Genomic DNA, 54,515 nt, shown 5'->3' on the forward strand with positions numbered 1-54,515 from the left:
AAAGACTTGGCGTAAAGCAATCAGTTCTTGATAAGTTTGATCGAGTTCGTTATCAGCATCGACCAATTCGAACAGTGCCTTTGCATAGCGCTCAGCGACTGTCTTCTTATCAAGACTCATGTTCTACCAACCCTTCAATGTAGGAATCGATCAATTCTTTTTGATCGTCTGCCTTTAATTCTTTTTGGATGAGTTTGGAAGCAATCTCAATAGATAAGTTTGCAACGTCATCCTTAGCACTATTTAATGCATCGCGCCGTGCCTGTTCAGCATCTTGTTGTGCTTGTTGCTTGAGAGCTTGTGCATCTTGTTGTGCTGTTTCGACAATTTGTGCTCGTTGAGTCTCACCTGACTTTTTAGCATTACTTACAATCTCAGCAGCTTCTTGTCGGGAATTTTGTAACTCAGCTTGACGTTTAGCAGCCATTTTTTCGGCACTTTCACGTGAACGAGCAGCATTATCAATGTCATTAGCAATCTTGTCCGCACGTTTTTTCATCATATCCGTTACGGGCTTCCAAGCGAAGTGCTTAACCAACAACATCAAGATAATGAAAGTAACGATGTAGAATACTAAGTCACCAATGTATAAACTGTTTGATTCAGCTAACACACTGTTTACAAACATCTATTGACACCTCCTTATCTTAAAAAATTAAAAACTCAATTAAAATAATTACTTGTTCATAACAAGGAAGCCAATAACGATGGCAATAATAGGCATGGCTTCAATCAAACCAACACCAATAAACATCGTTGCTTGTAATCTACTTTGTAATTCTGGTTGACGTGCGATACTGTCAACAGTGTGTCCGATTAAGATACCGTCACCGATACCACCACCGATAGCGGCACCCATAGCCGCGAGTCCTGCAGCAATTGCTCCTAATGCCATTTTAAAATTCCTCCTTAGGGATTATTATTCGGAAATCTTCCGAGAAATATAAACCGTCGTTAATGTTACAAAGACATATGCCTGAATTGAACCAATAAATACGGAGAATCCTTGCCATGCAAGTTCCAAAATCAATCCTGGAATAATGGTTAAGGCTCCATGAGAGAATGCCATGTTGGCGATTAAACTCATCAAAAGTTCACCGGCAAAAATGTTACCAAAGATACGGAGACCTAGAGTCAAGAAGTTAGCAAAATCTTCGATGATATTGACAGGGAGCATCAAAGTAAATGGTTTAGTGTACCCTTTAAGATATCCACCAAGGCCATTATGAGCAACCCCTGCAGCATGTGCTAATACCATTACCATCAAGGAAAGCGTTAACGTAACAACTGGATCTGCCGTTGGACTTCTAAGTACTTCAGCCCCATTCCAATGGAATTGGAAAATTAAACCGAATTGGTTTGCAAAGAAGATGAAGACAAATAAGACAAAGGCAAAAAAGCTATAATGTCCTTGTTCAGATGCCGGCATCTGACTTCGTACAATTCCGTTAGTAAAGTCCACTAACCACTCAAATACGTTTTGTGCGCCAGTAGGCTTCATTTGGATCTTTCGTGACATCCCGTAAAGAGTGAAGAACACGATTGCGTAGATAATCAGTCCAGAAACAATATTCGTTGTATTGAAAGTGAGTCCGAAAAGCTTAAAAGTTAAAGCATCACCGCCCATTCATATTCCACCTCTTTCCTTATAACAATAATTTGGCTTGTAAATTGGACGAACGTTGCAAATAAAACGAACTACCCCAAGTTACGAATGTTAATATATCATTAATTTAGTTAAAATTCAAAAAAATCTTGGTAATAACGACCCTTCCTAATCGACTGATAACATCACTAAGAAAGCGCTTTTTAGTTTTTTATAAACTTTTTATTTCAATCTGTGTTTTTGTGAACCTTTAATACCGTTTTGCCTTTTATAGCAACAAATACACGACCTAAGCTCGCTACTATCTACAATTTACATCTCACTCTTTGCTTTTGCTGGCAGTATTAGATTCATTATAATTCCTAAGATTGCCGCCACTGCTAATCCCGAAAACTGATACTTTCCCAATTGTAGATAAGCATTACCAATTCCGATAACCAAAATAACTGATGAAATCATTAAATTTCTTTTTTCATTAAAGTCAATTTTATTTTCAATCATCACACGTAATCCGCTCGATGCAATCACCCCAAATAATAGAAATGAAATTCCGCCAATTACCGGTGAAGGAATTGATTCAATTAGCGCGCTTAACTTACCAATAAAACTAAAGCAGATTGCAAAAACAGCTGCACCTGCAATAACATAAACTGAATGAACTCGTGTAATTGCCATCACACCAATATTTTCACCATAACTCGTAACCGGCGGACCACCGACAAAACCAGCAATGATTGATGCTGTTCCATCCCCAGCCAGGGTGTGGTTTAAGCCAGGATCTTTAAAGTAATTACGCTCTGTAAGTTCGTTTAAGACCATAATATGACCAAGATGTTCGGTCATTGTAACAAAGGCAATCGGCGCCATACTTAAAATCGCACCCCAGTATAATTGCGGATGATAATTAATAAATGGTAATTGGAATGCAGGCAAACTAAACCAGTGAGCCTTCATAACCGGTGTAAAATTAACGACTCCAAATAAGACGGCAATAATATATCCTGCTACAATCCCCATTAAAATCGGAATCAAGCCTAAGAAACCCTTAAAGTACATATTAAACGCTACCGTTACGACCATTGTTAACATTGCAACAGCAAAAAAACGTAAATCATAATTGCCAGTTGCCGAATTAATTGTAGCGTCCTTTGCCGCAGTTCCTGCTAATGAAAGACCAATTACCACGACAATTGGTCCGACAACAATCGGTGGTAAAACTCGATCAATCCACCGGGAACCAATTCTTGATACAACCATTGCCACAATTAAATATACACACCCAACCGCAATCGTTCCCTGGGCAATCCCCGGGTATCCGGTTGTCTTCATTAACGCCATCATGGGAACAACAAACGAAAAACTTGATCCCATATAAGCTGGAATTTTATGCTTTGTAATAAGCAAGTACATCAACGTACCAACTCCGGAACTAAATAGCGCTATCCCGGGATTTAGACCTACTAAAATGGGAACTAAAACCGTTGAACCAAACATAGAAAACATATGTTGTAATGATAGGCCCAACCAGTGTCCTGGGGTAGGGCGCTCATCAACATCTAATACAACATTATCACGGTGTGCCATAAGACCCTCCTTAAGAAAAAACGACCTTGAAGTCCCCCACTTCAAAGTCGTCTCATCCTATAGTCCTATTTTAAAAAACTATTTTGAATTTATCCGTACCTTTGAAGCCTCACGGGACTTCGTTTAAAGGTCTATTTATAAGTTATTCGTATACTACTTTGTTTTTGCCGAATTGTCAACAATAGATTTTCGCCGTTTTGCCATTACCCATGATGTCATTGGGACAGTAATTAGAACCCCGATAAACGAAATTAAAATTTCAATTATTTCTGCTACAAAAATTTTATTATTCATAATTGTTCCAAATGAATAGTGAAGGCCCAAAAACCAGATGAATAATGCCAAGAATCCGCCAAAAAAGCCAAAGAATAATGTATTAAAGGTCGTTCCGATTATTTGCCGACCAATTGCCATTCCACTATGAATTAATTGACGATCAGTTCTTTCTGGGTGATTCGTCAGAATTTCAGTTAACCCGGATGCAATTGCCATTGCCGCTTCCGCAATTGCTCCCAGTGTACTTAAAATCGTCGTTGTTACTGAAACTTTTAAATAGCTGATTCCAATGAGGATTGACATCCCTTCTAATTCATCACTATCTTCTGTGCCGAATCCTTGAACCATTGCCCAGTGTTCGACAATAAAAATTAAAATAAGTATCAAGCCAAGCACTATTAGTGATGAATAAAACGCAGTAACGGTTGTCCGTAAATCATCCTCCCCCATAAAAATTGTTATGGCTAAAATCGTCGTCCCAATGGTCACTGTTACAAAGAGAGGGGGAACATGAAACGCTACTAACACAACCGCAAAGTAAAGGAAGCCGAAATTAAGTAATAAACTCATAAAAGCGGTCCACCCCTGTTTGCCACCAACTAAAACCATTAATATAAGGAGTACTATCCCTAAACCGGTAATCGTTGTCATTTTTGCGTCCCCTTTCCTAGTAATAATGCCCCAAAGAGACTAACAAGCGGTACTGATAAAACAATCCCAATTCCACTAATCAGACTCTGAATTGTTCCTAGGCTCATGTTCATTGCATAAGTATAGCCCCATGAATTTCCATTTTTTATGTAGAGTAGGCTGCCGGTAAATGTATCAACCATAAAAATTAAGAAAAGGACATTTACAAGCGGCCCCATGATTGATTTTCCAACATTACGTCCTGAAATAAATAACTGTTTCCGTGTTACCTGTGGATTTAATTGTTTCAACTCAAAAAGAGTAGCAATAATATCGCTTGATTCATCCATTACTGCTCCTAGTGAACCCAGTAACGTTTCTGCTAAAAAGAGTGGTCGCGGAACTTGGGTAACATATTCCATTGATTCATAGAAAACCCCTCGTTCATGAGTCCAATTAAATACCAAGATACTTACTCCTAAAGCCACAAACGTTCCGATAATTGTCGCCGCAAATGTCGCAAGCATTCGTTTACTAAACCCAAGAACCAACAATAAGCTAATAAAAGTAAATATAACTGCTAGAATACTAAAAAGTAACATTATATGCTGGCCACTTTGCTTTAGGTCAATTTCAATAGCAACTAAAAATAAAACTACATTAATCACTACACTAATAAGCGCGAGCAATCCTGCATGTCCCATTAACAGCAGTAACATTAAGATAACAAGCCACAGCAAAAAAACAATAACGGTATCACGTTTATAACCATCAACATTAGCTGAAAGGTGACCGTGTTGTTTACGGAGTTGAGTTAAAAATATATCATCGCCAATACGGTAACGCTGGTCCATTGGCTGCGAGTCACTATAAGTATTTTGAACAGTCAATACTTGTCCCCGCTGCTTTCCATTCATCATCCTAACCCTTAATTGCTGATTATACTGATGATCAACATTATCAAACTGGTCTTTTACTTTGCGCTGTCCAACTGTTTTTTCACTAATTACCCTTGCAATTGGCTGCCGATAAAATCGTTCATTATGACTGGTAAAAATAAGTGCTCCTACCCCAATAACGATTAAGACAAGCAAGAGCCACGTCTTTTCTTTCGTCCAAAACTGCTTAGTCACGTTTTTCACTCCTTAATAACGGCAAACTATTGCAATTTTACTATTAACTCCTGATAAAAAAAGGACTTAGGAACAATCTTTACCTTTCCTAAATCCTTTCTTAATTCTTTAATAGCCATTTTTGGACTAATTCTTTTACTGCTGTCATTGAATCACAAGTTGCAATCGCCTTTTGATAGAGCTGCTCACACTTGCGGCGGTCTAGCTTTCTCATCATTGAACGCGTACGTAAAATCGAGCCAGCACTCATAGAATAAACGTCTAATCCCATTCCAATTAATAAAGGCAACGCATAACGGTCACCAGCCATTTCCCCACACATAGCAACAATTGTATTATGGGCGTGCCCCGCATCAATAATATGTTTAATTAATTTAAGAAAAGTCGGATTTAACGGCTGGTATAGATACGAAACAGCATCATTACCACGGTCAGCAGCAAAACAATACTGAATTAAGTCATTTGTACCAATGCTAAAAAACTCTACCTCGGAAGCTAACCGATCAGCGTTTAGTGCAGCAAGTGGCACTTCAATCATCATCCCTAAACGAATATCCTGCCCAATTTGTGGGTGGTTAACTGCCAACTTGGCTTGTTCCTCATAATAAATCTGCTTTGCTTTCTGTAATTCTTCTAAAGTAGTTATCATTGGAAACATGATACTAATTTTGCCATACTCTGATGCCCGTAATAACGCTCGTAATTGGGTCCTAAACATTTCTGGACGGTCAAGAGCAATTCGAATTGCACGATAACCCAAAAAGGGATTCATTTCTTTAGGTAATGGCATAAAGCTAAGTGGCTTATCACCACCAATATCAAGTGTGCGAACAACTAAACGCTTACCATTTAGTTGTTCAACTGCACGCCGATAAGCGATAAATTGCTCTTCTTCGGTTGGCAAATGATCACTCTTCATGTAAAGAAATTCTGTTCTAAAAAGGCCAACACCATCCGCACCATTCTCAATTACAGCTGGAATATCAACTGATGAGCCAATATTAGCAGCAATTTTATAGCTATGACCATCTGCCGTTACCGATGGCTGATCAATCATCCGTTGCCATTGTTCTCGAATATTCATAAACTTATTGGCAATGTTTTGATATTGCTCAATAGTTGTAAATGAAGGATCAATTATCCCCGTTCCTTCAAAGCCATCAACAACTATTTCTTGCCCGTTTTCTATGCGACTAGTAATGTCATTGCATCCAACAATTGCTGGTATTTGTAATGACCGTGCCATAATCGCGGCATGACTTGTTCTTCCGCCCAGATCTGTAATAATTCCCTTAACAAAACGAGCATCCATTTGTGAGGTATCCGAAGGGCCAATTGAATGTGCAACTACAATTACCGGATGGTCTAACGAACGAAGGTTAGGTAATTCTTTTCCCTCTAACTTAGCCAAGACCTGGTCATGGATATTTTGAAAATCGGTCGCTCGTTCTTGCATATACTCATTACCAGTCATTGCTTGCAACGTCTTAATAGCCTTGGAAATCACTTCCGTAAAAGCTGATTCAGCATTCAAGCGCTGATTGGTAATCCGCGTTTCAACCTGTTTAATCATTTCTGGATCATTTAATATTGCAATATGAGTATCAAAAATTGCCAAGTCATCATCACTAAGCTTGCCAGTTAAGTTCTTTTTAGTTGATTTCAGGTTAGCTATAATATTGTCAAACGCATTATGTAAGCGTCGTTTCTCAACATTTACATCACTGATATGATACTTTTCAAAACTTAAATTTGGTTTCGTTAATAAATAAGCGGGAGCAATTCCAACACCATCACTTGCTGCAATTCCCTTAATCCGGGTTTCCATCCATCAATCCCTCTTTTCCGTTATAGTACTTATTATAAGCGAAAGCATTTTCAACACCAAACGATATTTAAAAATACTATAAGGGACCAATGAGAAATAGTAACTCTCACTGATCCCCTATTTGCTTATTATAGGTCTATTAATTACTTCGTGCCGAAAAGGCGATCTCCAGCATCACCTAAGCCCGGAACGATGTAACCATCTTCATTTAGACGATCATCTAATCCAGCAGTATAAATATCGACATCAGGGTATGCTTCACGAACAGCTTTGACACCTTCTGGGGCAGCAACTAAACAAGCAAACTTCATATTTTGCTCTTGGCAACCACGGTTCTTTAGTGCTTCAATTGCCATCATTGCTGAACCACCAGTAGCCAGCATCGGATCGACAATAAACAATTGCCGTTCAGTAATATCATTTGGTAATTTTACAAAATATTCATGAGGCTTTAATGTCTCTTCATCACGATACATACCGATAAAGCCTATTTTGGCCGCAGGAATGAGGTCAGTCATCCCATCAACCATTCCTAAACCTGCCCGAAGAATTGGAATGATTGCAACTTTTTTCCCAGCAAGTTCTTTTTGAGTCGTCTTAGCAATCGGGGTTTCAATTTCAACATCTTTTAAAGGCATATCACGCGCAACTTCATACGCCATCAAAGTTGAAATTTCCTTAACAGTTTCCCGGAAAAACTTTGTCCCAACATTTTTATCCCGAATCATTGTTAACTTGTGTTGAATCAATGGATGATCAATAACTTCAAATTTACCCATGCTAAAATACACTCCTTTGAATTTCTTCACTATTTTACCAGAAAAATCAAGGCGTGACAAAGGACTTAACCAGTTTTTCGACAATTAATATTTTTACTTTAAGATTGCTTGAGCAAAGTGCATTCCACCCGCCGATTTATTTAACCGATTCATATAAGCACCGCCCAAATCATGAGCTGGAAATGCCTGGGTCACAATTGCTTTAACGTTTGGTTGGTCATCAAATTGCCGCAATCCATCAAAAAGTCGTGCACTTGCATCTTGGACATTTTTTCCTAATGAAAATTGAATTGCATTCATCGGTAATACTTCTCGCTGCAGAATCTTTTCTTCAGCCATCATTCCGACATCAAATGGTTGCTTTTTTATCCAAGCAACAACCTGATCCCAATCAGTTTCCGGATCAACAATGTACACCTGCGCTTTAGGAGCATAATGCTTATACTTCATCCCTGGCGCTTTAGGAATTTCATTTTTACCAACCTTATGATGGTTAAGATCAATTGAGCCAATTACACCTTCAATATCTTTCTTCGTAACTGCCCCTGGTCGCAAAATTACTGGCTGATCTGTTGACATATCTAAGACGGTTGATTCTACCCCCACTCGTGTCGGACCGTTATCAAGGATCCCGGCAATTTTGCCATGTAAGTCATGATAAACGTGTTGAGCGGTTGTTGGGCTAGGCTTACCAGACGTATTAGCAGAAGGTCCAACAATTGGAACTCCCGCCTTTTCTATTAGGTCCAGCGTTGGTTGACAGTCTGGAAAACGAAAGGCCACGGTCTTTAAACCGCCAGTTACGGTTTTGGAAAGGGCATTTTTCTTTATTTTTAAAATAATCGTTAATGATCCAGGCCAAAATTTTGCCATTAGTTTACGGGCATTAGCTGGAATCTCTGCAGCATATTGTTCAACCATTGCTACTGAATTAACATGAACAATTAATGGATTATCACTCGGGCGTCCCTTTGCAAGGTAAACATTTTTTACTGCTTCTTCATTTGTTGCATCAGCACCGAGGCCATAAACAGTTTCAGTTGGAAAGGCAACTAATTCGCCACGTCTTATTGCTGCAGCTGCCTGATCAGTTTCGCCACTTCGAAAAATTCGCGTATCCATTCTTACTATCTTCCTCCTGCGTCTGAAAAATCCCATGCGTGTATCATCCTCATTTTTCCTGCCACATCATGCCGTGGACATATTCGTGCGTGTCTATCAGTTTGATGCAATAAAGTTTGAATTGATTCTTCCTGGTCATAACCAGTTTCACCAAATAATTGACCATTAGTCGTAAGGTGTTGCCCCGCTAGCTTAAATAATCGGTGGTAAAAACCAAGACCATGCTCATCCGCAAATAAAGCTAGCGCAGGCTCGTTTGCTAACACCGCTTTGTCCATCACCCCCGTATCCGCCTTATCAATATATGGTGGATTCGTCACAATTAAGTCAAAGCGTTGGGAAATATTAGCAAACAAATCACTTTCAATCAATGGTAGATCTAAACCAAATGTTGTCATATTTTGCTGGGCAACTTTTAGGGCTGCTGGGGAAATATCACTTAACGTCACATCCCATTTTGGACGTTCTAACGCTAACGTAATCCCAATAACACCACTACCCGTCCCCAAATCGAGTACCTTTAATGGATCAGCTGGCATTGTTGCTAATACCCATTCAATTAATTCAGCCGTCTCAGCTTCAGGGATTAAAACATGCTTGTTCAGTCTAAATGTACGCCCATAAAATGGGGCCTGCCCAACAATATATTGAGCAGGCTCATGATTAAGCAATCGTATAATCGCATCGTGCCACCATTTTACTTCATTATCTGGCATTTGGTCACGGTTATGTAATAACAAGTGAGTAGCATCCCAGCCATGTCGCTGTTGAAGTAAGAACTGCGGCGCAAACAGGTCTATATCAGTACCACTCAGCTGTTCTTTTGCCCACCGTTGAGCCATAAAATAATTTTGTGGCGTAAAATTATTCATTCCGTAACTGCTCCAACTTTTGTGTTTGATCAGCCACAATTAGCGCCTCAATAATCTCATCAAGATCACCAGCCATAATCTTATCCAACTTATTTAAAGTTAAGCCGATTCGGTGATCAGTAACTCGGTTTTGCGGGTAGTTGTAGGTTCGAATTCGTTCTGAACGATCCCCCGTCCCAATTGCATCCTTTCGTTTTTGATCATACGCACTCTGCTCTTGTTGTTGGTAATAATCATATACCCGTGATTTTAAGATTCTCATCGCCTTAGCACGGTTTTGTTGTTGTGATCGCTCATCCTGCATTGCTACCACGATTCCCGTTGGAAGGTGAGTCATTCGTACCGCGGATGATGTCTTGTTAACGTGCTGTCCACCTGCACCACTTGAACGGTATACATCAACACGGATATCTTTAGGATCAATATCAACATCGACATCTTCTGCTTCAGGCATCACCCCTACAGTTGCCGTAGAGGTATGTACCCGGCCAGCCGATTCGGTAACTGGAACCCGTTGAACCCGGTGAGCACCATTTTCAAATTTAAGTTTGGAATAAACTTTGTCACCGGTAATCATAAGAGCAATTTCTTTAAATCCGCCAACTTCAGTCTCATTGCGGTCCACTACTTCAACTTTCCAGCCCTGCTTTTCTGCATAGTGAAGGTACATGTTATAAAGGTCAGCTGCAAAAAGACTTGCTTCATCTCCACCAGCAGCTCCACGGATTTCCATAATAATGTTTTTATCATCATTTGGATCTTTAGGGATTAAGAGAATCTCAAGCTGCTTTTCTAATTGCCCTTGTTTCTCCTTTGCTTCTGCTAATTCTTCTTTTGTTAAGGCGATCAGGTCGTCATCATTAGTCTCTCTTAACAACTCTTCATCATCATTAACTGTCTGAGTAACCTTTTTATATTGATTATATTTTTCTACTGTTTCACGCAAACTTCCTTCTTCTTTTGAAAGCTTCATAAAGCGCTGTGAATCAGCAATAACTTCAGGGTCACTAATCAATTCGTTTAGCTCATCATACCGGTCTGCAACCGCTTGGAGCTTATCGAAAATTTCTTCCATTTCCATTGCGATCATTCCTCCTATTGTTGTTTTAGTTGGGGATGAAAATAGTGCTTCCGACATACAGGATAATACGATTCATTACCACCAATTTGAACCTGCTCACCCTCGTAGACCGGTTTTCCGTCATGAATTCGCAAATTCATTGTTGCCTTACGTGGGCAAAACCAACAAATTGTTTTCATTTCCTCAATCTTATCAGCATAAATCAGCAAGTACTTTGACCCCTCAAATAATTCATTACGGAAATCATTTTTGAGACCAAATGCCATTACCGGAATATTTAATTCATCAACAATCTTGATTAATTGCAGGACATGTTCCTTTTTTAAAAATTGGGCTTCATCAATTAAGACACAGTATACTTTATGGTCTATCCCTTTAACATAAGCGTAGATATCCGTATCATCCATTATTGGCTTTACTTTTCGCTCTAATCCAATGCGGCTTGCAATAACCCCTTGACCAGAACGATTATCCACTCCACTAGTCATCAAAACAACTGGCTTCCCCTGCTCTTCATAATTATGAGCAACTTTTAAAATATCGATTGATTTACCGGAATTCATCGCGCCATATTTAAAAAATAGTTGTGCCACTACAATTGCTCCTTTTTTGTTTGCATAGTACTTTTTATTATATCCAAAAATTTGTGTCATTTAAATAGTTCTACATTGGAAGAAAACTATTTTTACAACAAAAGACTTAAAGCTTATAATAATTTCTACTTAATAACTTTCTTTTTAGCACCGTTAAGTTTAAAATTAAACGGTAAAATTTAAACATCATATATTATTACAATTTATACGAAAGGACTACAATCATTCATGACAGTTCGAAGTTCATTTGCTGAATTTGCTGGACGGTCAAGCTACTGGTTCCTCCATACATTTATGAATGGTGGAAGCTCTCTTCCAGGAAAGCTTACACTAAAGCTTGATCCCAATATTCTGCAGGCCTTTAGCAAAAAATACGACCTTGTAATTATAACAGGGACAAACGGTAAGACCCTCACCACCGCCTTGAGCGTTCGGGTTCTCCGGGAAAAATATGATCAGGTACTCACTAATCCCACTGGTTCTAATATGGAACAAGGAATCGTAACTACTTTTATTACCGCTCCTCGTCCGAAGAAAAAAGGATTAGCAGTTCTTGAAGTCGATGAAGCAAATGTAGTAAAAGTATGCCAATACATTACCCCAATTGCTTTTGTTTTTACTAATATTTTTCGTGATCAAATGGATCGTTATGGTGAAATCTATACAACCTATAATAAAATTCTAAAGGGCGTTAAATTAGCACCAAAGGCCACCATTATCGCAAATGGAGACGAGCAGCTTTTTAATAGTAAAGAGCTGCCCAATCCCGTTATCTACTATGGCTTTAATCACGAAGAAAGGGCGCCATTCAATGCTCCTGCTAATACCGATGGCCTTCTTTGTCCAAAGTGTCAGCATATTTTAAAATACAAAATGCGAACCTATGCCGGCCTCGGTAATTACTTTTGTCCCAATTGCGGGTTCCATCGTCCCACTTTAACCTATGCCGTAACCAAGATTGATAAGCTCACGCCTACCCACTCAACCTTCGAGATTGATGGGCAAGAATACACTATTGGAATTGGGGGGCTATACAACATTTATAATGCATTAGCCGCATACTCACTCGGGCGCTTTCTTGGCGTTAGTCAGACCCAGATCAAAGATGCCTTTGAATCCGACGAACGCGTCTTTGGTCGACAAGAAGTTATTAATATTGACGGTAAGCAGGTAACGCTCATTCTGGTCAAAAATCCGGTGGGGCTTAACCAAGTCCTTGATATGATTGAAACTGACGAAAAGCCGTTCAGTTTTGCATTCTTATTAAATGCTAATTACGCTGATGGCATTGATACTAGTTGGATTTGGGATGGCGACTTTGAAAAACTTGCCCGCCATCAAATTCCACAGTATATGACTGGTGGAGAACGCTACAAAGATATAACTACCCGCTTAACAATGGCTGGAATAAAGGAAATGTGGCATGAACCTGATCTTACTCAAGTAATCGACAAGATTAAAGAGATGCCAACAGAACACGTATATATCCTTGCTACTTACACAGCCGTTCTTCAGCTACGGAAACAATTAGCAGATAAGGGGTACATCAAAGGAGGAATGGATTAATGGCAAAATATCATTTACACCTTGCCCATCTTTATGGTGATCTCTTAAATACTTACAGTGATGTCGGAAATATCATTGCCTTACAATACTACGCTAAGCAAATGGACACTGATATTGATGTCAAGGTTGTTAGTATCGATAATAACTTTAATCCTGATGAGTTTGACTTAGCACTCTTTGGTGGCGGCCAAGATTATGAGCAATTGGTCGTTTCAAAGGATCTCCCTAACAAACACGATGCGATTGATAAGTTTATTAACGAAGGCAAACCATTTTTAGCTATATGCGGCGGTTACCAATTACTTGGTCATTATTATATTGGCGCTGATGGTAAAAAAATTCCCGGATTAGGAATTCTTGACCATTACACTTTAAGCCAAGATAATCATCGCTTTATTGGTAACATTACAATAAAAAATGAGGAAAGCGGTCAAGAATATCACGGCTTTGAAAATCACAATGGGCGAACCTTTCTTGGAAAAGGAGAGCGGCCTCTAGGAAAAGTTATCTCTGGAAACGGTAATAACGGTGAGGACCAAACTGAAGGTGCAATTTATAAAAACACCTACTGCTCATATTTTCATGGACCAATTTTAACCCGTAATGGCGAAATTGCTAAAAAAATCCTTCTCGCCGCCCTTGAATATAAGTACCCTAATGCCGATCTTAGTAGCCAAAAGGCGCTCAAGATTGTGCCGACATTTTAGTTAAGGTGACAAATATTGGATCAAACAATAACATTTGTATTTACTATTATCTTTTTAGTAGAAAGTTTTTGGGAAGTTCGCCTCTTTTCCCAATTGCAACTGCTAGCCATTCAAAATCCTACCAACGTTCCACCAAGATTTGCCAAAGTTATGCGGCTTGAACGACGGTGGAATTGGATATCGTGGATTTTAATCATATTACTTTTTCTCACTTCATCTCACTTTACTATTTTATTAGTTAGCTTGATTACCCTAATCGAAACTTACGTTGTTTGGCGAATGGACAATATAAAAAGCAACATGATTAGTGAATGAATTGCCTAAAATAATGCAATATTATAAATGGGTTTCAGTGTTCGGCAAGACCGAATACTGAAACCCATTTTTGATTATGAAATCGTAAGAGCAAAACGAAGATCAACTTTTACTACACACATTCTTAAAAGCTTATTTTCCCATCAATAATCAAAAGTAATGCCACGAATCCCGCAAGCGCAATTATTACTGCCAGCCACTTCTCTTTCTTCGTCATTTTACTTGGTGCTCTTACAAAAAGCGGAATTCCAAGGGCAAAGATAATTGCACTAGCAAAAACATATTCAAGCCCCGAAGCAATTAACATGTATACAGCATAAACAGATGCAAGAGATGCCACAATCTTAAATCCCAATCCAAGTCTTTCATTAAAGGCCAGTTTCAAACCATATAAGGCAGATAATAGATATGCAACTAGTGTCATCGTTGCAGCTAATGTATAAGCAACAGTATACGCAGTTTGTAATTGAGGCAATAGTAATACTAATAGGCAAATCTGCATAATTAAAGTGTAAACAATTAATGCAAATCCCGGAACATTATGTTTATTAACAAGTTTAAAAGCACGTGGCATATCCTTATCATAACTTGTCACATACGCAATTTCCGGTCCAATCATAAACCAGCTTAGCAATGCTCCCAATAAAGAAATTAACAAACCGCCCTTAATAATTAAACTTCCTACGGCTCCTAATGCTGTGTGATTAAGTGTGGCAGCAAGTGGTACCGATGCTTGACTCAGTTCCTTTGCGGGGAGAATTCCCATGGGTAAGATAGAAATTGAAATGTAGAGGATTAATACAATTACAAAGCTAATAACCGTCGCCTTTCCAACGTCTTTTGCTTGCTTAGCTCTTCGCGACATCGAAACTGCCGCTTCAATACCAACAAAGCACCAGACAATGGTACTCATCGCACTACTTATCTGCTCACTTAATGATGCCTGATGATGATTAACAGCCAATACGGTTGACCAATCTGGAACACTAAAAACATGGGGTTGAAAGGCAAAAATTCCTACTATAACCACCAAGAGCAATGGCAAAATCTTAAGAATTGTAATAGCCGCATTTAAAATACTAGCTTCGTGAACACCAAACCATACGATTACAGTATATCCCCATAATATTATCGAACCACCAATAAAACACCATAATGGAGAAAGTTGATGCGTTCCGAGCATGCTATTCAGGGTCTTAAAGAAAAGCGAGATAAAAGCAATATTTCCAAAAACTGCTCCCATCCAGTAACCCCAAAAAGAATTAAAGCCAACGTAATTACCAAAGCCTTCTTTAGCGTAAGTATAAATTCCACCATTCATCTCCGGCTTTATAATCGACAGCTTGTAAAAGACTAGTACTAACATCAAAATACCAAGGCCACCAATCAGCCATGCGATTAATGACGCTAATGGGTTTGCCTTCAAAATCAAGTCGGTTGGACTATTAAATATTCCGCCACCAATAATCGTTCCTACAATTAAGGTGATTAAGAGGAAGAGATTTAACTTCTTTTCCTTCACCTTAATCACCTCACTTATAAATATTCTTAAAATGTGGAATAATTATACATTATTTACCTAGCTAATAGCAATGGTTCCATTAGCAACTAACCAAATTGCGACAATACTTAAGATCAAAATTAATGCCATTGTCCACTTTTCAGCAGTTGTAACTTTCCGTGCATTTTCTTTACATGCCAAGTAATAAATGTAAAATCCTGGGATAAAACTAATCGATACCAACAACACTTCTTGCCAACCAGCTAAGAACATGCAGGCAAACATGAACGCAGCGGAAAGCAATCCAATCGTAAACTGTCCCCATTCTTGATGTGCAGAACTGTACTTCATTTGGTAAAGTCCAACAAATAAGTATGAGAATAAAATTGCTGCACTACACAAGGAATAAGCAAATTCATAAGCCTTATCAGTGAACAACAAGGAGAATAAGAAGATTGTCTGTAATACGGCAGTAATCATTAACGAAGCAGTTGGTGCCTTCTTAGCGTTAACTTTTCCCCAAACGCTTGGCATCGCCTTATCATCAGCAACTAACATGGTTGTTTCAGCTGGTAGCATTGTCCATGAGAGCCAGGAAACAATCGTTGAAATGATCAACCCAACGTTAATCAGAATTGAACCCCAATTACCGACAGTTGCTTGTAAGACATGACCAATAGCCGGTTGCCCCATTCCGGCCAATTCTGCTCGAGTTAAGGCGCCATAAGGTAAGATGGAAATTAAAACATAGATAACAACCAAAATCCCAAAACTAACAAGTGATGCTTCTCGTGCCGCAGTCAATGACTTAGCACGGCTAGCCATTACTGACGCACCTTCAACACCGATAAATACCCAAATTAATGTCATTAAGGTACCTTTCATTTGTTCCCACACAGAACCAGTTGTTGTCCCTTTAGAAGCATTATCAGCAACCCGGCCCCAGAAGTCAGCGGTAAACATTCCGGCCTTAAAGCAAACAACCATCATAATGATGAAAATAACTAACGGTAAAACCTTGCAGATTGTTCCGATCATGTTAACAAATGATGCGCTTTCCACTCCATTATTAACAAGAATGGTTAGTAACCAACAAAAGATAATCGCTACAATAATCGACGGGAGGTTCTGTCCACCTTTAAATGTCGGGAAAAATGTCCCAATCGAACTCATTAACATAGTAGCAAAGGCGATGTTCCCTAACCATGCAGACAGCCAATACGACCAACCAGAAATAAATTCACCAAGCGGACCAAAACCTGCTCCCGCATATGAAAAGATTCCTGACGTAAGATCTGGTCGTTTTTCTGATAGGTTATTTAGGGAAAGAACCAACATTAAAAATCCAATTCCAACAAAGATCCATGCCAACAATGCAGGACCCGGTGCCGCAGCAGCAGCAACATCACTAGTAATTCCGAATATTCCAGTACCGATACATGAACTAACGATTAAAGCAATTAATTCGCCCTTACCGATACCTTTCTTTTGTTCCTCCATAAAGATATTCCTCCTATGCTTTTTACGAATGCATGTGTTGAATAATTAAGTCATAGATCATTTTAGCGTCATCATTATTTTTACTAATGATAATTAAGGTATCATTACCGGCAAGCGTTCCTACAACTTCAGGAATATCAAGTTCATCAAACATTCCCGCGAGAATTGTTGCATAACTAGAATTAAGGGCGGTTTTTATTACATTCATGAATTGGACAGTCTCTATTGTCCGTACATTATCATGAATCCCTTGGTACAATCGGTCAAAGCCATGCTCTGGCGTTACATGTAACTGTACATAGTGGGTATGACCATCGCCATCGTTAGCCTTTACAATATTTAATGCGTGAATGTCGCGAGAAATCGTCGCTTGGGTTGTCTCAAACCCGGCATCTAATAACAGTTTTAGCAGTTCATCCTGTGTTTCAATTTTACGGTCATTAACAACCTGCTCAATAAATTTTCGTCTTGCCTTTCGATCCATTCGTGTTCCCTTCTTATCAAATTAATTACACTAAAATGATACAAGAAAAAGCAGCAAAATTATACCCTTTCTAAAATTCGTTCAGATAAGTTTGCTGCTTTTATTAATCTATTTATTTCTTGAGATCTTCACGAACAATTGGACATGACATGCACCGTGGACCACCACGACCCCGTGATAATTCGCTTGAACGAACCTCGTGAACAAGAATGCCATGTTTACGCAGCAAATCATTTGAGACATAGTTCCGGTCATAAGTAACAACTTCACCTGGAGCAATTGCTAACGTGTTAGAACCATCATTCCACTGTTCACGTGGGGCAATAATTGGGTCTCCGCCACCAGTAGGAATCAAATCAATTTCAGACTTATCAAGTGCCTTCTCAAGAATTTCCTTGAGGTTTGTTTCATGAGTAATTGAAATTTCACCATTAGCGGCAGGGTGCATAATATATGCATCAACATGGCCACCATCACGGAGGATTGCCGGATGAACTGTAAATTGATCATAATTAATCATTGTAAATACAGTATCAAGGTGCATCATTGCATGATTATGTGGAATATGAATAGCGATAACAGTATCGTAATTAGACTTTTCAAAAAGGCTTTCAGCTAATTCAGTAATAGCCTTAGCTGATGTCCGTTGAGAAATACCAATTGCTAATACTTGGTCACTAAGAACTAGTTCGTCTCCACCTTCAATCCGACCTTCTGGGTAACGACTGCGCCATACGTTAACACCCTTATCAGCAAAGCGTGGGTTGTGTTTAATAATGTATTCGGTAAACAATGATTCACGTTGACGTGCTTTGAATGTCATGTGATTGATTGTGATTCCGTCCCCAATACATGCTTGTGGGTCACGCGTAAAGTAAGCATTTGGCATTGGGTCCATGTAGAATGGATAATCCTTATCTTCAGCTAACTCAGCAAGCGACACATACTTAGTCTTAATTTCATCTTTCCGCACACCAGCGATAATCTTATCAACCATGTCTTTTGTGCTAAAACTAAGTAAGTATTCCTTCAATGCATCGTGAATTGCGCCCCCGGCAAACCCTGATTCAGCAATAATCTTTTCTAGGAATTCATCCTTAATATTATTATCTGCTAATGCATCGGTTAAAAGATTTTCAAGATACAATACCTCTGTACCGTTATCACGCAACGTTTGCGCAAATAGGTCATGTTCTTCTTGAGCAATTGGTAAGTATGGAATATCATCTACTAGCATTCGGTGAAGAATATCAGGATAAACATTCTCAATTTCCCTACCAGGCCGATGCAACATAACTGTCTTAAGCTTCCCAATTTCTGACGTAACATGAATTGGACTTTGCATACAATATCACTCCTTTTTGAAGTATCACTTGAGTACACTTATATAATATTTGTTTATGTAACCGTTGTCAAACACTGATATAACAGCATTTAGTGAATTATAACAATAGAAGTTATTAATATAAATAATTAGCATTTTTTATACATTGCATTGACCTAAATTGCATATTTTAAGAACAAGCTTATTCATTACCATGAATATAAATTTCACAAAGTTTTTTCTTTTTCTATGAGGTACGTAGCAAAAAGGTGGTCACGTGCTGATAAATATTCCTGATTATTAGCAGTCGGATGAACACGGTTAGTTAACACAATAAATCCCTGATCATTTTGACGATCCAGTACCATCCATGTCCCCGTAAATCCGGTATGGCTGATTAGAAGATGATGATCAGCACTAACCGCATGAAATAATTTCCAACCAAGTGACCGAGTATGAGGACCGGGAATGCGGGTTTGGTCTTCAAACATTGCGTTCACTATTTGCGAAGATAATAATCCATTTAAATTACTTTCAATTAATGCATGACTAAAAATAGTTAAATCATCTAAAGAAGCAAATAAGCCAGCACACCCGCAATGTTCTTTCAGGATGAAGCCCTTCGGATCATGGGTCGTACCTTTAATCAACCCTCGTTTAGTTTGCACTTCTGTTGGCACACAATCCTGTGGCGCCGGGTTAAAAGTTGCAGTTGGCAAATTTAAAGGTTTTATTACCCGTTCTGTAATTACTTGTTGAACCGGTTTATTACAAATTGTTTCAATAATCCACCCTAAATAAAGATAATTTACATCAGCATACTTTATTTGCCGGTTTAGGCTATCTTCCACATGCATATCAGCTAAAAACGCTCTCTTTAGTTCAGGCGCGTTCAATTCGTCACGATGAGGAATATATCCAGCAATTCCTGAAGTATGCGTTAATAAATTACGAACTGTTGGCCGCGAATCCTTAAACGCTGGTAAAAATTTATTAACCGGATCATCAAGTTTGAGCTGACCCGCTTGAATCAGGATTGCAATTACTGGGACAGTCCCAATTACTTTAGTTAGTGAAGCGACATCGTATAACATTCCATCATGTAATTTTTCAGGGGTCGGATATACTTGAGATAATCCAGTTACTTCTTTTATTGTGTCATGATGGTCAAAAATCACGTAACTAACTCCTGGAACAATCCCCTCTTTTACCATTTGATGCAGTTTCGTAATTGTCATATCATACTTACTCATCCTTATTCGCTCCTCGTATTATATTAAGTGTTATCAATTTTAACTTAATTATATTAATAGGGGAAAGAAGATTTAATTTATTGAACACAACCAGCCAAATATGACAAAAAAGTTAAAAATATTACAAAAACGTTTCAAAAGGCGGTATAATAAATGTGTAAGATTGATAAAACAATTCTAAGAGAGATATGAGGGGGTCATTAAAATGACGAAGATGACAAGTAAGGTTTTAACAAGTTCGTTAGTAATTTTGACTGCACTAGGATTAGCTGGATGTACTAATAGTGCAGCGGCCCCATCATCAAAGACGTCAACCGCTACTACTAAGGTTACCAAGCAAGCAAATAAAAAAACTGCTACTTCTTCAACCAGTCAAAAAGCAGTTAAAGTTCATGATACCTCAGCTAATTCCAGTACTTCGTCAACAAAATCGAATTCAAATAGTCAGGCTAAAGCAACAGCTACCAGTCAGGCTAATAAGCAGGTAAGTAGTTCAATGAGCAGTAGCAGTAGTAAAGCTGCTCAATCAGTAGATACAAGTTCAAGTGCAACTGTCGCTAATAACGACAAACAAGTGTTAACAAGCTTTGTTAAGACAAGCGGTGTCCAACAAGATGGTAATCATTATTACGTTACTAAAAATAATCAAAACAATAATTACCAAATTGAAGTGCGGAATAATCAAGGCGGCGATCCAAATATCGCCCACCTTACCGGTACCTACCAATATGATCCGACAACAAATCAAATTCACGAAATGAATCCAATTATCGGAAGCTACGATAATTAAGCAATTATTTTAATTAAAGAAAATACCCCAAATCGGCTGACAAGCTGATTTGGGGTATTTGTCTTTGAATTGCCACAAGGATGGCTACTACTCTGTTACATCCTTATCTTTAGGGATCGGATTATTTTCTGATCTCTTATTAGTACTTAGAACAGTCCTTTAAATGCGGCAAAGATTCCTTTTTTATTTGATACTGCTTCACCATTCTTAACTGACTGTGGTTGTTTAGTATCGTTTGTTACTACTTTGGAGTCCTCGGCACTATGCGGTGTTACCGCTACTAACTTATTTAATTGAATTACATATGTTTGTTTTCCCGGTCCAAAATGATGGTCTGCCGGAAAGTTATTATTTTCAAGCACATATCCCTGGCCTTCTAATGCTTTAATTTCGTTTGCGGGATCATAGTCAAATTCTGTGCCAGTCTTTCCCTTTAATTTTTCTACTTTAATTTCTTTACCAAATTGGTCATTAAATTTCACAATAATTTCTGCGGGTTCTGGAGTGTATGTAATGCTTTCTTCATAATCATCAGCATCTTTATCTACTTCTAACGACGGCACAGTATCAGCCTCATATCCTGCTACTGAAACAGGAGTATACTCAGGTAAAATCCCGGTAGTCCAATCCTGCCAAATATCTTGACCTGTAACATCATCATGCACCCCTTGACGTACTGCAATCGCTTCTTGAACAACCTTCTGATGAGTCAAGTCTGGCATCACAACTTCAATTGTCCGAGTTACTTTGTGTTCATTTTTTAGCGGTGTTGTCTTATGTGTTAAGTAAACATAGTATTGTTGTTCTGGACTTCCAGCAAAATACTCCCCAGTTGTCGCCCCGTTATCGGCCTTAAACAGCTCATAGCCATCTGCCGCAAAGTCTCGTAACTTGTTAGTATAGTTTTCTCCCTCAGCAACATCTAAATGTTGAGTATAACTCTTTAGTATTGTCCCCGAGGTTGGCTTTACAAGCGGTAAGCGATCAAATGGCACATCAACATAAAAGACCGTAATTGGCTGAGCCTGTGACTCATGCTTACTTACTACAATCTGATATTCTTGCGGCTGACCATCATTTATCGCATTAAAGCGCGCATTCTTCGGCAGTCCATTATCAACAATCAAGTAGCCCTGTTCAGCTAACTGATTAATTTCGTCCGTTGGTGAATAATCAATTAATTCACCGGCAAGTCCCGTTAACTGTTGTTTACTAATTACTTTGCCATCTTCATCAACAAATTTAACCGTAACGTCAACCTTCTTTGGGTCATACGTAACATTAAGGCTACTATCTTTGGTAGTTAACGAAATTGACTGCTCAGGAACATCCCAACTGGTGTAACCTGGAATCGTTGGTGCTTTTACAGCTGGTAATGTTGCTGAACTCCAATCACTCCACGTCTTTTCACCAGTCGTCATATCAGTAATTCCAAAACGCTGAATACGTCCTTTTTGCTTAATAGTTTGCTTAGCCCCATTAGGCATATTAAATATGATGGTACGAGTAACTTGATGGTCTTCATCAATTTTCTCAACCTTGTGTGTTAAATAAACATAATAATCACGAGCAGGTTGTCCGCCATCATAAGTTCCTTCTTTTGCGCCATCTTCATATTTAAAAATTTCATAACCGTCAGCTGGTCCCCATAGTTGGTTATTATAAGTTGTATCTCCCTTACCGGTAAAGGTTTGTGTATGATCATTAAGAACCTTACCGTCACTTGGCTGTAACTCAGCTTTAGGCTTATCAATCGCATTTACAAGGTCGACATAGTAAACGTTAATTGTTTGTTTATTTTCAACTACGGTAATAGTTGTAGGGGAAGTAATCAGCATATTTTCATCTTCACTACCATTAAGAAAATATCCGATCATCACATTATACGTGCCCGGTTTAGCACTATCCAATTCTGAATTATCAATAATAAATGTTTGTTCAGGATTTACCGTTACTTCCTCATTACTTGCAGATAGTCCTTTTAATTTAACTATTCCATCATCTGGTGTCCACTTATCTTTTGCTTCAGCTTTTAACGTAAAATCTTTAGTAACTAAAAGCTGATGTACAACAATATAAGGAATAAAATCAATGGCTTCAAAATCTAACTGTTCAGTTGGTACAGTAAAAGCATAAGCATTCATCAATTTTCTTCCTGTTTCATCAACATCAACGGAGTATCCATTTTCCTGAATTGCACTCTGGATAGCAGTTAAGGTAAAGAAATAATGCCCACCTTGCCATAACACATTCTCAATATTTTCCGTATCATCAATCACAGTCGTATCACCAAAATTGCTAATACTATACGGAACATCTCCTAAAGTTGGCATAATCTCTTGTACTTCAGGTGACAAAACCTGATAACCACTATCTGTCCGATCAAGAGCTACAAAGTGAATGTCTTGATAATCATCATGAGCAAAAATAGGTGTACTTAACCGAAAATTTAATCGTGACGTCGTATGCTGGTTGATCGTTAAATCATAGAACGCATACTCATTCAAATGATAAGTTGTTTGACTACTTACCTTTTCACCGTTAACAATCTTAAATGGAAATTCAACCCGATATGAGCTATTAGGCAACAATGATCCAAATACCATTATTGCAGTAACTTTTTCCCAACTAAAATCATCCCGCTGCTTTAAAGTATCAACTGTAGAATATTCTCCCTCATGGCCTTGATAACTATAGGTAATGTCAAATCCTGGAATAACATTTCCCTCTTCATCCTTGTATTCAAAGCCATCAAATTCATTGACTCGTGATCCATCAATAACTAATTGGGCTTTATCGTTACTGTCACTTTCAAAAGTCGGAAGTGTATAAACTACTTCAACTGATTTAGCCGTTTCTGTCGTGTTTTTTAGGTGTCCGTAACCACATAAATCTACCACGTCTTTATAGTTGACTAGGGAGGCTGTTTGGTCCATTCCGCTTCGGCTGACAAGGGAACGATCCTTACCATGGTTTACACGATTAGTTGCTTGCAAGTATGTCCCATGCTGAAGCCCATCTAAATCATCATTTAATTTATAAACACCTAATGCAGGATTATTTTTTATTACAGGCTCTTGAATGCTTAGCTTCTGCTGCTGGGCTGCAAAATTAGGCACTGATTCTAGCAACTTCTTCATTGAAGATGATTCGTTCAATGAAACAATACTTGAAGCAGATAAATCGTTCTTTACCTTTACTTGTCCCCCAATAGTTTCAGTTGAAACAAGATTTACACCAATCACTTTATCTTTTTTTGTTTCATCTGTCTCAAGCATTTCTAATCCCCCTTAAATACTTTTATAGTTCGATAACTATTATTTCACCATTGAGTATAATATACTCATTTGTTATTTCAACACTGATAAATCTTTTATTTTACTTTGTATCCTTTTATTTATAACAGATTAGTTGATATATCAATGTTTTTAAGATATTTAATATAACAAAAAAGGGCAAAATAATAATTTTTCATATGAAAAAATTATCTTTTGTCCTTTAAAATCAATTATTCTTTTATCACTAGATATTTAAATACTATTTTTAGTATTGCGGACCATCTGTAACATACCCATCATTTTCCTGAGTATTTTCACTACTATGCGTATTGCCAGAAGGGGCAGGATTAGATGATGTCGTATTATGCCTATTACCAGTACCACCACCATAGTAATGCGGTGCACGGTAAGTACTACCATAACTTCTTGATGAATTATTATTAGAAGCAGCCGTAGTATTAGTAGCATTATTTGAAGAATTACTATTATTACTTTGTGCAGTTGTTGAAGTAGAACTAGAGTGTGATGAGGAAGTAGCTGAACTACTTGTAGAAGAAGTCGTTACAGAACTTGAACTGGCTGAAGTTGAACTACTACTTGAAGACGAACTATCAACATCATCATTAGCTTCTACTTTTAACTTTTTGGTTACTTTTTGATTCCCACGTTCGGCAATAATGTCATACGTTCCTGCAACATCAAAAGTATAACTATGTTTTACAAGAGATTGACCTTTACTTGCCTTAAAGGTCTTAACGATTTCTTTGCTTTTGTGACCACGAATAGTTAACGTTGTCTGTGGTGAAACCTTAAAATTTACTTTAGCTTCGCCATTAGCATTCATCTCAACTTTCTTATTAAACTGAACTGAAACCTTACCTAGGTTATCATCATTAGAAGCTGCATATTCAACATTTTCTGTCTTACTGGTCTGGTCAGACTTTGCTTCTTGGTGACGTGAATGAACACTCTCAAAGGCAATGCCCCCAATACAGATTACTAAGACAGCTACTAATGTCCAGTTAAAGAATACTCGTCCTCCGCTAACAAAGTTATTACCGCTACGATTTTTTCGTAATTGTGAAATATATTGAGCAGCTAAAATAATAATCGCAATAATTGCTAGTACTATCATTAAATTCATTACTCGCATAATTAATCCACCAAATCCATCCTATTCTTTTTCTTGCGTTCCCAAACCATCATAGCATTAAATCACTATTTTCTTAACGTTTTTTTTAATTTTGTAATATAAATTAAAAAAAGTCTGTCACTCAATATTAATGAGCAACAGACCCAATCTGTAATCACCCGCACGGGGATCGAACCCGTAACTCCGCCTTGAGAGGGCGACGTCTTAACCAATTTGACCAGCGGGCAATAACGTACAAGTAAGATTATACGTTATTGTTTTGTATTCGTCAATTGTTATTTTAATAAAACTTATTACGGTCAACTAAAATTGATTCTGATAATAATACATCATTGTAAAGGTCATAAACGTACCCTCGCATATTTTCTTTTTGTGAAACCGTATCAAGGTATTGCCGTTCTGCACGAAAAGCCCATAACAGTGCACGTTGCTCTAACTCTCGCTCCTGCTCATTAAACTCTGTTCGCCGACTTGCTTGCACCCATTGATGCCAAAATTCTTTAAAGGTCGTTGCATTCTTTTGATCGCGCAAATCATATAGGACGCTTTGTTTAACATTATCAGGAAGATAAATTCCTTGAACAGTTTTTATTCCTTCTTGTACCATTTCATCACGAAGTCGCTTTGCTTGATCAGCAATTCTCTTTGCGGATAAATCATGTGGAAGAATAAATTGAAAAATAATTGATGGTACTACCATGCTCAAAATAATCATTAGCATCTCGGAAAGAACAACGGTACTAAATTGGACAGACGTAACGCTACTAATAACCATATAGACTAATGCCAATGTCACTGCCCCGTGAACGCCACCAAGTGAAAAGATAACACTGCCCTTACGTCCTAGCCCAATAACTAAGCCGTAGATATAGCGAATAATTAAATTTGCCACATATAACGTGAGTCCAATACTAATCCATTGAATGTCAGGGCTACCATGAATTAAATCCGACTTAATAATTCGAACAGCCAATAGTCCCAAAATTACAAAAACAATATTATTTAAAATTTCCTGAAGTAAATCCATTAAGGTAATTCCATTATGATATTGCCGCGGTAATATGAAACGGCTTCTCATCCCCTCACTATTTTGCATCAGTCCCGCACAAACCACAGCAATAATGCCAGATACCCTCATTTCTTCTGCAATAAAGTAAACAAAAAATGGAGTAATAACAAATAACATATTTTGTGCATTATACGCCAATCGATTGGTTCTACTTAAAAGCTGACGAAAACTAATCATCAAAATTGCTGCTAATATTCCAATTACAATCCCACCGCCAGCTGACTTTATAAAATCCAAAATAGTCTGCTGATAGTTAAGATGTCCATTTTTCACCCATAATGCCATAGCACTGACAAGAATAATTCCTGTAGCATCGTTAAAGAGCGATTCCATTTTTAAAATATTTTCTTGTTTTTCTGGAACAATTAATCCTTTAGAAACGGACTCAGTAGCAGTTGCATCTGTCGGTGTGCTTAACGCTCCCATTAAAAAGGCAAATGCAATCGGAACTCCCAGTAAGGATACCGCAACCCCAGTAAAAATAGTCGCAGTAACAACAAGTAATACTGCAGTGCCAATAATTTGCCGTAAATTCTTACCAATTAGGTTGATTCTGGTAGTTTGTCCTTCAAAATAAATTAACGGAGCAACAATGTACATAAATATTTCCGAATGAAAAGACATGACTTGTTGATTCAGCGGAACGATCAATGCCAAAATAATTCCAATGATAATACTGATGTAGTTGGTTGAAATATGTGGCAAAAAACCGGCAATAATGCTACTAAAGGTTGCAGCCACCAATAAAATTGTTATTGAAATTATCATAGCTACTTAATCCTCCTTAATTAATTTAAAATAGGCACCTAGAGTTCGGCTTTTCCGGACTTTAGATGCCATATATACTCGTGCTACTCACCTTTTATATTAAAATTAAAGCTTCTGTCACAGCCCTAACATAATCATTCAAATGAAAGTTCTAAGAAATATACTTTTTCTTTTGGGATATGACATGTCGTTACCCACACGTCATAATAATTTCTTTTTGAGCCCTTCGTCATGGCAAAATATTCATCAAGTAATTCACCATTTTTTGCTACAAAATCATTCGATAATCGATTAACCATTAACCGCCCTACAGGAAAATAAAATGATGAATCGGCTATTTTTAATGAGTCAGCAAACAAAATCAGAACCGCATTAGTATATCGTGGACGAACTTCTTTTATCAGTTCTGGATGGTTTTTAAGTTTCGTTAAAACATAATAAATTGAATCAGAATTACTAGCCATTTTCTTCCCCTCACTTGCCTGTAATTATAACAAAATAATGTTATAGATAAAATAACTACTATTCTCATCCATAAACAAGACACCTATAATATATTAGGTTAATCGACTCAATTAAATTATACTGTAAAAAGGGCCTGCTAGAAAAACTAACAGACCCTTACTTGTAAATTGGGCATACTGGTCTCGAACCAGTAAATTATGGATTCAGAGTCCACTGCCTTACCAGTTTGGCGAATGCCCAAGAAACAATAACTTATAACAATAAATACTATACATGGAAGTTTTATAATAGTCAACTATTTTTTCATTATTTCTTTGTTTCTTGATGCAATCGATAACGCTGACGGGCTCGTCGCAATTTTGTCACTAAAGTAATAAAGGGATGAGTATGCCCATTACACCAATAATCAACGTCAGCTTTAATTTGCCGCTGCGTCCATTTACTATAATCATGATGAAGAAAATTGTAGTTTGCTTGCGAAGACTGTTTTTTCCAGACCGCTGCCATTATAAACTGACTTCGGGTTCGCAATATATTTTGGTTAGCTTGTTGTATATCAACAGCTTCAACCCCGATTACCTTTGCTGTAGAAATTGGTGGAATAACCGAATTACTTGGTAAATATGGGGCAACCGGGACATTAATCAGTGCATCAATGATTACTTCTTGCCAGTCTTCTCTTGTCTGGTAACGATGCATTAAACCCGGTTCAACATCGTTAGCTAAAAAATAATCCTGCTTCTCTCCCCAGCTTAACTGACTATGAATCAAAAACATTATCGGCATCCCAATCACTCCTCAAGATTTTTTCATTGCTAATTTTACCGCAAAATCATTTCGTATTGTGCAATTATAAACAAAAAAGGTGGAACTAAATCCACCTTTCCAATATTTTAAAAGTTTCTCCGGCAATTTTGGCTTTATTTAATAACAATGAAGAACTAACCACAGAAACTGAACTAAATGCCATTGCCAATCCTGCTAGTTCTGGACTAAGGGTAAAGCCAATAACTGCAAATAAGCCAGCGGCAATTGGAATTCCAACAACATTATAAATAAGCGCCCAAAAGAGATTGAGCTTAATTCGGTCAAACGTCTTTTTTGAAATACTAAGTGCCCGCACAACTCCTAGTAAATCATTCTGAACTAACACAATACCACCAGAGTCAATTGCAATATCGGTTCCAGACCCCATGGCAATCCCAACATCGGCTGTAGACAAGGCTGGAGCATCGTTTATTCCATCACCAACAAACGCAACTTTTTTGCCTTTATCCTGCAATTTTTTAATTTCTTTAGCTTTTTCGTTCGGCATAACTCCCGCAATTACCTTGTTAATTCCCACTTCATCAGCAATTGCCTGAGCAACCTTTTTATTATCTCCTGTAAGCATAACTGTCTGTAAGCCGCGCTTTTTCAATTCTGTAATCGCCTTCTTAGAACTTGACTTTGGGACATCCTGAAGTGCTATTAGGCCAATTACTTCTTTATCGATTCCAACATAAACAACTGTCTTAGCTTCATTTTGTAATTCATTAGCACGCACTTTCATTTCCCGGGAAATATTAATATCGGCTAATAACCTATCGCTACCTACAAAAGCTATTTCCCCGCGATATTTAGCACGAACACCTTTTCCTTCAAGTGCTTCAAACTCCTGTGACTTTACCAAAGAAACCTGTTCATCTTTTGCTTTTTGCATAATAGCTGATGCTAGCGGGTGTTCTGAAGCATCCTCAAGACTTGCCGAAATTGCTAAAACCTGCTGCGGATTACCAACAATATCAGTTACCCTCGGCTTACCGACCGTAATTGTCCCTGTCTTATCAAAAACTACCGTATTAATATTATTGACTTCTTGAAGGACTTCACCATTCTTTATTAAAACACCCATTTTAGCGCTGCGAGCCGTTCCGACCATTAAAGCAGTTGGGGTTGCTAATCCAAGTGCACAAGGACAAGCAATAACTATTACCGATACTGCAAACAATAACGCATGAACAAAAGTCGTACCAATTATCGAATACCAAACTACAAAAGTAATAATTGCGATAATCATTACTGCCGGAACAAAAATATTAGAAATCTTATCAGTTAAATTTTGTATTGGTGCATGACTAGTCTGGGCCTTTTTTACAAGGTCAACGATTTGCGCAAGCATTGTATCTGTACCAACCTTGGTGGCTCTAAACGTAATTGTTCCATTACTATTTGTCGTTGAACCAACAACAGTATCTCCGACTTGTTTCATTACGGGCATACTTTCACCCGTTACCATCGACTCATCGACTGCTGATGTTCCTTCAGTAATCACACCGTCAACCGGAACCTTTTCTCCTGGCTTCACCCGAATCAAATCGCCTACTTGGACTTGATCTAATGGTACTTTAACAAATTCACCGTTTTTCAATACTTCAGCATCTTTTGCCTGCAATCCCATTAGTTTACCAAGAGCATCAGCAGCATTATTATGCATCTTTTCTTCCATAGCATCACCCAATAGAACAAAGACAGTTACAAAAGCTGCACTTTCAAAATAAACTTCTCTTCCTGTCATCATTGCGTAAATACTATAAAAGTAAGCTACCGCTGTCCCTGTTGCCACTAATGTATTCATATTTGCACTGTGCTTTTTGAATGCAGCAATGGCGCTTTTCCAATAGGGGAAAGCAGAAATAGCCATAATAATTGTCGTTGTAATTAATGCGATCCAATTATAAGCTGGCATCATCCAATGAAAAAGCATTCCTATCATCTGAATTAACATTGGAATCGCTAAAATAAATGAAATCCAAAAGCGCTGAATATTTGAGAGTTTTGTCACTTCACAACAACCTTTCCGTGAAACATATCCATCCCACAGGCATAGTTAAATGTTGCTGGTTTATCTGTTGGAATGTTTATTGTTACTTCCTTTTTTCCGTCAAGTTTTTCATCAATTTCAAGCTCCTTAAAGACAACTTCATTCATGCATCCCATATTATCAGATGGGATAAACTTTAACTGTGCCGGCTTTCCCTGCTTAAAAGTAACGACTTCAGGTTTATATCCATGATTCTCCGCATTTACAACAACTTTTTTAGTTTGATTTTTTGAAAAAATACTCATTATTTCACAACGACCTTTCCATGAAACATATCCATTCCACACGCAAAATTAAAAGTTTGCGCTTTATCTGTTGGAATACTTATAGTTGTAATCTTTTGTTTTGTCAAATCTTTATTAATCCCTAATTGTTCAAAGACAACATGCGATAAACACGCTGTTGAGTCGCGCATATCAAAATTCACCTGAGCAGGGACGCCCTTTTTTAATACTACTGTTGATGGGGAATAACCACCGTTTACTACAATTGTTGCGGTTTGTTCGTTATTAACTACCGTTGACTGACCAGCTGTCTCTGAATGTTTTCCAAAAAACCACCATAAAATAAACGCAATTAAAATTATTGCAATGATAACAACGATAATTCTCATGTAACCCTTCCCTCTCTTTCGTTTACATCTGTAAATCATATTACATTTACAGTCTACTATCATAGTTTACATATGTCAACGATAAAAGGAATTATATTAAATAATGGACGTTTACAATCTTTTTAATTAAAATTTGTTTATTAGGAGGCGACACTAATTAAAAAGTCAAGTATTATCTTAATCGTATTTTATTGCATACTATTCGGTGGCACGATCTGGTTTTACCAAAATAATACGCAATTTAAGGAACAAACAAATATTAACATCCATAATGCTCAAGTTTTTACTCAGTCCTGGCTCCATAAACTAACTGGCAAAGAAACTAATGTCCCAGTAAACCAAAAAGCGGATCAACAAAACGACCAAGGTGTCCCTACCGATGCGCGGTGGCAACAAAATTCAGCAACAGTATATGTAGATATAAATAATACTGTGTTGAAAAGTGCCACCGAAACTGCAATTTCACAATGGAATAATACAGGAGCCTTTATTTTTAAACCGGTAGCGAATAAAAAGAACGCTGATATTATTGTTTTAGCAGTAAACGATCCCGATAATGGGGCAGCTGGACTTACTAATACAAGTATGAATTCCATCACCGGATACTACCTTCACGCAACCGTTAAGCTTAATTCCTATTATTTGCTTAATCCTGTTTTCGGATATTCCCAGCAACGAATCGTTAATACTGCTGAACATGAACTTGGACACGCAATTGGTCTACAACATACAAATAAAACCTCGGTAATGCAACCGGCTGGATCATACTATCCTATTCAAAGATTAGACATCGACGACGTAAAAGCGTTATATTCACGCACACCGCAACCACCATCGCTACAAGATAATAACGATCAATCAATCTCAAAATAAAAACTTTACTCTATTTGTTAATAATTGGTATAGTAGAAGAAGAAAGAAAATATAAATTGGAAAGAGTATTTTTATGACAAATAAAAAGGTTTTGGGTACAGCAATGATTATCACTGCCTGTACTTTTTGGGGTGTTTCAGGGCTTTTTGCAAAGGCCCTTTTTAACGTTAGCAACTCAATTACATCTATGTGGGTAACTCAGGTACGAATGATTTCAGCAGGGATTATTCTTATCCTATTTAGTCAAATCTGTGGAGAGCATCCATTGCGGATTTTTAACGACTTACACTCTGCATGGGTTATCTTCGCTTACGGGGTCTTTGGACTAGTCCCTGTTCAATATGCATATTTTATGGCTGTTCAATACGGAAATGCCTCTATTGCCACAATTTTACAATTTGTTGGACCGTTCTTTATTATCGCCTATCAAGCACTATTTCGTCATTTGCCGCCTCGCCGAATTGAACTAATTAGTGCTGTAATTGCATTTATTGGTGTCTTTACTATTGCTACTCATGGGCAATTTAACCACTTAGCAATGACGCTTAGTGTTCTTATTTGGGGCTTAATATCTGCAATTGGCGTCGCAACCAATACCCTGATTCCACAGAATATGCTTCGTGAAGGACGTGTTCCATCATTAATTATTACGGGTTGGGGGCTATTATTTGCCGGAATTACTTTACTAATCATCCATCCAGCGCAGCCACATGTTCCAAATATTCCTTCTGTATGGTTCTATTCTCTAGGAATTTTAGTTATTGGAACGCTAATTCCTTTCCAACTTGCTAACAACTCATTAAAGTATATTGATGCTACCACTTTTAGTTTAATGGATGCATTCGAGCCTTTATCAGCTACTATTGGTTCCGTGCTAATATTTCATCTGCAAATGACTAGTGCTGATATTATTGGCTCAGTCCTAGTTATCGTTGCAGTCTTAGCAATAAATATTCGCATTCCGCAAAAAGTTAAAGATTAAACAAAACACCCTCTTAAATCAGCAATCATGTTGATTTGAGAGGGTGTTTTTAAATCACAGTAGGATATTTTCTTACCCTTTTATTTAATTATCACGAATAATTGTACCAACCTTACCCGCAAGAGCATCATCTAAGCCATCAAGCGAAGTAATTAATGCTTCACGTTCTGGATGACCCTTCACAAATGAAAGACAAGCTTCAATCTTTGGCAACATACTTCCAGCCGCAAATTGATCTTCATCCATATACTTATGAGCTTCTGTAACATTTAATGTCTTTAAGGCTTCTTCGTCCGGCTTGCCATAATTAATATAAACATGGTCAACAGCCGTTAAAATAATCAGCTTATCCGCATTAATATTAGCAGCTAATAAAGCACTTGAACGATCCTTATCAATAACCGCTGGTACTCCTTTAAGGCCTTCTTTGGTAATAACAACTGGTACACCGCCGCCACCACCGGCAATAACTAATTTATCAGCATCAATCAATGTCTTAATGCTATCAAGCTCCATGATCTTCATCGGCAGTGGTGAAGGAACTACTTGTCGATATCCACGACCAGCGTCTTCCTTAAAGGTATAGCCCTTTTCTTTGGCAATTTCATCAGCCTGTTCTTTGGAATAAAAGTCACCAACTGGCTTTGAAGGATTATCGAATGCCGGATCATTAGGATCAACAGCAATCTGGGTCACAATTGTTGCAACGCTCTTATTCATCCAACGACGATGTAACTCATTCTCTAAGCTTTGTTGTAAGTGGTAACCAATGTATCCTTGGCTCATCGCCCCACATTCAGGGAATGGGAAAGCGGCAGTTTTTCCATTTTCGGCAGCAAAGTTCATACCCAAGTTGATGGCGCCAACTTGAGGACCATTTCCGTGACTAATAACCACTTGATTACCGGCAGCGATTAAACCAATTAAGGATGAGGCAGTGTTCTTTACTAACTTCAATTGTTCTTCAGGTGATTTACCTAAAGCATTTCCACCCAAAGCAACTACTACTTTAGCCATCGTAAATGCCTCCTAATTAGTTTTTCTCACCTAATGTAGCAACCATTACCGCTTTAATAGTGTGCATCCGGTTTTCAGCTTCACGGAATACTACTGAGTGCTTGCTTTCAAACACTTCATCAGTAACTTCCATTTCTTTTAGGCCAAACTTCTTGTAAATTTCTTTACCAACTTCAGTATCAAGGTTGTGGAAGGCTGGAAGACAGTGTTCGAATAATACATTTGGATTTTCAGTAGCCTTCATCACATCCATTGTTACTTGGTATGGCTTAAGAAGGTTAATCCGCTTTTCCCACATATCGTCAGATTCACCCATTGATACCCAAACATCAGCATAGATTACGTCCATTCCTTTGACACCTTCCTTGATGTCATTAGTAACAACGATCTTAGCACCAGTCTCGGCAGCAATTGCGTTAGCCTTATCCAATGTTTCCTTAGTTGGTTCCAATTCCTTAGGAGTAACAACATGGTATTCCATTCCCATTACGGCAGCACCAAGCATTAAGGCATTAGATACGTTATCTTGACCATCGCCAACAAAAGCAAATTTAATATCCTTGTATGGCTTCTTCAAAACTTCATGAGCCGTTAAGAAGTCAGCAAGTACTTGGGTTGGGTGATCTTCATCGGTCAAGCCATTCCATACAGGAACCCCAGAGTACTTAGCTAAAATTTCAACATTACGTTGGGAGAATCCACGGTATTCAATACCATCAAACATTCCACCAAGAACACGAGCAGTATCTTTAACAGATTCCTTATGACCAATGTGTGAACCTGAAGGACCAAGGTAAGTTACATGAGCACCTTCGTCTTTTGCACCAACTTCAAAAGAACAACGAGTCCGGGTAGAACTCTTCTCAAAGATCAAAGCAATGTTTTTGCCTTCAAGATTCTTTCCTTCTGTACCAGCATACTTAGCCTTCTTTAAGTCTTCTGCAAGGTCAAGCATGTATTCCATTTCCCGAGTGTTAAAATCTGCAAGAGTTAAGAAACTACGATTACGTAAATTAAAAGCCATTTTTATTTCCTCCTAAGGTCTTAATACAATTACTATAATAGGAAAAAGTTTCAAAATACTTCGTACAATATCAAAAAACATCAGCAAAAAATTTAGATATTTTTTAATACCAAGCCCTTCGTTCACAGTAATGTAAGCGGAAACAGCTTCACATCTGTAAAATAAGATTACTATTGTCCCTTATATTCACAAAGTGTAAAATAAAGTTAAGTTTCAAAATACTTCAAATAACCTCAAGAAATCGGTGAAAATACATGAATTTTTATATTATAGATAATGATAGCAAAATTATTCATTTATTATCCAATATTATTGAAAATGACTTTAATAATACTGTTGTCGGGACAACCTCTGATCCCCAGCAGGCCTATGATGATGCCATGCGACTGGGAATTGATATTATGTTTGTTGATTATGCAATGCCGGAAATGGATGGAGTTCAACTTATTCAAAAAATCCAGGATAGTCATCATTACCCGCATTTCATTATGACTGCTCAGGCAATCCTGCCTTCCGTAAAAACAAGTGCGTACCAACATGGTATTGATTTTTTTATTGAAAAGCCCTTAAACATCGCAGAAGTTAAATCGGTTATTAAGTTAGCAGCACAAAACATCAATATGTCCAATCGTCTTCTACAAGTTTTAGATCTTGTTAGTGGAGCAGCGACAAATAATAATACAGTAACAATTAGTGGTAAAAACAAGAAAAAAGAAAATGCTCAATCTATTTTGCGTTTTCTTGGGATTACGTCTGGAAATGGTGCAACAGCAATTAATAGGCTTATTAATACAATGATTGAACGTGATATTCACTTTGATGAAGTTGACTTTGAAGAATTATTTCAATGTGATGATCATAAAAAGAAAATTATTTTTCAGCGAATTCGGCGCGATATAAAAACCGGCCTCAGTAACCTTGCTCATATGTGCATGGACTATCCAGAAAATGATATTATCCTCGAATATGCCAATAACCTGTATGAATATAAGAATATCCATAATGAAATGCAATTTCTCAAAGACGAACGCAAGACAGGTGGACAGGTATCTATCAAACACTTTTTCAATGGTTTAATTCAAGAGATAAAATAAAGAGATTTGAAGAACATCAATTATTGATGCTCCCAAATCTCTTATTTAATCCCAACTATTTCGCAATTTCATAATCTGATGACTTAAATCCTTTGTCTGGTCATAAATTTGATGATAAATTTTGTACAATTCATCATATTTCTTCACTGCTGCCGATTGTGGTTCGTATACCTTGCCAAAATGGACAAATTTCTTTGCACAATCCTGCAATGAATCAAACCAACCAAGACCAACAGCAGCCAGCATCGCAGCACCTAGGCCAGGGCCCTGTTCATTAGTCAGAGACACTACTTTTTTATTAAAGATATCTGCTTGTAGTTGTAGCCAGAAAGCACTTTTAGCTCCTCCCCCGATAGCAACAACCGTATCAAAGTCTTGTCCATGCTGATCATAGATATTCAAAATATCACGGAAACTAAAGGTTATTCCTTCAATTACAGCACGAACAAAATCATACTTATTCTGCATACTGTCAACACCAATAAAACTTCCCCGGATATCCGCATCAGCATAGGGAGTACGTTCGCCAACTACATACGGGGTAAAAATCAATCCATTTGCCCCTAGCGGTCGCTCAGCAGCTCTATTTACCATTTCTGTAAAGTCCTCATCCTTAGCAAATGTATGCTTAAACCAATTTAGTGAATGGCCTGCTGCAAGGGTAACCCCCATTGAATAATAAGTATCAGGAATCGCATGACACTCATATTGAAGGGCACCATGATAGTCAACATTAGCGTCTGGTTCGTATTTCAAAATCACCCCAGATGTACCAATACTGCTCATTACCATATTTGGTTTTAGAATACCGGCACCAACAGCACCGCATGCATTATCGCCACCACCACCAAAGACTTTAGTGGTCGTTTTTAATCCTGAGAACATCGAATACGAATTAGTTACTGTCCCCGCTTCATCGATTGACCGAATTAAAGGCGGACACATTGATTCTGGAATATCAAATGTCTCACAGATTTCTTTACTCCACGTATTCTTTTTAATATCAAATAAAACCGTTCCTGTTGCATCTGAATAATCAATGGCTTGTTTACCGGTCATTACATAGCGAACGTAGTCTTTAGGCAAAAGAAAGCTCTTTGCCTTTGCCCAGATTTCAGGTTCATTCTCCTTTACCCATAATAGTTTAGGCAATGTAAATCCTTCTAAAGCGCGATTACCAGTAATCTCAATGAATTTATCCCCCATCTCTGCCTTTATTTCTTCACATTGTTTAGTTGTCCGCGTATCGTTCCATAGCATTGCCGGACGTAATACTTGTCCATCTGCATCTAGTAATACCAACCCATGCATTTGTCCAGAGAAAGATATTCCTTTGATTTCTTCAGCTTTAATCCCATCTCGCAAAATTAGACGGTCGATCGCAATCGTTGTCCCGTATAACCAGTCACGGGGATCTTGTTCATTATAACCGGGGTGGGGTTGATGAAGATCATACCCATAGCTTTGCTGGGCAATAATTTTTCCATCATGATTCATTGCAGAAACTTTTACGGCACTTGTTCCCAGATCAACGCCAATTACATACTCATTCATTTCTTTCATTCCCTTCATTAGTAAAAGGGTCGGGGCAAAGTTGATTGCCTCGGCCCTTTTATTATAACTTTTTACTGTATTGAGTGAGCGCTTGTCATGTGCGGATTGATAGGTAATATTAATTATTTAGCAAGCGTTTCAATGATGTAATGGTTAATTGTATCTTTAATTTCTTCAAGGTGGTCAGAATGAGTAGCAGCAATTAATTCACTTTGTGGTGTGTCAATGACCTTTTCTTCGAGACTGGCAAAGTTTTCATCGCCATCTTCAATACGCTTACCTAAGCCTTCATCCCACGTAGCGTAACGTTTCTTAATAATATCATCTAAGAAGCCGTCTTCCTTCATCGCACCCGCAACACGGAGACCAGCCGCAAAACTATCCATCCCAACAATGTGACCATAGAAGAGATCCTTTGATGTAAATGATGTCCGCCGTGGTTTGGCATCAAAGTTCAAACCACCACGAGGACCGATACTACCATTTTCAATAACTTCCCACATTGCTGCAGTCGTTTCGTATAAGTTTGATGGGTATTCATCAATATCCCAACCAATTAACTTATCACCCTGGTTAGCATCAAGTGAACCTAATAATCCAGCTTCACGAGCAACTCGAATTTCATGTTGATAAGTATGACCAGCTAAGTTAGCGTGGTTCCCTTCAAGGTTAAGTTTGAAGTCCTTATCAAGACCATATTCACGCATAAAGTTGATTGTTGTTGCAGCATCAAAATCGTATTGGTGAGTGGTTGGTTCCTTTGGCTTTGGTTCAAGGAGCATTTGAGCATCAAAACCAATTTCATTAGCGTAGTCCTTAGCCATGTGGAAGAACTTAGCCATGTGGGATTGCTCACGCTTCATATCAGTGTTCCAAAGTGATTCGTAACCTTCACGACCACCCCAGAATACATAGTTTTCAGAACCAACTCGCTTACCAATTTCAAGACTGTGCTTTAATTGAGCAGCAGCATAGGCATAAATTTCAGCTGATGGCGCAGTACCAGCACCTTCCAAGAAACGTGGGTTGGTAAAGAGATTTGAAGTATTCCATAGAACTTTCATCCCGGTAGCTTTTTGATATTCAACAATCTTGTCAACTACCTTATCGAGATTCTTATTAGTTTCACGAAGCGTATCACCTTCTGGAGCTAAATCACGATCGTGGAAACAAAGGAAGTTAACACCTAATTTGTTATAAAATTCAAAAGCATAATCAACTTTGGCTAAAGCACAATCCATTGGGTCACTGTACTTATCATATGGACGTTGCGCAGTTCCATCACCAAATGGGTCAACTAATCGTTGGTCAAATGTGTGCCAGTAAGCAACTGCAAACCGTAACCAATCTTTCATCTTCTTACCAAGGATTACTTCCTCAGGATTGTAATATTGATAGAACAAACCTGACTTTAATCCTTTGTGTGGTCCCTCATATTCAATCTTATTAATGCCTTTCCATAAATCAGCCATATTCTCGGCCTCCCGTTTCTTTAGTTTGTATAAACAACTAACTTACAATTCTTAATATATACCATCTACCCTCTTTTGTAAACCCTTTCTTAAGTTTTTGTATAAAAAGTCTAGTTTAATTTAATGAGGACATTTAAATCAACCATTAATTTTTAGAAGAGTTAGTATATTAATCAAACAATTATCTTAAAAAGTGCAAAAGTGAATTTTTTACGTATATATAAGATTAGGAGGATTACTCCGAATAATCGCATAAAGGAGCAACAGTCTTATGTCAGATATTATATTGCGTAAAAAGTGGGAGGAAAATAACAACCACTATGATATCGAGATGCAGAGATTAAAAAATATTTAAATTAAATTGATAAAATTAAGCGTAATATAAAATGCCATGTAGTACCTAAATTTAAGGGCTACATGGCATTTTTGTCATTCGACTATTTTTTTACTGCTATAGATAACTTTACTAAATTAAATTAATTTGGAATAGCTATAACCAGTATCCTGACTTCCATGTATTTTTTTCATTTTAAAATATACAACCGAATCGGGGCACACTTTTATTTTTGAATTCTTTAGATCAGATACTACTTTCGTTGTTATCTCAGGAACTGCCGAATCTTTTAATAGTTTGACTTCTTCCTTTGTTAATGATGCAGGTTCTCCTAATCCATGCCAAACTAATAGTGGATTGCCGCATTTTTCACTAATTTTCTTAAGTATCACACTATATTTCCCCTTAACTTGAGGAAGAAGTATACTGATATCTTTTCCAATTTCCTTTTCATTTTTATAGTTCCAAATAACTCCAGAATACTCATTATCTTCATTTTTGGTAATAACCCAATTATCAGTTTTTTCAACTAAATATTTATATAATTGTTTATAAAAATAAAATGTCCAATACGTCGGTTTACAAATACAATGTCTAGCAAGCAACCCAAAGCCACCATAAAAGTTAGTAAAGGGTATCCCATTTTCCTCAAATACATCACCAAAAGTCCAATATGAGTACATTTCGGAAGTCTTTCCTAACTTAGATAACATATCAGCGACATATGCTGCATTATGTACCGTATCATGTATTGGTGCATCTGGACTATACGATGTACTAAATTCGGTAATATACATTGGCAGATTTTTGTACCTAGACTTGTCAATTATTTTACGCGAAGTTTCTAATTCTTCTAGTGATTCTTTTAAATCTCTTAATTTAGGATAACGATAATGTCCTTCAGTTGGCACAACATTTACCGTATAAAAATGTCGAGTAATAAAATCAATATCTAATTTTTCTTTTTCACAAAAGTTTATGAAAGTTTGTAACCATTCCTTATCATTAACTCCGCATATTGCAGGACCTCCTACTTTAAATTTCTTATTTACTTCTTTTACTGCATTAAAAGTTATTTCAAAAAACTTGAAATATTCTTGTTTATCTGCATTTTTCCAAAAATTAACCAAATTGGGTTCATTCCATACTTCTACTGGCCATTCTAATACCGCTTTACCATATCTTTTTAATAAGTGCTCTAACGTTACTTGTACTAGCTTAACCCATTCTTTTTCATATTTTGGAGGTGTAATATTCCCTCTCCAGTAAAACACTGTTTCTTTTCCTGACGCTAACTTTTCGGGCATGAAGTCTAGTTCAAGGAAAGGCTTTATATTCAACTCTTTAAAAGAATCCATTATTTGATCTAAGTAATTAAAATTGTATTCAACAATGCGTTTACCATCTTCTTCCCTTTCTTGATAAATACCAACATCATCTGAAAATAGCCCGTGTCCTCTTATATAACTAAATCCAATAGTTCGTTGAATATATTTTAATTCATCAATATACTCTTTTCTTAAAGCAAGTTCTAACCTGCCAGTACCAATACATTTAAATGCATTATTGTTAAATATATTCATACAATTCATCTCCTTGGGCAAAACGCACCTTACCCAATTTGGATAAGGTGCATAATCTCTACTTTCTTTACAATAATTTTTCATCTAATTCCTTATAGTCAAAATAATCAAATTCCGCAGGAAGCTCAAAACCTGTACAATCAACAGACGCTAACCCTACCATTGCCCCAGTAAAAAAGCCACCTGATGTCTGCATAACATAATCATCTGACAAAATGGCAGCATCCAAATCAATCGGAACCTTTTGCCAATTTTTTCCATCGAATGAATACATATAGTAATAATGATATTTCCTAACACAGGTCTTAAACCATACATCTTCACAATTTTCAGGAATTTCAATAGCTTTTTCTTTTAGAAATGATGTATATACATTATTATCATTCTGTGCTACTTCAATAACTTTATGATTCGTTTGTTCATCATAAGTAATAAATATCCATGAATAATGTTTATCGTTATAAAAATTAACTAAGCCTGCCATTTGCTGATAACTATACGGATCATATTTAATTTTTGTTGTCGCATCAAAATTAAATGCTTGCCATCTAGATGCTAGTAATGAGACATCAAATATTGATGAGAGAGATTGATTACCTTTTAATATCAATTTGTTACCTTTTATATATCCTAATTTATCTGTAAATGGTTGCCGTAATGTCTGCCACTCATTATCTAATCTTGATGATGAAAATCCATCATACCTTGAATTATTTCGCTTTTTTGTTGAATATGCAGTACCGACTTTAGGACTTGGAACATTAATAAGCCCACCATGTCCACCAACAATTCGAGGCCAATTCTCTGAGTCCCATTCGACCTTTTGGATAGACGTTTCTCTCCCTAACGTACACCATCCCCTAGGATCCCAAGATGATTCATTCTTATGATGCCATGGCCGACCACAAAGCGAAGCGTAGTACCACTCATCATCAGGAGTATTTACTAACGAACCATGTCCTTGCTTTTGAAGTCCAAAGTCTGGAGTATCAAAATTTGTAATAAAGGGAGCTCCTGGTTCAATTACAAATGAACCAGGCACTAGACTTTTAGATCGAGCTACAATTTCTTGATGAGACCAACTAGTTCCTCCCTGTGCTGCAAACAAATAATAGTAACCATTTATTTTATATAAATGTGGTCCTTCAACTACTTTTACATCGGTTCCCTTATATATAACCTTTCGTGTTTGCGGCAACAACCGTAAAGAATTAGAATCAAGTTCCGTTAACGTTATCCCATTAAATGTATTTTTATATTCACGTTGATCCCACGTTTGCTGAACCAGATACTTTTTGCCATCGGTATCGTGAAATAAAGATGCATCAAAGCCTGTCGCATCCAATTTTATTGGTTTTGACCATGGTCCCATAATATTATCCGCGGTCGTTAAATAGTTAATGCAATCTTTAAATGGTCCTTCAACCACTTTTACATCCGAAAACACTAACCAAAATTTTCCATCGGCATATGATAAATCAGGAGCCCATACTCCTCCCGAGGAAGGATCACCAGTCATATCAATTAATTCTTTACTATCTAGAATTGAAGGTAATAACTTCCAATGAACCAAATCTTTAGATGAATGTAATCGAACGCCTGGAAACCACTCAAATGTAGAATTAGCAATATAATAAGTATTGCCAACACGAATTATACTAGGATCTGGATTAAAACCTGGCAAAATAGGATTTTTAATTTTCATAACTTGTTTCCTTCTTTATTACTTTTATTTCTTTTTCTTTTGAAACAGGCCATAAATCAGAATATTCTTCACCGGTTAGATCTTCACATACTTTTTTAGCCTTAGGAGTAACATCTGCCTTTTTTCCACCAGCTTTTAACCGATCAACTTCATTAATTAATGTCTTATGTGTCTTTGCATCCAAATTAAACGTGACTGCTATAACCATTGCAAGAAGCGTTAATATTCCTGTTCCAAAAATCAAAGTATAGACAACTGCATGAGTTGCTTGAGCTGTTTGTACTGCTGCACCACTCTTAAAGCCATTTACAGAAAGAATCCAACCTAGAAATACAGCAGCTAATCCTGATGTTAATTTTCTAATAAATGACATCATTGCAGCGAATTCACCTTCACGACGCTTACCAGTCATAAGCTCATCAATATCTGGAATAAATGGAAATACATTCCATGGAATTGAGTAAGCACCTCCTTTGAAGAACAGATAAATTGTAGAAACAATGATTAAAGCAATAATTAACGTACTGTGTGCCAAATTCATAAGATACATAATATAATATGCAGCTAATCCTAAAATTACTAAACCAAAATATAAAACATAGCATTTTTTAGCACCTAAACGCGTAAATAACCAATAATTTACTGGTGTTAAAGGCAGACCAATGATTCCTAAAGAAAGTAAATAAGAAGCTGTTGATGTTGATAGTCCGTATCCAAAGACGATAAAGTAAATAAATGCTCCAGAGAATAAATCTTGTGCTGTAACACCTAGTAAATATAAATACATATGTTGCCGAAAGGCCTTCACTTTAAGAGTCGATAAATAAGACTTTAGAGCCGTCCAAAAGAATTGAATTAAATTTTGATGGGCTTCATTAGGATCTGCAGTAGCTTTTATTTCACTCACTGGACGTTCCCATGTAAATTTCCATGTAACTAAACAAGCAATTGAAAACAATATAGCAAATGTTACACCTGTAGCGGTATAAGCATATGGATTATGTTGTCCCATTAATTGAATATAAAATCCACCAACTAATGTAACAATTGAAGTAATCGCACCTGAAAAGAACATTCTTGTTGTTGACATTTTTGATCGTGAATTAAAATCAGTAGTCATTTCAGATGGCAACGTTTCATATGGAATTAAAACCATTGTAACTACTACTTCTACTAAGCAATAAACAATTAGGTAATACCAATATCCTCCACCTGGTAACCAAAGTAATGTATATACAATTAAAATAAGTGGAGACCCAATCAAGATAAAGAAATGTCGCCTTCCAAATTTAGAACCTAATTTTGTTCGCCAAAATGTATCAGATAATCTTCCCATAATTATTGAAGTAATAGAATCTACTGCTTTAGCTAAACCAATAATTGAACCAGCCTCTAAAGCTGACAAATTACAGAATGTTGTGAAGAAGAACATTAGATAAGCCCCAACTAAGGCACCATATCCTCCACCCATCATATCTGTACATCCAAAGGCTATCGAAGTCCACATACCAACTTTTCGTCCACTAGACTGATCATTTTTTGCCTCATTCATTATTTTCACTCCATCCTTATAAAAGCGCTTACATTTCTTCCAAAACGTGTGTCAAAACACTTGGAATATGATAGTAATTATTAATTTTTAATTTAAACGGTGCAGCACAATTCCCATCAGTATCAAATAAATTAGGATGGGCAGTATTTTCTTGTGCATAACTAATGACTGTATTATCTTTAATCTTTATATCTTCAGGAATTTTTACTACTATACTTTCATCATTAACCTGAAATTCGTTTAAGACATATAGAGTTCCACATTGTGATAACTTAAATATTAGCTTTCCATCTCTCACTAATTTTCTACCAAACGTATTGAATTTAATAACTACTCTATCGTTATCTAAATATGCTTGATCTGCTATTGGTCCGGAAGCACATCCATGCGACCACGTTTTGATCCTCTCACTTAATTTGAAAAGTTTTTTTGCAACTACTTTCTTATTTAGGGGATGTAAATCGTTATCTTCACCATCGCCAATAGTAACTGCCATTCCTGTATTATCTAAAACTAATGCTTTTTCTTGCTCATTTCTTAATTCTCCCCAATTATGATTTGGCTCAATGCCACAATTTGGTAACTGAACAAATAAAAATGGGAGTTTATCATTACTAAATAGCTTTCTCCACTCTTGAATTAATTTAATAAATACTTTTCCGTAATTTACAGGCTCATGAGTATCACTTTCGCCTTGATACCATATAATTCCATCAAATGAGAAATTTCTTAACGGATAAATCATGCCATTAAAAAGTCCCGAGGGTAAATATTGTGGAAAAAACCATTGTTTACGACTAGGCATTGAGCATCCTCTTTTTGCAAACCAATTACATTTATTCAGATCTAGAATATTACCATTACTTTGAATATAACGTTTCTTTCCTTTTCTAAATCCACCTATTTTTTGGTCTATTTTTAAACGAATGGTTATTTCAAATTTCCGCTTAATTTTTCTAATTTTATAATAGCGAGGTGGATACTGATAACCAATTTCCCCTACCTTTTTTCCATCAATAAAAGTTTCATCGGCATCAATCAATGTTCCTAAATGCAAGATACCATCTTGATTAACCATATTCTCAGGAGCCTTAATAGTTGTTTTTAGCCATACAACACCTGAAGTTTTAAATTTTTCAGGAAAATCCTTGTTAATATCAACACTTTGCCAAGTGGAGTTTACCGGATTTTTAGCCCAGTTACCCTTCAGTCCATAGTCAAATGTATTTCTATCATTTTCATACTGATCTTGGTAAGCATTACTTTCCCTAACATAGCGATTAACTACATTTAAATTTTTTAAAGTATCATAATCATGTGGCATTTCACCTATATTTTTTAGCGTCTTCTCACTAATCCAAGACCTGATTGATGTTCCTCCCACGGCTGTTTGAACAATTCCAATTGGTACGTTGGAATACTTTCGTAAATATTTTGCAAAAAAATATCCAATACCTGATACGCTTAATAAATTACTTCCTATTGCGTCAAACCACTTTCCTTCATAAATATCAGTCATTGGTTCATTAAATTGAAAATGCTCTGGAACTTTAAAGTAATGAATTAATTTATCATTAGCTTTACTAGGCTCTTTAGGATACTTTTCTAATAAACGATTAAACATTAATTGCATATTAGATTGTCCTGCCAATAACCATACATCGCCAAAATATACTTCTTTAATAACTATCTTTTTATTTAACGATGTAATAATTAGTTCAAAGGGTCCCCCTGCCTCATGAGCCGGTAACTTTAATTTAAAATTTCCATTAGTATCGCATTTCGCAGATAATGTTTTATCCTCAAATTCTACATTTATTAATGCTTTTCTCTTGAAGTTTCCCCACAATATATTGGTTTTATTTCTTTGCAATATAACTCCATCACTAAATAATGATGAAAGCTTTAACTTCTCGCTCTCCTCCATTTTTATTTCTTCTTTCTAACTAAAAATCTCTAAGAATATATCTTTCTTCCCAAACTATCTTTTACTCCCGACATTCGATAGAAATAAGTATTGACTTGATCGCGCCATTCCAATGCATTCTCAAGTTGTTTATTTAAACAAATTCGTACAGTATTATAAATAGATTCTTCAATATCACCCTTTAAGCATTCCCATTGTTCTACGTACTTTTTCACATTCCTATATCCTCTAAAATGCAAGTCATAAATTGTTTGAATCAAGGTTTTATTATTGGGGAGAATAAAGTCGTAGTTTAAATGGTGGAAAAATAACATAACATCCATCGGTGTTGTATCTGGATTTTCAAATTTATTTGCTAATTTTTTAGAATACATACTTACAAAACCTGAACCAGTTTTCATCGTTCGATCTACACCAACACCATTACGATCTGCAAAATGATAGGTTCCCCATCGATCATACTCATAGCCATTAACAGATGGTCCATAGTGGTAATGAGGAACTACCATAAATCCCACGCCTAATGGGGCGCAGTAATCTGTATAGGTTTCATTAGACGTGATCATTATTGAGTAAACCTCATCTCTTGACTTTTTCTTTATTGACGGGAACGTTTGTATTATCCATTCTTTAAGGATTTCTTCTGCTGAAAGTCGATTATTCCAACAAAGTCGACCATATCCATATAGGTTAGATTGAGCTAGTGGATTCCCAGTCCAATGTTCACTCATTCCGATATTTCCTACTGCTGCCATCCCAGTATTATTTGAATCTACTGCTGTTTCTCTTAATATTGCTCCCGCTTTTGAATCGGGTAAATCCTCATATTCAGTATCAAAATTAATCATCTTACACCATTGTGGAAGAACATAATTAATATCAATTTGATGTCCTAAATATTCTGCTGTTATTTCAAATTCCATCATTTGATTTGTATTTCTCAGTTTTCCAAATAATGGTTGTAAAGGTTCCGCCGTTTGAAAGTCAATAGGTCCAAATTTCATCTGCAAAATAACATTACTTGCAAATTTTCCATCTAATGACGCAAAATTTTCAAATGCTGCTTTTGCCCGATCAGTTTTTCTATTACGCCAATCTTGATGCGAATTGTAAACGAATGCTCGCCAAATAATTAATCCTCCAAAAGGCTTTATAGCATCTGCTAACATATTAGCTCCTTGTGCATGATTACAGCCATATTGATACGGTCCTGGTTCTCCCTCACTATCCGCTTTAACAACAAATCCACCAAAATCAGGGATATGCAAATAGATATTCTTACAAATATTTCGCCAAAATTTTTTGACTTTATCATCAAGTGGATTTGAAGTTTCTAAACCGCCAATTAGTTTAGGAGCTGCCCAATTTACTGATAAGAAAAGTTTTATACCAAATTTTCTAAAAATATCGGCAATCTCTTGAACGCCATTTAGATATTTACTGGTTATTAATTCAATACCTTGTCCTCTAACATTCACATTATTTATTGAAATTGAATTAATCCCAATAGATGCTAACATGCGTGCGTAATATAATAGTCTATTAGTATCATGTCTGAAAATATCACCATTTATAAGTTTTACATTAAAATTACCCTTGTCAGGATTATTTAGTTTATCAGGATTTCCAAAGAAAATTGAAGCTCCTGAATATCCACGTTCAATACTGCCGTCCGTCTGGTCCCAATGATTAATCATTCTTAAGCTTTGAGAAGGTGTATGAATTCCAAGTTTTAATTTCCCAGTTAACTTCATTCGAATCAAAGAGTAAAAGCCATACATAAGCGCTTTACTAGTATTTCCGATAATAATTATCTGTCCATTCTTTTTCTGTATATCAAATGACTCATCATTGGTATATTTATTTTTCTTTTCTATTAGAACAATACTTGCATTTTCTTTGTCAAATGTTATAGGCAACTTTAGCCACTCAATAATTTCGGAATAAAGTTGTTTCTTTACTACGTCATTTTCTTCTATTCGGTTAGGTAACAACATAAATACATCATTTTTTAATTGCTCATGTATTTTACTATTGTTAAGCCATGCACTATCCAATTAATCCACCCCTTTTTCGTAGTTATTAAATAATAATAATTCAAGTTAGTTGTTTAAACTGATAAAGTCTAATAAACCTTTATCCACATTTTTATTGTATCCGTTTTCACAAAAAGCAAAAAGACCATAAAGTGACAATTATTTGTCAATTTATGATCTTATCTACAGTGAATATTTATTAAAAATTATTCAAAATACCCCGTCTGATTTTTTGAATAAACTGTACGTTTGTGCAAAATTTGTTTTCGATACTCACTTGGTGAATATCCTGACCACTTTTTAAATTGTTTACTAAAAATTGAAATATTTGCGGCTCCGGTCATATATGCGATTTCCTCAATTGAATTTCCTGAATATTCGAGAAGTCTCTGTGCTTTTCGATATTTTTCTTTATCAATAAATCTTAATGGCGTTATTCCATAAACTTTCTTAAAAACTCGGTGCCCATATCCACTACTTATATGCAAATTTGAACAAATATCACTAAAAGTAAAAGAAGAATTCATATCATCATTATTAACCCAGTCTTCAATCATGACCGAGATATCTCGACCTACTTTGGCTTCCTTATCAGTAAATGGTAGATTATGTCCTTTTATCTTCTGTACTAGAATACTTAACTGCTTCAAATATTGTAAAAGTATAATTTCAATATCAACCTGAACTTCAAAATCATTGCGATGGACTTTATCCTTACATATATCAACAATATCATTCAACATTTTTTCAGATAAATGTGCCAATTTCGACTGTGCTGGTATTAATTTATTAGCCAAAAGTCCTATAATTTTTGAACGCAATTCAACATCTTCAAAATCAAAGTGTAGACACATATATGTCATTTTCTTATGATTGTCTGCATTCCTATTTGTATGTAAAGTTCCAGGTGCAATTAAAATTGCATCTCCCGGTCCAAGGTCAACTACACGCGAATCCTTTATTTCCGTTAGTTGATGCCCTTTTGTAACAATCATCAATTCAATCACTTGATGACTTTGCTCAAAAAAAGACCAGCCACCGTTTACAGTATGCCTATGACCGCCAAACATATATAATCCAGATTCAATTGTCGGAATTGATATAAAGTTTTGCACCCTTATGACTCCTTCCCGTTATTTTTACTTCATCACTAATATTATCTGTCAAAAAGTGCCACATGTTTAGTTTTATTTATAATCTAAATTTGTTTATTTATAACTTAGCTTTTATCTAAGTTTTTGTTATATTCTGACTATAATTTATTATATCCGTTACAAGAAAGCACTTTCAAAAAAGTGGCAAAAATGCTATACTCATAATTGAAGTTAGTCGTAAATACATACTAACTAATATAAATAACTGACTTACACCTTTTACTGCTGTTTGGATATATTAGTTAGGAGCTTAATTATGAAACATAAATTATCATCAGGGTGGATATACTTCTTTGCTGCCTTAGGTGGATTACTCTTCGGGTATGATACTGGTTCTATTTCTGGGGCAATCCTTTTTATTGAAAAGCAATTATCATTAAATTCATGGCAACAAGGAGCTGTCGTATCCGCCGTATTACTCGGGGCAATCATTGGGGCAATTACAATCGGTCCTTTCTCTGATCGTTTTGGCCGCCGGAAATTATTGATGTTTACGTCAATTCTATTCTTTATTGGCGCTCTCGGCTCAGGCCTTGCACCGGAGTTTTGGACATTGATTATTACACGAATAGTCTTAGGTTTAGCTGTCGGTTCAGCTTCTGCCTTAATTCCTACTTATCTTGCCGAATTAGCACCTGTAGCTAAGCGTGGAATGATGTCGGGGCTATTTCAATTAATGGTAATGTCGGGGTTGCTTTTAGCTTACCTACTCAACTACTGGCTCCAGGGGCTATATACTGGTTGGCGGTGGATGCTCGGATTTGCGGCTATTCCTGCTGCTATCTTATTCTTCGGTGCGATTATCCTGCCAGAATCGCCACGGTACCTTGTTCGAAATAATAAGGAAAAGGTCGCCCATGCTGTATTAATGGCAATGAATAATAATGACGAAAACATTGTTAACGCAGACATTGCGAAAATACAACAACAGGCAGCGATCAAATCTGGTGGCTGGAATGAGCTATTTGGTTTAATGGTCCGTCCTGCCCTCGTTGCTGCCATAGGATTAGCTATCTTCCAACAAGTTATGGGATGCAACACTGTTCTTTACTATGCACCAACAATTTTTACTGATGCTGGATTTGGCGTCCACTTTGCCCTCCTTTCACATATCTGGATCGGTATCTTTAACGTTATCGTCACTGTTATCGGTATATGGTTAATGAACCGTGTTAGTCGACGAAAGATGCTCGTCGTCGGCGGTTGGCTAATGGCAGTTACCCTTTTCATTATGTGCTGGGGATTAATGCATTCTAGCGAGTCAAAGTTTGCTGCTGATGTTGCCGTCCTTTCAATGGTTGTTTACATTGCTTCCTTCTCTGGAACATGGGGACCAATTATGTGGACAATGATCGGTGAAATGTTCCCTCTCAACATTCGTGGACTAGGAAATTCATTTGCTGCTGGAGTTAACTGGACTGCCAACATGATTGTTTCTTTAACATTCCCGCCACTCCTTAGTTTCTTCGGCAAGGGAACCCTCTTTATTGGTTATGGAATCTTCTGCTTACTTGCAATCTGGTTTGTCCATGCCAAGGTCTTCGAAACCCAAGGAAAATCTCTTGAAGCAATTGAACAATGGTTACGGAATCAAGCAGCGCAAAAGAAAGAAAATACTTTAACTACTAAACAATCATTAACGCAAAAATAAAATTAATGCCGGACTTGCAGAATAATGTAAGCCCGGTCTTTTTCATAAATTATGTTATAATAAAGATGTTGTAAACGTTTGAAAGGAGAATAAATATGGTTACATACAAAGATTGTACTCCTAATGAACTTGACTACCAACTCGGTAAGGGTGGTAAGACCACAATTACAATCGGTGATCAGAAATATAAATTAACCTTTAAGGACGTCCCGGCAGAAAAAGCAGGTTGTACCAATGTTCAGATTAACTCTGATCCCAAGCAAGTGATGGAATCTATTATCATTGATGCTTATCACAATGACAAAATCAATGACTCCCAAACTCAAGAAAGCGTAAAAGAAAAGCTGGCAGAATGCATTAATACTGCTGCTAAAAACCGCTTTGGACTAATCTAAGTTTTCCGATAAATTGAAAAAGAGACTGAAAAAACTCAGTCTCTTTACTATTTTTAAAGATAGTAATATAACAACACAGCTAACTTTGTAGAAGTGAGACAAGCAAGTTCTGTTCTCACTCTCTTTTTTAGTCTACATTATTTACTTCTTTTGGCCATTTAAAATGCAACAAATAATTATCCAGTCCTAATGCCCGATGAATTGCTAATGAACTAGCCCCCAGCAGCGATGTCATCCGTGAGCCCTCGATCATTTGAATTGGTGAAACAATACCAAACTCAGATAATTTATCCCGAATCATCTTATAAAGCTCAGGAATATCTTCAAAAAGAGTCGAATTAAAGTAAATCTTTTCTGGACCATAAGAAACAATCGCATTGTATGAAGCCTCTGCTATTAACTCTGCTGCATGGTTCAAAATTTGCTTTACCTGATCATCTTCATGATATAGCTTAATTAACTCAGCACTCGATAGTTCTGACAGATCTTTTGCATTCATCACTTGGCGAATAATCGCATCTTCTGAACATAATGACTCAACCTTTACTAGCTGCCGTGAACCATTATCAAGGTCATTAGTCATCAGGCTCCGGCCAATTTCACCAGCCATTCCGCGATAGCCACGATATAGCTTATGATCGGCAATGATACCAACTCCAATCCCACGATGAATACTAATTGTAATCAAATTGCGGGTATCTTGATTAACACCAAAGTCTTGTTCAAAAACCGCTGATAGATTTGCTTCGTTTTCAAGTACTACTGGAACACCAAATTCATTACTAAAGTATTCTGCAAGGTCAATCCCCTGTAATTCTAAAAATGGTGAATCAATTACTTTATCATTAAAGACAATTCCATGAATCGAAAAGGCAATTGCTAGTAGCCCGTGCTGGGTGGTATCAACGCTTTGTAATTTGCTAATTTCTTCTTTAATCATTTGCATGATGTTCAGAATATCAAATTTTTCGATTGGTGCTCGATTATACTGAATTATCTCCCCGTTAAGATAGTTAAACATTGCTGCCATATAAGACGTCCCAATATTAAAGCTAGCAACAAATCCATAATTATAGTTAAGCCGCACTAAATGAGGCTTCCGACCACCATTACTTGTTGAGTCTCCCTGCCGCACACCTTCAATAAAGCCTTCTGAATTTAATTCATCATAAATTGATGAAACAGTCGATTTATTTAAGTTAAGCTGCCGCGCAATTTCAGCGCGCGAAGTCTCTTTATTATTAAATAGTTGCTGGAGTACTTGTTTTTTATTTTGTATTCGTGAAAGGTTTCGGTGATCATTTATCATTTATAAGTTCCTCTATCATTCAAATATTAATAAAATTATATCTATTCATGTTTTACTAAGTATATTATATCACTAGGCACTTTCACCAATATTTATTACTTTATCTTTAAAAGCTTGATTTCAAGGTAACACCATAAAATAATTAGTAAGACACTGTATGCCGCTGATAACCAAACAATGTATTTCAAAAATGCTAATAACCGAAAGATAGTTAAAATCTGCAAACATATCGTCAAAACAATCCAAACAACTAAATGATCTTTTACCCGGTCGCGGTGTTCAATTAGTTCATCTTTTTTCATTATCATTCTCCATATATAAAAAGGGGCTGAAACGGGATTGTCTCCCATCCATCCTCTTAATGAGCTAATTAATCATTTTTATCCATCTTTGCCCGTAATTCCTTGCCGACTTCTTCATAGCCCGGCTTACCGAGTAAACCAAACATGTTAGTCTTATAGGCTTCGACTCCTGGTTGATTGAATGGGTTAATGCCGTTTAAGTAGCCAGAAATTCCCATTGCTACCTCAAAGAAGTAAATCAAGTAGCCTAATGTGTACTCGTCTTCTTCAGGAATGTGAACCGTCATTACGGGTACCCCACCATCAGTATGAGCCGCAACAACTGCTTCATAGGCCTTGGTATTAACGTAATCCATTGTCTTGCCTTCAAGGTAGCCTAAACCATCCAAGTTATCAGGTTCGGTTGGGATTTCCATATCATGGTTTGGCTTATCAAGCTTAACAACGGTCTCCATTAAGAACCGGCGCCCTTCCTGGATGTATTGACCAAGGGAGTGCAGGTCGGTGGTAAAGTTAGCTGAGGATGGGTAGATCCCCTTTTGGTCCTTCCCTTCTGATTCACCGGCTAACTGCTTCCACCATTCGGCAAACATCCGCATGTTCGGCTCGTAGTTTTCCAATAATTCGGTTTCATAGCCCTTACGGTAAAGAATGTTCCGGTAAGCAGCGTATTGGTAGGCTTCATTCTTACTTAAGTCCGGATCAACATAATCCTTTTCTGCTTGGGCAGCCCCGGCCATTAGCTTATCAATATCTGCACCAGAAGCAGCGATTGGCAATAACCCTACTGCGGAAAGAACCGAGTAACGACCACCAACACCATCCGGAATTACAAAGGTTTCGTAACCATGAGCATCAGCCTCAGTCTTCAAAGCGCCCTTCGCTTTATCGGTGGTAGCATAGATCCGCTTATTAGCTTCGGTTTCTCCGTACTTCTTAATTAAGAGGTCCTTAAAAATCCGAAAGGCGATTGACGGTTCAGTTGTGGTTCCAGACTTAGAAACAATATTAATTGAGAAGTCCTTATCACCAATCAATTGAATCAAGTCATGCACATACGTCGAACTCAAGGAATTACCGGCAAAGACAACCAATGGTGCTTGCCGATCCTTCGCCTTTTGGGCTTGGTAGAAGGTATTGTGCAAGAAGTCAATTGCCATTTGGGCCCCAAGGTATGAACCACCAATCCCAATTACCACCAGGACATCCGAATCGCGTTGAATCTTAGCGGCCGCCTTTTTAATTCGGGCAAATTCTTCTTTATCATATTCTGTTGGTAAGTGGAGCCAGTCGCGAAAGTCCGCTCCAGCACCTGTTCCGTTGCGTAATTCATCATTAGCAGCGTTAACCATTGCTTGCATTTCACCAAGTTCATTATCATGTACGAATTGCTTTAAT

The 54,515-nt window shown here is 37.0% G+C and carries 47 protein-coding genes and 2 tRNA genes (1 of these 49 cut by a window edge); 8 read left to right on the plus strand and 41 right to left on the minus strand.

The features are described 5' to 3' along the window. The 13 genes from atpH to H5S39_RS08790 all read right to left on the minus strand — a co-directional run. On the minus strand, positions 1–120 hold the start of the coding sequence (gene atpH, locus H5S39_RS08730; RefSeq protein WP_182596722.1) for an ATP synthase F1 subunit delta. 423 nt of this gene lie to the left of the window's left edge; only the first 120 of its 543 coding nucleotides appear in the window; it begins with the start codon at positions 118–120; its stop codon lies off the left edge, out of view. Beyond that, the gene (atpF, locus tag H5S39_RS08735; protein ID WP_182596723.1) at positions 110–628 is read right to left on the minus strand and encodes a F0F1 ATP synthase subunit B; all 519 of its coding nucleotides are present in this window, start codon (positions 626–628) and stop codon (positions 110–112) included. Before atpF ends, atpH begins: the two co-directional genes overlap by 11 nt. Positions 629–676: 48 nt before the next feature. Further along, entirely contained in the window at positions 677–895 is a 219-nt protein-coding gene (gene atpE, locus H5S39_RS08740; RefSeq protein ID WP_003666561.1) for a F0F1 ATP synthase subunit C, read from the minus strand. Positions 896–919: 24 nt separating this feature from the next. Beyond that, positions 920–1,627 carry a F0F1 ATP synthase subunit A gene (gene atpB / locus H5S39_RS08745; protein WP_182596724.1) on the minus strand — a complete coding sequence of 236 codons (708 nt, stop codon included), beginning with the start codon at positions 1,625–1,627 and terminating at the stop codon, positions 920–922. Between the two features lie 291 nt (positions 1,628–1,918). Continuing rightward, positions 1,919–3,190, minus strand: coding sequence for a solute carrier family 23 protein (locus H5S39_RS08750; protein ID WP_182596725.1), 1,272 nt, complete (start codon positions 3,188–3,190; stop codon positions 1,919–1,921). Between the two features lie 153 nt (positions 3,191–3,343). Then, complete coding sequence (locus H5S39_RS08755) at positions 3,344–4,117, minus strand: YibE/F family protein (RefSeq protein WP_182596726.1); 774 nt, start codon at positions 4,115–4,117, stop codon at positions 3,344–3,346. Next, positions 4,114–5,229 (minus strand): YibE/F family protein, encoded by a 1,116-nt coding sequence (locus H5S39_RS08760; RefSeq protein ID WP_182596727.1) that lies wholly within the window; start codon positions 5,227–5,229, stop codon positions 4,114–4,116. The genes H5S39_RS08755 and H5S39_RS08760 overlap by 4 nt, the downstream gene beginning before the upstream one ends. A 100-nt stretch (positions 5,230–5,329) precedes the next feature. Further along, complete coding sequence (ptsP, locus tag H5S39_RS08765; protein WP_182596728.1) at positions 5,330–7,057, minus strand: phosphoenolpyruvate--protein phosphotransferase; 1,728 nt, start codon at positions 7,055–7,057, stop codon at positions 5,330–5,332. A 143-nt stretch (positions 7,058–7,200) separates the two neighbouring features. Continuing rightward, entirely contained in the window at positions 7,201–7,836 is a 636-nt protein-coding gene (upp, locus tag H5S39_RS08770) for a uracil phosphoribosyltransferase (RefSeq protein WP_182596729.1), read from the minus strand. Between the two features lie 93 nt (positions 7,837–7,929). Continuing rightward, positions 7,930–8,958: an L-threonylcarbamoyladenylate synthase gene (locus H5S39_RS08775; protein WP_182596730.1), complete on the minus strand. Its 1,029-nt coding sequence runs from the start codon at positions 8,956–8,958 to the stop codon at positions 7,930–7,932. A 5-nt stretch (positions 8,959–8,963) separates the two neighbouring features. Continuing rightward, positions 8,964–9,830, minus strand: coding sequence for a peptide chain release factor N(5)-glutamine methyltransferase (prmC, locus tag H5S39_RS08780; RefSeq protein WP_182596731.1), 867 nt, complete (start codon positions 9,828–9,830; stop codon positions 8,964–8,966). Beyond that, positions 9,823–10,905 carry a peptide chain release factor 1 gene (prfA, locus tag H5S39_RS08785; protein ID WP_182596769.1) on the minus strand — a complete coding sequence of 361 codons (1,083 nt, stop codon included), beginning with the start codon at positions 10,903–10,905 and terminating at the stop codon, positions 9,823–9,825. Before prfA ends, prmC begins: the two co-directional genes overlap by 8 nt. Positions 10,906–10,925: 20 nt before the next feature. Beyond that, positions 10,926–11,504 (minus strand): thymidine kinase, encoded by a 579-nt coding sequence (locus H5S39_RS08790; RefSeq protein WP_182596732.1) that lies wholly within the window; start codon positions 11,502–11,504, stop codon positions 10,926–10,928. A 228-nt stretch (positions 11,505–11,732) separates the two neighbouring features. Here H5S39_RS08790 and H5S39_RS08795 point away from each other — a divergent pair, with 228 nt between their 5' ends. Together H5S39_RS08795 and H5S39_RS08800 are read left to right on the plus strand one after the other, a co-directional pair. Then, positions 11,733–13,070, plus strand: a complete 1,338-nt coding sequence (locus tag H5S39_RS08795; protein ID WP_182596733.1) for a Mur ligase family protein — start codon at positions 11,733–11,735, stop codon at positions 13,068–13,070. Beyond that, complete coding sequence (locus H5S39_RS08800) at positions 13,070–13,777, plus strand: type 1 glutamine amidotransferase (protein ID WP_182596734.1); 708 nt, start codon at positions 13,070–13,072, stop codon at positions 13,775–13,777. Before H5S39_RS08795 ends, H5S39_RS08800 begins: the two co-directional genes overlap by 1 nt. A 439-nt stretch (positions 13,778–14,216) precedes the next feature. Here the strand turns inward: H5S39_RS08800 and H5S39_RS08805 are convergent, their stop codons facing one another. The 5 genes from H5S39_RS08805 to H5S39_RS08825 all read right to left on the minus strand — a co-directional run bounded on the left by H5S39_RS08805 (position 14,217) and on the right by H5S39_RS08825 (position 20,154). Further along, positions 14,217–15,623, minus strand: coding sequence for an amino acid permease (locus H5S39_RS08805; protein ID WP_182596736.1), 1,407 nt, complete (start codon positions 15,621–15,623; stop codon positions 14,217–14,219). Between the two features lie 48 nt (positions 15,624–15,671). Beyond that, entirely contained in the window at positions 15,672–17,093 is a 1,422-nt protein-coding gene (locus H5S39_RS08810) for a basic amino acid/polyamine antiporter (RefSeq protein WP_182596737.1), read from the minus strand. Between the two features lie 22 nt (positions 17,094–17,115). Then, a complete protein-coding gene (locus H5S39_RS08815; RefSeq protein WP_182596738.1) occupies positions 17,116–17,577 on the minus strand; it encodes an arginine repressor in 462 nt (153 codons plus the stop codon). Positions 17,578–17,689: 112 nt separating this feature from the next. After that, a complete protein-coding gene (gene arcA / locus H5S39_RS08820) occupies positions 17,690–18,922 on the minus strand; it encodes an arginine deiminase (protein WP_182596739.1) in 1,233 nt (410 codons plus the stop codon). Positions 18,923–19,128: 206 nt separating this feature from the next. Further along, positions 19,129–20,154 (minus strand): serine hydrolase domain-containing protein, encoded by a 1,026-nt coding sequence (locus tag H5S39_RS08825; protein ID WP_182596740.1) that lies wholly within the window; start codon positions 20,152–20,154, stop codon positions 19,129–19,131. A 205-nt stretch (positions 20,155–20,359) separates the two neighbouring features. Between H5S39_RS08825 and H5S39_RS08830 the strand changes: the two genes are divergently transcribed. After that, a complete protein-coding gene (locus H5S39_RS08830) occupies positions 20,360–20,944 on the plus strand; it encodes a hypothetical protein (RefSeq protein ID WP_182596741.1) in 585 nt (194 codons plus the stop codon). Between the two features lie 146 nt (positions 20,945–21,090). Here the strand turns inward: H5S39_RS08830 and H5S39_RS08835 are convergent, their stop codons facing one another. The 10 genes from H5S39_RS08835 to H5S39_RS08880 form a co-directional block, all read right to left on the minus strand. Then, positions 21,091–24,222 carry a mucin-binding protein gene (locus H5S39_RS08835; protein WP_182596742.1) on the minus strand — a complete coding sequence of 1,044 codons (3,132 nt, stop codon included), beginning with the start codon at positions 24,220–24,222 and terminating at the stop codon, positions 21,091–21,093. A 265-nt stretch (positions 24,223–24,487) separates the two neighbouring features. Continuing rightward, complete coding sequence (locus H5S39_RS08840; RefSeq protein ID WP_182596743.1) at positions 24,488–25,375, minus strand: hypothetical protein; 888 nt, start codon at positions 25,373–25,375, stop codon at positions 24,488–24,490. A gap of 154 nt (positions 25,376–25,529) precedes the next feature. Further along, a tRNA-Glu gene (locus H5S39_RS08845) sits at positions 25,530–25,602 on the minus strand. Between the two features lie 53 nt (positions 25,603–25,655). Further along, positions 25,656–27,212, minus strand: coding sequence for a cation:proton antiporter (locus H5S39_RS08850; RefSeq protein WP_182596744.1), 1,557 nt, complete (start codon positions 27,210–27,212; stop codon positions 25,656–25,658). Between the two features lie 134 nt (positions 27,213–27,346). Next, positions 27,347–27,676, minus strand: a complete 330-nt coding sequence (locus H5S39_RS08855) for a hypothetical protein (RefSeq protein WP_182596745.1) — start codon at positions 27,674–27,676, stop codon at positions 27,347–27,349. Between the two features lie 168 nt (positions 27,677–27,844). Further along, positions 27,845–27,917 (minus strand) — tRNA-Gln (locus tag H5S39_RS08860). A gap of 66 nt (positions 27,918–27,983) precedes the next feature. Continuing rightward, positions 27,984–28,463: a DUF7679 family protein gene (locus H5S39_RS08865; RefSeq protein WP_182596746.1), complete on the minus strand. Its 480-nt coding sequence runs from the start codon at positions 28,461–28,463 to the stop codon at positions 27,984–27,986. An 85-nt stretch (positions 28,464–28,548) separates the two neighbouring features. Then, positions 28,549–30,444, minus strand: a complete 1,896-nt coding sequence (locus H5S39_RS08870) for a copper-translocating P-type ATPase (protein WP_182596770.1) — start codon at positions 30,442–30,444, stop codon at positions 28,549–28,551. A gap of 53 nt (positions 30,445–30,497) precedes the next feature. Next, on the minus strand, positions 30,498–30,785 hold the full coding sequence (locus H5S39_RS08875) for a cupredoxin domain-containing protein (RefSeq protein ID WP_182596747.1): 288 nt from the start codon (positions 30,783–30,785) through the stop codon (positions 30,498–30,500). Continuing rightward, positions 30,785–31,153 carry a cupredoxin domain-containing protein gene (locus H5S39_RS08880; RefSeq protein ID WP_182596748.1) on the minus strand — a complete coding sequence of 123 codons (369 nt, stop codon included), beginning with the start codon at positions 31,151–31,153 and terminating at the stop codon, positions 30,785–30,787. The genes H5S39_RS08875 and H5S39_RS08880 overlap by 1 nt, the downstream gene beginning before the upstream one ends. Positions 31,154–31,573: 420 nt before the next feature. On the opposite strand from H5S39_RS08880, the gene H5S39_RS08885 reads away from it, so the two are divergent. Then, positions 31,574–32,026 carry a matrixin family metalloprotease gene (locus H5S39_RS08885; RefSeq protein WP_375139119.1) on the plus strand — a complete coding sequence of 151 codons (453 nt, stop codon included), beginning with the start codon at positions 31,574–31,576 and terminating at the stop codon, positions 32,024–32,026. Positions 32,027–32,099: 73 nt separating this feature from the next. After that, the gene (locus tag H5S39_RS08890) at positions 32,100–33,008 is read left to right on the plus strand and encodes a DMT family transporter (RefSeq protein WP_182596749.1); all 909 of its coding nucleotides are present in this window, start codon (positions 32,100–32,102) and stop codon (positions 33,006–33,008) included. A gap of 84 nt (positions 33,009–33,092) precedes the next feature. On the opposite strand, the gene arcC is transcribed toward H5S39_RS08890, so the two are convergent. Together arcC and argF are read right to left on the minus strand one after the other, a co-directional pair. Then, complete coding sequence (gene arcC / locus H5S39_RS08895; RefSeq protein ID WP_182596750.1) at positions 33,093–34,025, minus strand: carbamate kinase; 933 nt, start codon at positions 34,023–34,025, stop codon at positions 33,093–33,095. A 16-nt stretch (positions 34,026–34,041) separates the two neighbouring features. Further along, entirely contained in the window at positions 34,042–35,049 is a 1,008-nt protein-coding gene (gene argF, locus H5S39_RS08900; protein WP_182596751.1) for an ornithine carbamoyltransferase, read from the minus strand. Positions 35,050–35,303: 254 nt separating this feature from the next. Here argF and H5S39_RS08905 point away from each other — a divergent pair, with 254 nt between their 5' ends. Further along, the gene (locus H5S39_RS08905) at positions 35,304–36,143 is read left to right on the plus strand and encodes a DNA-binding domain-containing protein (protein WP_182596752.1); all 840 of its coding nucleotides are present in this window, start codon (positions 35,304–35,306) and stop codon (positions 36,141–36,143) included. Between the two features lie 45 nt (positions 36,144–36,188). Here the strand turns inward: H5S39_RS08905 and xylB are convergent, their stop codons facing one another. The 8 genes from xylB to H5S39_RS08945 form a co-directional block, all read right to left on the minus strand. After that, complete coding sequence (gene xylB / locus H5S39_RS08910; protein WP_182596753.1) at positions 36,189–37,697, minus strand: xylulokinase; 1,509 nt, start codon at positions 37,695–37,697, stop codon at positions 36,189–36,191. Between the two features lie 122 nt (positions 37,698–37,819). Then, positions 37,820–39,169: a xylose isomerase gene (xylA, locus tag H5S39_RS08915; RefSeq protein WP_182596754.1), complete on the minus strand. Its 1,350-nt coding sequence runs from the start codon at positions 39,167–39,169 to the stop codon at positions 37,820–37,822. Between the two features lie 471 nt (positions 39,170–39,640). Then, on the minus strand, positions 39,641–41,086 hold the full coding sequence (locus H5S39_RS08920) for a GH39 family glycosyl hydrolase (protein ID WP_220477102.1): 1,446 nt from the start codon (positions 41,084–41,086) through the stop codon (positions 39,641–39,643). Positions 41,087–41,153: 67 nt separating this feature from the next. Further along, entirely contained in the window at positions 41,154–42,791 is a 1,638-nt protein-coding gene (locus H5S39_RS08925; protein ID WP_182596755.1) for a glycoside hydrolase family 43 protein, read from the minus strand. Next, positions 42,781–44,343, minus strand: coding sequence for an MFS transporter (locus H5S39_RS08930; protein ID WP_182596756.1), 1,563 nt, complete (start codon positions 44,341–44,343; stop codon positions 42,781–42,783). Before H5S39_RS08930 ends, H5S39_RS08925 begins: the two co-directional genes overlap by 11 nt. Before the next feature lie 28 nt (positions 44,344–44,371). After that, positions 44,372–46,270, minus strand: a complete 1,899-nt coding sequence (locus tag H5S39_RS08935) for a sialate O-acetylesterase (protein ID WP_182596757.1) — start codon at positions 46,268–46,270, stop codon at positions 44,372–44,374. A gap of 29 nt (positions 46,271–46,299) precedes the next feature. Continuing rightward, the gene (locus tag H5S39_RS08940; RefSeq protein WP_220477103.1) at positions 46,300–48,327 is read right to left on the minus strand and encodes an alpha-glucuronidase; all 2,028 of its coding nucleotides are present in this window, start codon (positions 48,325–48,327) and stop codon (positions 46,300–46,302) included. Between the two features lie 185 nt (positions 48,328–48,512). Continuing rightward, positions 48,513–49,421, minus strand: coding sequence for an AraC family transcriptional regulator (locus tag H5S39_RS08945; protein ID WP_182596758.1), 909 nt, complete (start codon positions 49,419–49,421; stop codon positions 48,513–48,515). A 295-nt stretch (positions 49,422–49,716) separates the two neighbouring features. Between H5S39_RS08945 and H5S39_RS08950 the strand changes: the two genes are divergently transcribed. Beyond that, on the plus strand, positions 49,717–51,111 hold the full coding sequence (locus tag H5S39_RS08950) for a sugar porter family MFS transporter (protein ID WP_182596759.1): 1,395 nt from the start codon (positions 49,717–49,719) through the stop codon (positions 51,109–51,111). Positions 51,112–51,206: 95 nt separating this feature from the next. Beyond that, positions 51,207–51,506, plus strand: a complete 300-nt coding sequence (locus H5S39_RS08955) for a hypothetical protein (protein WP_182596760.1) — start codon at positions 51,207–51,209, stop codon at positions 51,504–51,506. Between the two features lie 127 nt (positions 51,507–51,633). Here H5S39_RS08955 and H5S39_RS08960 read toward each other — a convergent pair whose 3' ends face one another. The 3 genes from H5S39_RS08960 to H5S39_RS08970 form a co-directional block, all read right to left on the minus strand. Next, a complete protein-coding gene (locus H5S39_RS08960; protein WP_182596761.1) occupies positions 51,634–52,815 on the minus strand; it encodes an ROK family transcriptional regulator in 1,182 nt (393 codons plus the stop codon). Positions 52,816–52,910: 95 nt separating this feature from the next. After that, on the minus strand, positions 52,911–53,117 hold the full coding sequence (locus H5S39_RS08965) for a hypothetical protein (RefSeq protein ID WP_182596762.1): 207 nt from the start codon (positions 53,115–53,117) through the stop codon (positions 52,911–52,913). 68 nt (positions 53,118–53,185) lie between these two features. Further along, positions 53,186–54,515: glucose-6-phosphate isomerase (locus tag H5S39_RS08970; RefSeq protein ID WP_231832879.1), on the minus strand; the 1,330-nt coding region annotated here is incomplete at its 5' end.

This window comes from Limosilactobacillus rudii, from assembly GCF_014145455.1.
Classification (GTDB): domain Bacteria; phylum Bacillota; class Bacilli; order Lactobacillales; family Lactobacillaceae; genus Limosilactobacillus; species Limosilactobacillus rudii.

Excerpts from the sequence above, each read along its gene's own strand:
- atpF (WP_182596723.1), bottom strand. The coding sequence starts at position 628 with ATGTTTGTAAACAGTGTGTTAGCTGAATCAAACAGTTTATACATTGGT.
- atpE (WP_003666561.1), bottom strand. The coding sequence starts at position 895 with ATGGCATTAGGAGCAATTGCTGCAGGACTCGCGGCTATGGGTGCCGCT.
- atpB (WP_182596724.1), bottom strand. The coding sequence starts at position 1,627 with ATGGGCGGTGATGCTTTAACTTTTAAGCTTTTCGGACTCACTTTCAAT.
- H5S39_RS08750 (WP_182596725.1), bottom strand. The coding sequence starts at position 3,190 with ATGGCACACCGTGATAATGTTGTATTAGATGTTGATGAGCGCCCTACC.
- H5S39_RS08755 (WP_182596726.1), bottom strand. The coding sequence starts at position 4,117 with ATGACAACGATTACCGGTTTAGGGATAGTACTCCTTATATTAATGGTT.
- ptsP (WP_182596728.1), bottom strand. The coding sequence starts at position 7,057 with ATGGAAACCCGGATTAAGGGAATTGCAGCAAGTGATGGTGTTGGAATT.
- upp (WP_182596729.1), bottom strand. The coding sequence starts at position 7,836 with ATGGGTAAATTTGAAGTTATTGATCATCCATTGATTCAACACAAGTTA.
- H5S39_RS08775 (WP_182596730.1), bottom strand. The coding sequence starts at position 8,958 with ATGGATACGCGAATTTTTCGAAGTGGCGAAACTGATCAGGCAGCTGCA.
- prmC (WP_182596731.1), bottom strand. The coding sequence starts at position 9,830 with ATGAATAATTTTACGCCACAAAATTATTTTATGGCTCAACGGTGGGCA.
- prfA (WP_182596769.1), bottom strand. The coding sequence starts at position 10,905 with ATGGAAGAAATTTTCGATAAGCTCCAAGCGGTTGCAGACCGGTATGAT.
- H5S39_RS08795 (WP_182596733.1), top strand. The coding sequence starts at position 11,733 with ATGACAGTTCGAAGTTCATTTGCTGAATTTGCTGGACGGTCAAGCTAC.
- H5S39_RS08800 (WP_182596734.1), top strand. The coding sequence starts at position 13,070 with ATGGCAAAATATCATTTACACCTTGCCCATCTTTATGGTGATCTCTTA.
- H5S39_RS08810 (WP_182596737.1), bottom strand. The coding sequence starts at position 17,093 with ATGGAGGAACAAAAGAAAGGTATCGGTAAGGGCGAATTAATTGCTTTA.
- H5S39_RS08815 (WP_182596738.1), bottom strand. The coding sequence starts at position 17,577 with ATGGATCGAAAGGCAAGACGAAAATTTATTGAGCAGGTTGTTAATGAC.
- arcA (WP_182596739.1), bottom strand. The coding sequence starts at position 18,922 with ATGCAAAGTCCAATTCATGTTACGTCAGAAATTGGGAAGCTTAAGACA.
- H5S39_RS08825 (WP_182596740.1), bottom strand. The coding sequence starts at position 20,154 with ATGAGTAAGTATGATATGACAATTACGAAACTGCATCAAATGGTAAAA.
- H5S39_RS08830 (WP_182596741.1), top strand. The coding sequence starts at position 20,360 with ATGACGAAGATGACAAGTAAGGTTTTAACAAGTTCGTTAGTAATTTTG.
- H5S39_RS08835 (WP_182596742.1), bottom strand. The coding sequence starts at position 24,222 with ATGCTTGAGACAGATGAAACAAAAAAAGATAAAGTGATTGGTGTAAAT.
- H5S39_RS08840 (WP_182596743.1), bottom strand. The coding sequence starts at position 25,375 with ATGCGAGTAATGAATTTAATGATAGTACTAGCAATTATTGCGATTATT.
- H5S39_RS08850 (WP_182596744.1), bottom strand. The coding sequence starts at position 27,212 with ATGATAATTTCAATAACAATTTTATTGGTGGCTGCAACCTTTAGTAGC.
- H5S39_RS08855 (WP_182596745.1), bottom strand. The coding sequence starts at position 27,676 with ATGGCTAGTAATTCTGATTCAATTTATTATGTTTTAACGAAACTTAAA.
- H5S39_RS08865 (WP_182596746.1), bottom strand. The coding sequence starts at position 28,463 with ATGCCGATAATGTTTTTGATTCATAGTCAGTTAAGCTGGGGAGAGAAG.
- H5S39_RS08870 (WP_182596770.1), bottom strand. The coding sequence starts at position 30,444 with ATGTTAATTCAGATGATAGGAATGCTTTTTCATTGGATGATGCCAGCT.
- H5S39_RS08875 (WP_182596747.1), bottom strand. The coding sequence starts at position 30,785 with ATGAGTATTTTTTCAAAAAATCAAACTAAAAAAGTTGTTGTAAATGCG.
- H5S39_RS08880 (WP_182596748.1), bottom strand. The coding sequence starts at position 31,153 with ATGAGAATTATCGTTGTTATCATTGCAATAATTTTAATTGCGTTTATT.
- H5S39_RS08890 (WP_182596749.1), top strand. The coding sequence starts at position 32,100 with ATGACAAATAAAAAGGTTTTGGGTACAGCAATGATTATCACTGCCTGT.
- arcC (WP_182596750.1), bottom strand. The coding sequence starts at position 34,025 with ATGGCTAAAGTAGTAGTTGCTTTGGGTGGAAATGCTTTAGGTAAATCA.
- argF (WP_182596751.1), bottom strand. The coding sequence starts at position 35,049 with ATGGCTTTTAATTTACGTAATCGTAGTTTCTTAACTCTTGCAGATTTT.
- H5S39_RS08905 (WP_182596752.1), top strand. The coding sequence starts at position 35,304 with ATGAATTTTTATATTATAGATAATGATAGCAAAATTATTCATTTATTA.
- xylB (WP_182596753.1), bottom strand. The coding sequence starts at position 37,697 with ATGAATGAGTATGTAATTGGCGTTGATCTGGGAACAAGTGCCGTAAAA.
- xylA (WP_182596754.1), bottom strand. The coding sequence starts at position 39,169 with ATGGCTGATTTATGGAAAGGCATTAATAAGATTGAATATGAGGGACCA.
- H5S39_RS08920 (WP_220477102.1), bottom strand. The coding sequence starts at position 41,086 with ATGAATATATTTAACAATAATGCATTTAAATGTATTGGTACTGGCAGG.
- H5S39_RS08925 (WP_182596755.1), bottom strand. The coding sequence starts at position 42,791 with ATGAAAATTAAAAATCCTATTTTGCCAGGTTTTAATCCAGATCCTAGT.
- H5S39_RS08930 (WP_182596756.1), bottom strand. The coding sequence starts at position 44,343 with ATGAATGAGGCAAAAAATGATCAGTCTAGTGGACGAAAAGTTGGTATG.
- H5S39_RS08935 (WP_182596757.1), bottom strand. The coding sequence starts at position 46,270 with ATGGAGGAGAGCGAGAAGTTAAAGCTTTCATCATTATTTAGTGATGGA.
- H5S39_RS08950 (WP_182596759.1), top strand. The coding sequence starts at position 49,717 with ATGAAACATAAATTATCATCAGGGTGGATATACTTCTTTGCTGCCTTA.
- H5S39_RS08955 (WP_182596760.1), top strand. The coding sequence starts at position 51,207 with ATGGTTACATACAAAGATTGTACTCCTAATGAACTTGACTACCAACTC.
- H5S39_RS08960 (WP_182596761.1), bottom strand. The coding sequence starts at position 52,815 with ATGATAAATGATCACCGAAACCTTTCACGAATACAAAATAAAAAACAA.
- H5S39_RS08965 (WP_182596762.1), bottom strand. The coding sequence starts at position 53,117 with ATGAAAAAAGATGAACTAATTGAACACCGCGACCGGGTAAAAGATCAT.